We start from the raw sequence: 53299 nt of genomic DNA on the forward strand, positions 1-53299 counted from the left end.
ATCGTTTCCCGCCCCGCCCAGCAGCAGCGCACCCGCCACCAGCGCGGATGCCTCGATCAGATCGACGCTGACGGTTGTGGCATAGACGATCACCACCGGCAGCGTCGCGATCAGCAGCGCCGCGATCCACCCCGCACGCGCGCCGCCCACCGTGCGCCCGTACAGCGCGGTAACCGTGACCAGCACGATATGGAACAGCACCGCGGTGACGCCGAACGCGGCATATCCGCGCCCGATCACGCTTATCACGCCCGCGAAGGCGAGGATCAGCGGAAAGCGCGTCGACCAGTGATCCGTCCCCGCCGCCGGGGGATGGGTCAGCCACGCCTGCGCGCCCGCGTAATAGAGCGAATCGTCCGACGCGATGAAGCCGACCCAGCCGACCCACAATGCCAGCGCGCCGGTCAGCAAGAGCAGCGCGCACCAGCGCCACGAAGCGGATGGGTTCATCACCGTCATGGGCAGCGCCTAGCGCGCGAGCGGTGGAGATTCGGTTTAAGCGCATCGCGCACCGCCCTTGCCTTTCCGGCGCTTTCCGCTAAGGGACGCCGCTTCCCCGGGCCATGCGGCCTGTGGAACGAGACGACAGCCGGAGGGGCATGGCACGGGGCCATGTCAGCGATCGGCCAACGAAGGAAAGCATATGGCTCTTTACGAGCACGTGTTCCTTGCGCGCCAGGATTTGGCACAGGCGCAGGTGGACGCGCTGGCGGAAGCCGCCACGAAGATCGTCGAGGATCACAACGGCAAGGTCGTGAAGACCGAGACCTGGGGTCTTCGCAGCATCGCCTATCGCATCGCGAAGAATCGCAAGGCGCATTACGTGATGCTCGAAATCGATGCCCCCGGCGATACCGTCGCCGAGCTGGAGCGTCAGAGCCAGATCAACGAAGACATCATCCGCTACATGACCGTCAAGGTCGATGAGCATGAGAACGGCCCGTCCGTGATGATGCGCAAGCAGGAGCGCGATCGTGAGCGTCGCGCAGAGCGTGGTGATCGCGGCGACCGTGGCGATCGGCCGCGTCGCGATCGTGAGGAGGAGCTCGCATAATGGCCCGTCCGTTTTTCCGCCGCCGCAAGAGCTGCCCCTTCTCCGCGAAGGACGCGCCCCGGATCGATTACAAGGATATCCGGCTGCTTCAGGGCTTCGTCTCTGAGCGTGGCAAGATCGTGCCGTCGCGCATCACCAGCGTATCGGCGAAGAAGCAGCGCGAACTCGCTCAGGCGATCAAGCGCGCCCGTCATCTGGGCCTGCTGCCCTACGTCGTTAAGTAAGGAACGCTCACATGGACGTTATTCTGCTTGAGCGCGTCGAGAAGCTCGGCTCGATCGGCGATGTAGTGAAGGTGAAGGACGGCTTCGCCCGTAACTTCCTGCTGCCGAACAAGAAGGCGATGCGCGCCAACGAGGCCAACCGCAAGGTGTTCGAGGCCAACCGCGCCCGCATCGAGGCGGACAACGCGACCCGTCGCACCGACGCCGAGAAGGAAGCCAAGGGCTTCAACGACGTGAAGGTGACGATCATCCGTCAGGCATCGAACACCGGCCAGCTCTACGGCTCGGTCGCGGTGCGTGACATCATCGAGGCGCTGCAGGCCGATGGCCACAAGGTCGCCAAGAGCCAGATCGTGCTCGATCGCCCGATCAAGGCGATCGGCATCTACGAGGTGAAGGTCGCCCTTCATCCGGAAGTGTCGGTGACGGTGAAGGTCAACGTCGCACGCTCGCCCGAAGAGGCCGAGCTGCAGGCGTCGGGCGTCGACGTCGCGGCGCAGATGTTCGAGGAAGGTCGCGACACCGGCGGCTTCACCGAGGACTATGATCCGAATGCCGAGCCGGGCGCCAGCGCCGAGGTTCAGCCGGAGGCGGAGCAGGCGTAACGCCGCTCCCCATCCGCGATACGAAAAGGCCCGCCGGAGCGATCCTCCGGCGGGCCTTTTTCTTTGACAGCGGGCCGCTGTGATCCGGGCGTCGCGGCCTAGTTGGCGCAGGCGTCGTAATATCCCGCGCGGCACGCGGCGACGGCCCTGCGCCAGTCAGCCATCTGCCGTTCATATTGCGCGCGATCGCGGGCGTAGCGATCCATGTCGCGGTCATGATCGCGCGAGGCAGCGTCATATTGCGCCTGATCCGCCGCATAGCCGGCGTCAGCGGTCATGACGCGCTGCCGCACCTCATACCGCAACCCGCGACTCTGGACCTCGGAGCCGGCCTGCACGTTGAGCTGCCGGGTCTGCTCGCTGTCGCGCGCTCTGGCGTCGGCGTTGCGCATCGTCGGATCGCGGGGATCGTCGGCATGTGCCGCCGCGGACAACAACATCATCGCCGTTCCCAGACAGAACAGAACCGTACCCCGCATCGCATCCCCCTCGCGCCGCCGCGACCCAGATCTACCAGCCCAGGCCGGCCGGCCACAAAGCCAATCCGGTGAACTTCCGTCGCCTCATCGCACGCGCAAGGCGGATCATGGCCGGCAAGGCTGGCGATAGTGTCAAGCGTTGTCGTTAATGGTCACTCCACCGTAACGGACTTCGCCAGGTTGCGCGGCTGATCCACGTCCGTCCCCTTCGCTACCGCTACGTGATAGGCGAGCAGCTGCACCGGCACGGCATAGACCAGCGGCGCGATCAGCGGGTGGACCTTGGGCATGGTGATCGTCGCAAGGCATCCCTCGCCCGCCGCCTCGACCCCGTCGTAATCGCTGATCAGCACCACCTTGCCGCCGCGCGCCTGCACCTCCTGCATGTTGCTGACCGTCTTGTCGAACAGCGGGCCACTCGGCGCGATCACGATCACCGGCACATTCTCGTCGATCAGCGCGATCGGGCCGTGCTTCATCTCGCCCGCCGCGTAACCTTCGGCGTGTATGTAGCTGATTTCCTTCAGTTTCAGCGCGCCCTCCAGCGCCAGCGGATAATCCGTTCCGCGCCCCAGATAAAGCACGTCGCGCGCGCCCGCGACCGTCCCCGCCATCGCCTCGATCGCCTCGTCATAGGCGAGCGCGGCGTTCAGCGCGGCGGGCGCTTCGGAGAGGTGCTTGACGATCGCTTTCTCCTCCGCCGGGCTGAGCCGCCCCTTCGCCCGCGCTAGATTGGCGGCAAGCGCGGCCAGCACCGCGAGCTGGCAGGTGAAGGCCTTGGTGGAAGCCACGCCGATCTCCGGCCCGGCGTGGGTCGGCAGCACCAGGTCGGCCTCGCGCGCCATCGAACTGGTCGGCACGTTGACCACTGCCGCGATCGTCTGCCCCTCCGCGCGCGCATGGCGCAGCGCGGCGAGCGTGTCTGCCGTCTCGCCCGACTGGCTGATGACGATCATCAGCCCGCCCTGCTCCATCACCGGCGTGCGGTAACGGAACTCGGATGCCACATCGAGATCCACCGGCACGCGCGCATATTGCTCGAACCAGTATTTCGCGACCATCCCGGCGTAGAAGCTGGTGCCGCAGGCGACGATAGTGACGCGCTTGATCGTGGACAGATCATAATCCGGGATCGGCAGCGTGACGCGATCCTCCATCCGCTGGAGATAGGAGCGCAGCGTCTGGGCGACGACGATCGGCTGCTCGTAAATCTCCTTCTGCATGAAATGGCGATGGTTGCCCTTGTCGATCAGCGCGCCGGTGACGCCGGAGATGGTGATCGCACGCTCGACAGGATTGTTGTCCCGATCGAACACCTGCGCGCCATCGCGGGTGCACACCACCCAGTCGCCCTCGTCGAGATACGCGATGCGCTGGGTGAGCGGGGCAAGCGCCAGTGCGTCCGAGCCGAGATAGGTCTCGCCTTCGCCATAGCCGACCACCAGCGGCGAGCCCAGCCGCGCGCCGATCAGCAGCTCCGGGTGATCGCGGAACAGGATCGCCAGCGCGAAGGCGCCGTGAAGCCGCGGGAGCACCTCGCGCACCGCGTCGGCCGGTGCCATCCCGGCCTCGACCTTCTCGCTGACGAGATGCGCGACCACCTCCGTATCGGTCTCGCTGGTGAAAACCCTGCCGCGCGCGATAAGTTCTTCGCGCAAGGGCTTGAAATTCTCGATAATTCCGTTGTGGACCACGGCGACATGATCGGTTGCGTGCGGATGCGCGTTATTGGTCGTCGGCCCGCCATGCGTCGCCCAGCGCGTATGCGCGATGCCGACATCGCCGGGTAGCGGATGGGCCGCCAGTTCCCGCGCCAGATTGACGAGCTTGCCCGACGCGCGCCGCCGATCGATCGCGCCATCGTGCACCGTCGCGATGCCGGCGGAGTCGTAGCCGCGATATTCCAGCCGCTTCAGCCCGTCGAGAAGCCGGTCGGCAACGTCCTCGGTGCCCAGAATGCCTACGATGCCGCACATGACTGCCTCGATCCGTTAGAGTGTTCGGTATTGGTAGAAGATTGGCGCCTACTTAGTCGTTTTCTTGCGCGCCGCCATCTGTTCCCGGAAGCGCGCGGCCCAGCCCGTCTTCTCCTCCTGCGGCGGGCGGACGAGCGCCAGCGCGTCGGCGCTCACATCGCGTGTCACCACCGCGCCCGCGCCGACGATCGCGCCCGCACCGATCGTCACCGGCGCGACCAGCGCGGAATTGGAGCCGATGAACGCCCCCGCCCCGATGTTCGTGCGATATTTGAAGAAGCCGTCGTAATTGCATGTAATCGTGCCCGCCCCGATATTCGCGCCCGCCCCCACGTCGGCGTCGCCGAGATAGGTCAGATGATTGGCTTTCGCGCCTTCGCCGAGCACCGCCTTCTTCATCTCCACGAAATTGCCGACGCGCGACTTCGCCTCCATCACCGCGCCCGGGCGCAGCCGGGCGTAGGGGCCGACCGAGCAGCCGGCGCCCACCGTCGCGCCCTCCAGATGGCTGAAGGCGTGGATCGTCGCACCCTGCGCGATGCTCACGCCCGGGCCGAACACCACATTCGGCTCGATCGTCACATCGCGCGCGAGCGCCGTGTCATAAGCGAACCAGACGGTTTCGGGCGCGATCAGCGTCACGCCGTCCGCCATCGCCTGTGCCCGCCGCCGTTCCTGCCAGGCGCGCTCCACCGTGGCCAGTTCGGCGCGGCTGTTCACCCCGGCGACTTCGCCCTCGCCGGTTTCGATCACGGCCGACGCACGGCCATCCGTCGCCGCCAGCATCACGATATCCGGCAGATAGAATTCGCCCGCGGCATTGTTGTTATCCACCCGCGCGAGCAACGCGAACAGGTCTTCTCCGCGAACAGCCATCAGGCCCGAATTGCAGAGGGTTACGGTGCGTTCCTCAGCAGACGCATCCTTGAATTCGACCATCTTCGCGATCCGCCCGTCGCCGTCCGCGATGATCCGGCCATAGGCGCCCGCATCGGCCGGGCGGAACCCCAGCACCACCGTGGCGGGCGCATCGTCGGCGTGGAGCCGTTCGAGCATCCGCCGCATCGTATCGGTCGTGACCAGCGGCACGTCGCCATAGAGGATCAGCACGTCGCCCATGAAGTCGCGCAAAGCGGCTTCCGCCTGATGCACGGCATGGCCGGTGCCGAGTTGCTCCGCCTGATGGACCACCTCCGCGCCGAGCGGCACCACCGCCGCCTCCACCTGCTCGCGCCGCGCCCCGACAACGACGGCGGTGCGCGCCGGCTCCAGCGCCGCGACGCTTGCGAGCAGGTGGAGCAGCATCGGCCGCCCGGCAAGCGGATGCAGCACCTTGTGGAGATCGGATTTCATCCGGGTGCCGTTGCCGGCGGCGAGAATGATGGCAGCGATCGGTCTGTCGTTCATGAAGGGCGCTTTCGCATTGGATGCTTGCCATTTCCAGAGTAGTGCTGTCTGGCGCGTGGCTGATGGATGTTTTTCCGTTCACGATTGTCGGTTTCGATCTCGACGGCACGTTGCTTGATACGAGCGCCGATCTTGCCGCCGGGGTCAATCACGCGCTTGGCTCGGTCGGGCGCGCGCCGCTCACGGTGGAGCAGGTGCGCGCGATGATCGGCGGCGGCGGTCGGCATATGCTGTCGCTGGCGCTTGACGCTAGCGGCGGCGGGGACGCGGCGCTGCTCGACCGGCTCTATCCCGCGATGATCGAATTCTATGCCGCGCATATCGCGGTGCATACCACGCCCTTCCCCGGCGCGCTGACGATGCTGGACGGGCTGGCCGCGCGCGGGGTGGCGATCGGGCTGGCCACGAACAAGGCGGAGCCGCTGGCGCGCGCGCTTCTGGATGCGCTCGGCCTCACATGGCGCTTCGCGGCGATCGTCGGCGACGCGGGGAAGCCTTCGCCCGATGGGATCGAGGCGATGATCGCGCGCTGCGGCGGCGGTCGCGCGGCGTTCGTCGGCGATTCGATCTATGATGTCGGCGCGGCGAAGGCGGCGGGGATACCCGCCGTGGCCTGTGCGTTCGGCTTTCTCGACCAGGTCGAAACGCTCGGCGCAAACGCGGTGATCGGGCATTTCGACCAACTGATCCCGGCACTCGAGACGTTATGACCCATCAGGAACGGCTGACTTTCTGGCGGCTGCTGCTCGCATCCGCAACAGCTTTCGCGATCACGATGGCGCTGCTGCCGCACCCGCCGCAACTCGTCAATGTCAACGACAAATGGCAGCATATGGCGGCGTTCGGCACGCTGACGGTGCTGGCGATCCTCGCTTATCCGAAGGCGCCGTTGTGGCGGGTCGGCGAGCGGCTGTCCTTCCTCGGCGCGCTGATCGAGGTGGCGCAGTCGCTGCCGGTGTTGCACCGCGATTGCGACATCATGGATTGGCTGGCGGATACCACGATCATCGTCGGCGTGATCCTCGTGGTCTATCTGTTCAGGCACCTGCGCGGCGATTATTCCTCCTGGCCTTGACCCACAAATGCCGCGCCAGCAGCGCGGGCGGCATCCGCAGCCAGTGCGAACGGACGTAGAAGGCGGCGCGCGTCGCGGGCCGCGTGCCCCTGCCCCACCCGTCACGCGCGAGCAGGCGGCGGCGGGCGGCGGCGTCGAAGATGCCCTCGGCGCGCCGGTCGGAAACCGGCGTGTCGAACAATCGCCGCGCGAGCCGCAACGATCGCGCCACGGCGCGCCCCGCCTGATGCAGCGCCGCGCGGTCGGCGAGCCTGGCCTCGTACCCGGCATCGCGCGCGCAGAATTCACGCACCAGCCGATCGATATCCCACAGATTGCGCAGCCCGCCGGAAAGGTCGCCATCCGCAAACAGATGGAGCGCGGCGTGGACGACGAGATCCTCCGGCGACGGGATCGACAGGCCGTTGCCGAGCGGCTCCGCCGCCGCGACGAGCGCGCCCGCATCCGGGGTGATGCGCGCAGTCGGCGGCAGAATCGTGTGATGCACGTCGATCATCCGATCGCGCTCGCGGTGGATCAGCGGCGGCAGTTCGTGCATCCAGCGGCGATAGTAATTATCGTCATAGGGATCGGGCTTCACCCATTCCCAGCCGGCGTCGAGCAGCGCCGCCTCCGCATCATCCAGCCTTGCACGCGGCACGAGGATATCGAGGTCGCCGATATGCCGGCCTTGCCCCGCATCCAGCCCCGCCGCGACGAAGGCGGTGCCCTTCAGCAAGATGATCGGGAAGCCGGCCGGGGCGAGCGCGCGCCGCGCCATCTCCGCTTCCCACAAGGCCTGCCGCCGCCCCTCCTCGGCGGACTGAATCGCTGCCGCCAGGATCGCGCCCACCTGCTCCGGCACGGGCAGCCCGCGCAGGCGACAGGCGAGCGAGCCGATCAGCAATTCCGCACGCGCGACCGCGATCACCGCGATCCATTGCGGCGGGTCGAGCGCCAGCGCGGTGTCCGGCGCCGCCAGCAAACGGCAGAGCAGCCGTGCCGCCGCGCTCACGCCCAGGCCTCGATCGCGGCGATCGCACTGTCCGCATCGGGATAATCGAGCGCGACCGCCGGCACGCTGCGCACGAAGCGTGTCAGCGCGTCGAAACCGGATTCGCCAAGCGCCACGTAATTGGTCGAAGCCTGCGTAAGCCGCACGAACGCCTCGCCCGCGCCCACCGGCCGCGTGTCCGCCGCGAAGCCGAAGCGGGGAAACACCAGCCGCGCCGGCCGTGCCGGCCGGTCCATCGCCGCGAGCGCCGCCGGATCGGGCACCAGATGCCGGATATCGCCCTTCGGCGTACCCGCGAGCAATGGCCCGAACCGCGCGGCCGGGATCGCCGCCCGCACCACCGCGATAGCCTCATTCTTCAGGCTGACGAGGCGGGGAAAGGCGTGGATCAGCCCGCTATCCGGGTTCACCAGCGCGAATTCATCGCCCATCAGCCGCCAGCCGCGCCCCGAAAGCAGCGCCGCCAGCGTCGATTTCCCCGCGCCCGATTCGCCCGTCAGCACGATGGCGCGCCCGTCGCGCTCCACCGTCGCGGCATGGAGCAGCAGGAAGCGCCGCTCGCCCAGCGCGAGTTGCAGGTTCATCGCCATTTCGGCGGCGAGCAGCCCGTGCGCCAGCGGCAGAGGCGCGGCGTCCGGCAGCATGTAATCCCCCGCGATCGTGACTGACGGCCGCACGAAGCGCCGCCACGGCCGCGCCGCGGAAAGCCGCACGGTGTAATCGGCAATGCCGTCCTCAGGCTGGGGATAATCGGCATAGAGCGCGCGTAACTGAGCGATCGGCGCGCGCCAGTCCGCGCCGACCCGGAACGAGGCCGGGCCGATCCTGACCGGAAAGACGTGCCTCATGCCGCCTCGACCAGCCCGATGCCGACCAGCTCGTCGAGCCGCTCGATCAGCGCGCCGCGCTCGTCGGCGGCGAGACCGAACGCGTCGGCCAATGCGTCGAGCGTCCGCCACTCGCCCGCCATCGCGTCCAGCAGCTCGGGTACGGGCGCGACGACGATGTGCGTGATGCCGGAAGCGCGGTGATAGATCGCGTTCAGATCGTCCAGCGGCGCGATGCGCAGGCCATCCGCAGCCGGCGCGCGATAGCGCGTCGCGGCCATCCTGTTGCTATTTCCGCAGCATCTGAAGCGAGGCGAAGCAGGTGAACCCGGCCGTCCCGCGCTGCAACCGGCCGACATATTTCAGATAGGCGCGGCTGCGCTCGTAATCGACGCCGGGCAGGTTACCGCCCGTCGCCATCGCCCGGCGCACATCCTCGCCATTCAGCGGGCGCACCGGCGGGGCGAAGGCGTTCTTCGTGCCGGCCGCGACGACATTGCCGTTCGCATCGATGAAGCCGCCCGCGCGCGACGGATCCGGCACGGGTATCTCGCAGTTGAGCACCGATCCCGCCGTCTGCGCCAGTGCGGGGCGGATCGACACCACCGCCGCCGCGCCGGCCGCACCGAGCATCAGCGCGCGGCGGCGCGTGGCGCCCTCGATGCGCTTTTCCCCGCCGATCTCGTTTTCGTCGCTCATTGCGCTCCTGTCGCTCTTCGCACTTCCACAATCGGGCCGTCGAGACAAGCCGGCGCGACGAAGCGTATCGCACCGGGACGTTTCGATCCCCTTTATGCCGCGCCGTTTTGGGTGGGTGCGTGCATCCCGGCGATCGGCTAAAGCCGCGCCCGTGCTGGAAGGAATCACGCCTCGCGGCTGGCTGGCGGCCGTCATCGTCGCGGTGACGGCGGTCGTCACCTGGTCGCTGTCGGGAGACTGGCAGGTCGGCATGGTCACGCTCGCCGGGGGGCTGGTGGCGTTGCTCGCCTCGTCGCAGATGCGGGAGGAGCGGCAGGCCGAGGCTGCCGCGCTGGCGCGCGACACCGCCGTCCCCGGCCCCGCGATCGAGGTGGCGATCGATGCGATCCTCGAGCCGGTACTGCTGGTGGAAGGCACGCGGGTGATGCTCGCCAATCGCGCCGCGCGCACGCTGCTGGGCGAGCATGTCGCGGGGGAGGACGTGCGCACCGCGATCCGGCATCCCGCCGCCGCCGCGCATCTGGCCCAGTCGCGCGATGACGAGGCGCTCCCGCCGATCGATCTTGTCGGGCTTGGCGCGCTCAACCAGCGCTGGGAATTGCGCGCCAATGCGATCGGGGGCAACCGCCGCCTCGTCCATCTGCTCGATCGCACCGATGCCCATGCCGCCGAGAAGATGCGCGTCGATTTCGTCGCCAATGCCAGCCACGAGCTGCGCACGCCGCTCGCCTCGATCCTCGGCTATGTCGAAACGCTGGCGGACGAGGCGGGCGAGGATCCCGAGATCCGCGCGCGATTCCTGCGCATCGTGCTGGATGAGGCGCGGCGGATGGACCGGCTGGTCGGCGATCTGATGAGCCTGTCGCGGATCGAGGCGGACAAATTCCGCCAGCCTTCGGATTCGATCGAGTTCGGCCAGCTGATCCGCGATGTCGCCGATACGCTGGCGGCGGCGCACGACGGGCGCGGGCGCGATATCTCGCTTCACGTAACGCCAGGGTTGCCGATGGTGACGGGGGATGCGGTCCAGCTTTCGCAGCTTCTCCACAATCTGATCGGCAACGCGATGAAATACGGCCGGGCCGGAACGCCGATCCGCGTGGAAGCGGCGCCGGCCGGGCGCGGAATGATCCGCCTGGTGGTGGCGGACCGCGGCGAGGGCATCCCGCCGGAGCATCTGCCGCGCCTCACCGAACGCTTCTATCGGGTCGATGCGGGGCGCAGCCGCTCGCTCGGCGGCACCGGGCTGGGGCTCGCCATCGTCAAGCATATCGTGGAGCGGCATCGCGGCCGCTTCGACATCGCCAGCACCGTCGGCGAAGGTACGCGCGTCACGGTGATGCTGCGCGCCGCCGACGCCGCTGTCATATTGGCGTAAACTTAATGTCACACGGCGGCGACGGGAAAGAACGCCGCCGTCCGGGGCGGTTGGGGTTTTGATGATTCGGCGCGTCGCACTGCTTGCCGCACTGTCGCTGTCGCTTGCCGCCTGTCACGATCAGGCGGCGGGCGGCGGGGCCGGCGCGCGCGCGCAGATCAAGGCGGTGGGATCATCGACCGTCTATCCCTTCACCACGATCGTCGCGGAACAGTTCCTCGCGAATACGCCTGACGCCAAGCCGCCGGTGATCGAATCCACCGGCACCGGCGCGGGGATGAAGCTGTTCTGCGCCGGGATCGGCGCGGCCCATCCCGATATCGAGGATGCCTCGCGCCGGATGAAGCGCGCGGAATATCAGGGCTGCGCCCGCAACGGCGCCGGCGAACTGATCGAGATACAGATCGGCATCGACGGCATCGCCTTCGCCGAATCGCGGCGCGGCGCGAAAATGGCGCTCACGCCCGCCGATCTGTATCGCGCGATCGCCGCGACACCGGGCGGGCGGCCCAACAGCGCGCGCACCTGGCGCGATGTGAACCCGGCGCTGCCCGACACGCCGATACGGGTTTACGGGCCGCCATCGACCAGCGGCACCCGCGACGCGCTGGCGGAGCTTATCCTGGCGCGCGGCTGCGAGGCGGTCGATCCGCGCGCTGCGTCGCTGCGGGAGAACGACCCCGCCGCGTTCGCCGTCCTGTGCCAGCGAATCCGCGAGGACGGCGCCTATATCGACGCGGGCGAGAACGACAATCTCATCGTCCAGAAGCTGTCCGCAAACCCCGATGCGATCGGCGTTTTCGGCTACAGCTATCTGGAGGAAAACGCCGGCACGGTGGTCGGCGTGCCGATCGCGGGGGTCGCGCCAAGCTACGCCACGATCGCCGACGGCAGTTATCCCGGTGCGCGACCGCTCTACATCTATGTGAAGAAGGCGCATCTCTCCGCGGTGCCGGGGCTCCGGTCGTTTCTGGCGCAATATGCCAGGCTGTGGGGCGCCGGTGGCCCGCTCGTCCGGCGCGGGCTTATCGCATCGCCGGCAGCGGTGCAGGCGCGATCGGCCGCGATCATTCGCACGTTGACACCGCTTGATCCGCGAGAGCTGAAATGATGCGGGGCGCTGCCTTGTGTCGCCGCTAGCGCTGCTGTTCCTGATCGCCGCGCTCGGCGCGGTCGGCTGGTTCACGTCGCGCGCCCGCGCCGTGCGGTTCCGGCTGGCTACGCCCGGGCGGTTCAGTTCGCTGCCGGGCCATCATGCGGCATATGTCGCGCTGTGGACGATCGGGCCGCCGCTGCTGTTCCTGCTCGTCTGGCGCTTCGTGTCGCCCGCCCTGGTGACGGATGCGGTGCTCGCGACCCCGGCGGCAGGCGCGCTACCGCCGCACGGCTTCGAGCGCGCGTCGATCCTGTCCGAAGCACGCGATCTGGCCCGCGGCCAGGCATATGGCGCGTTTCACACCCTCTCCACGACGCTCGCTCCCGCCTATGCCGCCGCCCAGAAACGCTATGATCTGATCGCGGCGGCGGTCGCGCTGCTGCTGGCCATCGGCACCGGCGTTGTCGCCTTCCTGCGCGTCGCGCCGCGCTTTTCGGCGCGGACGCAGCTGGAGCGGCTGGTGATGGGGTTGCTGCTCGCCGCCTCGCTGATCGCGATCCTGACGACGACGGGGATCGTGGCGAGCCTCCTGATCGAGAGCGCGCGCTTCTTCTCGATCGTGCCCCTCACCGATTTCCTGTTCGGCACGCACTGGTCGCCGCAGGTGATCGATCCGCGCGATCCGGGCGCGTCGCTGGGCGCGGTGCCGCTGTTCTGGGGCACGTTCTTCATCGGCGCGGTGATCGCGATGATCGTCGCGATCCCGTTCGGGCTGATGAGCGCGATCTATCTCACGCAATATGCGCGCCCCGGCACGCGGCGCTGGGTGAAGCCGATGCTGGAGATTCTCGCCGGCGTTCCCACGATCGTCTACGGTTATTTCGCCGCGCTCACCGTCGCGCCGGCCGTGCGCAACCTTGGCGTATCGCTGGGGATCGCCTCGGCCTCATCCGAAAGCGCGCTCGCCGCGGGGCTGGTGATGGGCGTGATGATCATCCCGTTCGTATCCTCGCTCGCCGATGATTCGCTGGCCGCCGTCCCCTCGTCGATGCGCGACGCGAGCCTGGCGCTCGGCGCCACGCCATCCGAAACGATCCGCCAGGTGCTGCTGCCTGCCGCGCTTCCGGGTGTCGTCGGCGGCGTGCTGCTCGCGATCAGCCGCGCGATCGGGGAGACGATGATCGTGGTGATGGCCGCGTCCGGCGTCGCCAGCCTCACGCTCGATCCGTTCGCCAGCACCACCACCGTGACCAAGCAGATCGTCGACCTGCTGACCGGGGAGGCCGAATTCGACAGCGCCAAGACGCTGGCCGCCTTCGCGCTCGGGCTGACGTTGTTCATCGTCACACTGCTGTTCAACATCGTCGCGCTGGTGATCGTGAAGCGCTATCGGGAGGCGTATGAGTAAGGCGCCGCCCGCCGCGCCGACCGACTGGTCGGGCGCCCCGATGCAGCGCCGCATCGCCCGCCGCTATCGCGCGGAGCGCCGTTTCCGGCTGCTGGGGCTTGCGGCGATCGGGGTGTCGGCGGCGTTCCTGGTCTTTCTGCTCGGATCGATGCTGACGCGTGGCATCGGCGGGTTCACCGAAACGCGGATCGCCCTGCCGCTCGATCTGCGCTCCGCCAACCTGGCGATCGATCCCGCGCGCCTGCGCGGGCGCGGCGCGGATCTCGCGCTCACCGGCGCGGGCCTCGAAAGCGCGGTGGATGCCGCCGCCAATGCCGCCTGGCCGAAGCTTGGCGGTGCCGAATTGCTCTCGGACGGCGCGTGGCTTCGCGTGCGCGATGCGGTGAAGGCCGATCCGTCGCTGCTCTCGCGCCGGGCGACGCTGGAGGTGCCGGTCGCCAGCGCGATCGACATCGCCTCCAAGGGCAGCGGCACCGCCGCCGCGGAAGCGACCGTCGCCGCGCTGGGCGATCAGCTGTCGCGCGGATTCAACCGCGATTTCCTCACCGCATCCGATTCCACCGATCCCACCCGCGTCGGCATCTGGGGGGCGCTCAAGGGATCGCTGATGACGATGTTCGTCACCATCGTCCTCTCCTTCCCGGTCGGCGTGCTGGCGGCGCTCTATCTGGAGGAATATGCGCCGCGTAACCGCTGGACCGACCTGATCGAGGTTTCGATCAACAATCTCGCGGCGGTTCCCTCGATCATCTTCGGTCTGCTCGGGCTCGCGGTGTTCCTCGGCACGTTCGGGCTGCCCCGTTCCGCCGCGATCGTCGGCGGCCTGACGCTCGCGCTGATGACCATGCCGGTGATCGTCATCGCCGGGCGCAACGCGATCAAGGCGGTGCCGCCGTCGATCCGCGATGCGGCGCTCGGCGTGGGGGCGTCGCCGGTGCAGGTGGTGTTCCACCATGTGCTCCCGCTCGCGCTGCCCGGCATCCTGACCGGCACGATCATCGGCACCGCGCGTGCCTTGGGGGAAACGGCGCCGCTGCTGATGATCGGGATGCGCGCCTTCATCGCCGCACCGCCGGACAAGCTCACCGATCCGGCCACAGTGCTGCCCGTCCAGGTGTTCCTGTGGTCTGACGAGGTGAACCGCGGCTTCGTGGAGAAAACCTCCGCCGCGATCGTCGTCCTGCTCGTGCTGCTGCTCGCCATGAACAGCCTCGCCATCTACCTCCGCAACAGATTCGAGACCCGCTGGTGATGCGCGACGATAAGCCGCCGAAGATGACCGCCCGTCACGTCAACGTGTCCTATGGCGACAATAACGCGATCGACGATGTTTCGATCGACGTGCCGCAGGATGACGTGACAGCGTTCATCGGCCCGTCCGGCTGCGGCAAATCGACCTTTCTGCGCACGCTGAACCGGATGAACGACACGGTCGCGTCCGCGCGCATCACTGGCGAGATCCGGCTGGACGGCGAGGATATCTACGCCCGCGAGATGGACGTGGTGCAGCTTCGTGCGCGCGTCGGCATGGTGTTCCAGAAGCCGAACCCGTTTCCGAAATCGATCTACGAGAACGTCGCTTACGGCCCGCGCATTCACGGATTGAGCAAGGGCCGATCCGATCTGGACCGGATCGTGGAGGAGTCGCTCGTCCGCGCCGGCCTGTGGCATGAGGTCAAGGACCGGCTGGGCGATTCGGGCACGGTGCTCTCCGGCGGCCAGCAGCAGCGCCTGTGCATCGCGCGCGCGATCGCCGTCGAGCCGGAGGTGATCCTGATGGACGAGCCGTGCAGCGCGCTCGATCCGATCGCCACCGCGCGTATCGAGGAACTGATCCACGAGCTGCGCGGGCGCTACGCGATCGTGATCGTCACGCACAACATGCAGCAGGCCGCGCGCGTCAGTCAGAAGACCGCGTTCTTCCACCTCGGCCAGCTTGTCGAATATGGCGACACGTCGGACATCTTCACCAATCCGCGTGAAGAGCGCACCAAAGACTATATCACCGGCCGGTACGGCTGAGGGAAACCGCGATGGCAACCGGACAAGAACATACCGTCAAGGCCTTCGATCAGGATATCGGCCAGCTTCGCGGGCTGATCGGGGAGATGGGCGGCCTGGCGGAACATGCCATCGCGGATGCGATCGCGGCGCTGCAACGCGGCGATCTTGCACTGGCGGGTCAGGTGCGTGAGCGCGACAAGGCGCTGGATGCGCTGGAGGTCGAGGTGGAGCGCACCGCGGTGCGGATCATCGCGCTGCGCGCCCCGATGGCGAACGATCTGCGCGAGGTGGTCGCCGCGCTCAAGATCGCCGGTGTGGTCGAGCGGATCGGCGATTATGCCAAGAACATCGCCAAGCGCATCCCGATGATCGAAAGCGGGAGCCGGATCGAGCCGATCTCCACCCTGCCCGCGATGGCGAAGATGGCCTCCGGCATGGTGCACGACGTGCTCGACGCCTTCGCCGCGCGCGATGCGGAGGCGGCGCTGGAGATCTGCGCGCGCGACGATGCGCTCGACGATTTCTACGACAGCATCTTCCGCACGCTCGTCACCTACATGGTCGAAAATCCCAAGACGATCAGCCAGGTCGCGCATCTGCTGTTCGTCGCCAAGAACCTGGAACGGATCGGCGATCACGCGACCAACGTCGCCGAGATGGTTTATTTTGCCGCCACCGGCACCCGGCTTGCCGATCGAGAGAAGGTGAACAACTGATGGCCCGCGCCCGTATGCTCCTGGTCGAGGATGATGCCAGCCTCGCGGAATTGTTGATCTGGCATTTCAAGCGCGAGGATTTCGACGTCGCGCATACGATCGACGGCGAAGAAGCGCTGTTGATGGCGAAGGAGCAGGTCCCGGATATCGTGCTGCTCGACTGGATGGTCGAGGGCATTTCCGGGATCGAGGTTTGCCGTCGTCTGCGCCGCGCCGCCGAAACCCAGAACGTGCCGATCATCATGCTCACCGCGCGCGGCGAGGAGGAGGATCGCGTCCGCGGGCTGGAAACGGGCGCGGACGATTATGTCACCAAGCCCTTCTCGCCGCGCGAGCTGGTGGCGCGCGTCGGTGCGGTGCTGCGGCGCGTGCGGCCGGGCCTGGCGGGGGAGGCGTTGAGCTATGCCGATCTCGAAATGGATACGGTCGGCCACAAGGTGCGGCGCGGCGGCGAGGTGATCCCGCTCGGGCCGACGGAATTCCGCCTGCTCAAGCATTTCCTCGAGCATCCCGGCCATGTCTTCTCGCGCGAACGGCTGCTCGACAGCGTGTGGGGGCATGACAGCGATATCGAGAGCCGCACGGTCGACGTGCACATCCGCCGGCTGCGCAAGGCGATCAACGAAGGCGGGCGGCAGGATATCATCCGCACGGTGCGGTCGGCGGGCTATGCGCTGGACTCCGGCGGATAAATTTTCCATCCGCTGTCGAACCGCTAGCGAAACGACGGAGCCAAGTTCGCACTCGCGCGTTGGGCGGGTGCGTATCTAAGACGCGAAGTGCGTTTCCTGACAGGAGAATCCCGCATGAAATCAATCCTTCTGGCAGCCGCAGCGCTGCTCGCCACCCCCGCCATCGCGCAGGATCAGTCCACGATGGCGCCGGCCCCCGCCGATTCCACCGCCACCGCACCGGCTCAGACCGACGCCAACGCCCCGGCCCAGACCGGCACGACCGCGCCGGCCCCGATGGGCGGCATGCAGCCCGCCACGCCGGCGATGCAGGGCACGCCCGCACCCGGCTCTAACGTCGTGTTCAAGCCCGCGCCCGATCCCGCGACGGCATTCCCCCCGCCCGCCCCGCAGGAGAGCTACCCGATCTGCAAGAAGGGCCAGTTCGACAAGTGCCAGCAGGCCGGCTCGGGTGACGGCCACGTGAACAAGGGCGGCGCGGCGCACCATGCGAAGAAGAAGCATGCGCGCAAGGCGGCCGCGGTGAAGAAGACGACCACCACGACCACGACCACGACCACAAAGTAAGCGGTCGTCGCGCGCGGGCGGTTGCGCCCGTTTGAATGATGAGTATGGGAAGGCGCTTCATTCGTTTCGAAGGAGCGCCTTTTCCATGACCATCCGTTTCGAAGACAAGGTAGCGATCGTCACCGGCGCCGGCGGCGGCCTCGGCCGCGAATACGCGCTGGAGCTTGCGCGTCGCGGCGCGAAGGTCGTCGTGAACGATCTCGGCGGCGATCGCACCGGAACGGGCGCTTCCGACGCGGCGCAGAAGGTGGTGGAGGAGATCGAGGCGGCCGGCGGCGCCGCGATCGCCAACGGCGCCAGCGTCACCGAATATGAACAGATGACCGAGATGGTGGCCCGCGCGAAGGAAAAGTGGGGCGGCGTCCATATCCTCATCAACAATGCCGGCGTGCTGCGCGACAAGACCTTCACCAAGATGGAGCCGGCGGATTTCGAATTCGTCGTCAAGGTCCACCTGATCGGATCGGCGATGGCCACGAAGGCGTGCTGGGAAACGTTTCGCGAGCAGAATTACGGCCGTGTGCTGATGACCGCCTCCTCGACGGGCCTGTTCGGCAATTTCGGCCAGGCGAATTACGGCGCGGCCAAGCTGGGCCTCGCCGGGCTGACCAAGACGCTCTATCTCGAAGGCGCGAAGAACAACATCAAGGTCAACACGATCGCGCCGGTGGCCGGCACGCGGATGACCGAGGATCTGTTCCCGGAGGAGGCGTTCAAGGCTTTCTCCCCCGACAAGGTGGTGCCGGCGGCGCTGTTCCTCGTCAGCGAGGATGCGCCGACCAACCAGATCGTCGGCGCGGGCGCGGGCGTGTTCCAGGCGAGCTACGTCACGCTGACGCAGGGCAAGTTGCTGACGGGCGACGACCTGTCCGTCGAAGGCGTGCAGAAATACTGGTCCGAGATCACCGACCGCACCGACGAAATCGTGCCGGATTCCGGCGCGGCGCAATCGATGCTGATCGGCAAGAAACTTGCCGGCGGCTGACATCTGACGCCACCCGCCGCGTCGGCTGTGTGCCGGCGCGGCGGGTGCGTTCTCATCCCTCGACCAGTTTCAGCAGGCGCCGCTCGATCGGCGCGAGCACGGGGCCAAGCTCATGCCCGCGCTTCAGCACGGCGCCGGCTTCGTTCACCAATGCCCACATTCCTTGCCGGTTGCGGAGCGCGGGGCGCTTCTCGATGCGATATTCCGGCCGCTCCGCCGCGCGACGGAACGCCGCGAACACCGCCGCATCGCGCCCCAGATCGATGGCATAATCGCGCCAGTGCCCGGCCGCGACCATCCGCCCGTAAAGATCGAGGATGCGGGTCAATTCCTGCCGCTCGAAGCCCACCTGGCTTGGGCGCCCCTGCCCCGGCGCGATCGGAAACGGGGTGACGATCCCCATCAGGCGCGGGTCGCCGCGCGATCGGTGCCGGCCTGCTCGTCCATCAGCGCATCGAGGCGGCGACGCATCGCCTCCAGCTCACAGCGCAGCGATTCGACCTTCTGGGTCGCCGGATCGAACAATTCGCTGCACGGCGTGCCATAGGGCACGAACTTGGGCGCTTCCGCCTGGCCGCCTTCCACCATCGTGGGGCGGGCGGGGATGCCGACCATCACCGCGCCTTCCGACACATCCTTGGTCACCACGGCGTTCGCGCCGACGCGCGCCCGTCGGCCGACGGTGATCGGGCCGAGCACCTGCGCACCCGATCCGATGATCGCCCCGTCGAGGATCGTGGGATGGCGCTTGCCGGCGATGCCGTTGTCCGGGCTGGTGCCGCCCAGCGTGACGCATTGGTAGATCGTCACATCGTCGCCGATCTCCGCCGTTTCGCCGATCACGACGAAGCCGTGATCGATGAAGAAATTGCGCCCGATCTTCGCGCCGGGATGAATGTCGATCGCGGTCATGAAGCGTGACAGGTGATTGACCACGCGCGCGAGGAAGAAAAACCGCGCCTTGTAGAGCCGGTGCGCGATGCGATGCCATGCCAGCGCCCAGACGCCGGGATAGAGCAATATCTCGAACCGCGAATGTGGCGCCGGATCGCGCGCCCGGATCGAATCGAGATATGCCGCCAGTCGGGCCATGCCGTGTCTTCCCCTAGATGGCGGGAATTTAGGCGCTTGTGCGCATGATTTCCAGCGCTGCGCCGCAACCAGGCGTAATCCGCCGGGTTTGCCTTTTACGGGCCAGGCGTTCAGGGTCGCCGTCTCGCGGGAGAAATGGTTTTGGATCTGACACTTGCCGGCGCCGATATGCTGCTGCCGTTCATTCTCGTCGGCTTTGCGGCGCAACTCGTCGATGGCGCGCTCGGCATGGCGTTTGGCATTATCTGCAACACCCTGCTCGTGGCCGTGATCGGCATGCCGCCGGCGCGGGCATCGGCCAATATCCACATCGTCGAGGTGTTCACCACCGCTGTTTCCGGAATCAGCCATTTCCTGCACGGCAATATCGATCGGCGGCTTTTCCTGCGCCTGCTCATCCCCGGGCTGATCGGCGGGGTGAGCGGCGCCTATCTGCTCAGCAATATCGATGCCGGCGTGGTGAAGCCTTTCGTGCTGGGCTATCTCGTGCTTGTCGGGCTGTATCTGCTGTTTCGCGCGGCGAAACTGCGCGAAATCTCGGCCCGGCCGAAGCTGGTGGAGCCGCTCGGGCTGGTCGGCGGCTTTCTGGATGCGGCCGGCGGCGGTGGATGGGGGCCGGTGGTCACGTCGAACCTGCTGGTCCAGGGGATGCAGCCGCGCCGCGTGGTCGGCACGGTGAACGCGGTCGAGTTCTTCCTCACGGCGGCCGTGTCGGCGACGTTCATCTATCACCTCGGCCTGCGCGATTTCGCTGCCGCCACGCTCGGTTTGCTGATTGGCGGGATCGCCGCCGCGCCGCTTGGCGCGGTGATGGCAAAGCGCATCCCCACGCGGGTGATGCTGGTGCTGGTCGGCGTCGTGCTGACCCTGACGAGCAGCTACGGCGTGTGGCACGCGCTGCGCGGCTGACCGGGCGAGAACCGCCTCGCCCGGCCCGCGCCGATCAGGCGGTGACCGCGTGGACGGTCGCCACGGCCTTCATCACGCTCGCGATCCGCGCGGCGGTCTGGATCGCCTCGGCGGTGACGCCCGCCTTCTTCAACACCTGCTCGTGCGCGTCGATGCACATCCCGCAGCCGTTCATCGCGCTGACCGCCAGGCTGAACAGCTCGAAATCGACCTTGTCGATCCCCGGCGCACCGATCACGTTCATGCGGAGCTTGGCGGGCATCCGCGCATATTCGTCGTTACCGGCAAGGTGGGTGAAGCGATAATAGACGTTGTTCATCGCCATCACCGCCGCCGCCGCGCGCGCCGCGTTCGCCGCTTCGGGCGAGAGCTTGTCGGCGACTTCCGCCTCGGTCGCCTCGACCAGCGGCTTGTGGCCCGAGCCGTGCGCGCAGGCGAGCAGCGTGCCGTATTTGCGCTGATCGTTCAGCACCGTCTCATTGAGCAGCGAGCCGACGTTCAGCCGGATGTCCTTGGCGAAATCGGGCAAGCTGCCCGCGAATTCCTTGAGCGCCATGCTCTGTCTCCTGAAGGCATGAGAAAGGGCGCGAAACCGCGACTGGTCCCGCGCCCCTTCGACAGTCCGGCGGTTACGCCGCGATCTTGAGGACGTCGTCGCCCTTGTTCCAGTTGCACGGGCACAGCTCGTCGGTCTGCAGCGCATCGAGGACGCGCAGCGTTTCCGCCGGGTTGCGGCCGACGTTCAGCCCGTTGACCTGCACCGCCTGGATCACATTGTCCGGATCGACGATGAAGGTGGCGCGGAACGCAACATGCTCGTTCCTGTCGAGGATGCCCAGCGCCTCGGCCAGCTTCGCGCCGTTATCCGCCAGCCACGGAAAGTCGGCCGCGGCGAGATCGGCGTCGGACTTGCGCCATGCCAGGTGCACGTGCGCGGTATCGGTGGAGGCGCCGATCAGCACCGCGTCACGATCCGCGAAATCTTCCTTGAGCTGGGCGTAGCCGACGATCTCCGTCGGGCAGACGAAGGTGAAATCCTTCGGCCAGTAGAACAGCACCTTCCACTTGCCCGGATAGGCGGTGGTGAGATCCAGCGTCTCGCCGGCGGGGAGCGCGTCGGTGCCCTGCTGGACGGGAACGGTAAGGGCGGGGAACTTGTCGCCGATGGTCAGCATGTGGTGTTGGCCTCTCTGGTTGGAATCCGGGCCTTCCGCACATCCTCATCCTGATTGTTACGCGGGCGATCCGATCGCCTCTCTCGCAGACACCGATATAGGCCTTCGCCTGATCGATCCAATAGGCTATTCCGCACGCCTCAATCGATAGAGGCGATCAGTGGCCCAGACCTACCTTCCCACGCTGAAGCAGCTTCAGTATCTGATCGCGCTCAAGGATCATGGCCATTTCGGCCGGGCGGCGGAGAGTTGCTTCGTCACGCAATCGACGCTCTCGGCGGGCCTTCGCGAGCTTGAGGCGCTGATCGGGGTGACGCTGGTGGAGCGTACGCGCCGCGTGGTGCGCTTCACGCCGCTTGGCGAGCGGATCGCCACCAAGGCGCGCACGGTGCTGCGCGAGGCGGAGGAACTGGGCGACATGGCGCGCGCTGCTGGACGGCCGCTATCGGGCGAGATGCGGATGAGCGTGATCCCCACGATCGCCCCGTTCCTTTTGCCCCATATCCTGCCCCGGCTGCGCGCGGACTATCCCGATCTCAAGCTGTTCCTGCGGGAGGAGCCGAGCGCCGCCGCGTGCGAATCGCTGCACAACGGGCGGGCGGATTGCGTGCTGCTCGCGCTGCCCTATGCCTGCGGCGACGTGGCGACGCAGGCGCTGTTCGACGATCGGCTGTTCCTCGCCTTCCCCGATGGCGAGTTGCCCGGCCTCGCCACGCCGATCGCCGCCCGCGATATCGACGAGACGCGGCTGCTGCTGCTCGAAGACGGCCACTGCCTGAAGGAACACGCCCTTGCCGCATGCAATCGCCCGGAATTGCGCGCGGAGGCGCAGATGCTGGGCACCTCGCTGCACACGATCGTGCAGATGGTGGACAATAATCTCGGCGTGACGATGCTGCCGGAGATGGCGCTGAAAGCCGGTATCCTCGATCATACCAGCATTCGCGCCCGGCCGCTGGCCGGCGATCATCCGGTGCGGACGATTGCGCTCGCCTGGCGCCGCGCCTCGCCGCGCGAACGCGATTTCCTGCTGCTGGCCGAGGTGCTGGCGGAGCATCGCTGACCGGCGCTGTCAGCCGATCAGGGGCGGCGCCATCTGTCCGCCGCGTTCGTGTCGCCCTCGCGCTGCTCCACCCAGCGGGCGCTTTCCCCGCGCCGCTCGCGCTTCCAGAACGGCGCATCGGTTTTCAGCCGATCGATCAGGAAGGCGCATGCCTCCAGCGCGGCGCCGCGATGCGGCGCGCAGGTGCCGACGAACACGATCCGCTCCCCGGGCCGCATCGGGCCGACGCGGTGGACGATCGACGCCGCGGCGAGGCTCCAGCGCGCGACCGCTTCCTCCGCGAGCCGCGTCAGCGCCGCCTCGGTGGCGCCGGGATAATGTTCGAGCATCAGTTCCTCGACGCCATCATCCGCGCGGACCACCCCGGTGAAGGTCGCGACCGCCCCGCCCTGCTCGACGCGCTCGTGCTCGGCGGCAAGATCGATCGGCACGGGCGAAACGCGGACGTGGATCATCCGCCCGTCACCGGGGGAAACAGCGCGATCTCGCGCGCGCCCGCGATGCCCGCCTCGAACGGCACGAATGCCTGATCGACCGCCGCCCGCAGCTTGCCGCGATCGGAAAAGGCGGCGGCATGCCCGGGGCTGCGATGCGCCAGCCACTCGACCAGCGCGGCAACCGTCTCCACGCCGGCGGGCGGATCGATCAGCTCTTCGCCCACGCCGATCTGCTCGCGGATCCAGGCGAAATACAGGACGCGCATCAATCCATGTGCTTCAGGCCGACGCGCAGGTAATCCCAGCCCGTCACGATCGTCAGCGCCGCCGCGCCCCACAATGCGATGAGGCCGACCAGTTTCACCCATGCTTCGCCGGGAAGCGCCCCGGCAAGGATCAGCGCGCCCAGCGCCACCAGTTGCAGCGCCGTCTTCCATTTCGCCAGCCGCGAGACGGGCACGGAAACCTGAAGCTGCGCCAGAAATTCGCGCAGGCCCGATACGGCGATCTCGCGCAGCAGGATGATGCTGGCGGCGATCACGTGAATGCCGAAGATATCGCGCGTCGCGACCAGCATCACGATCACCGCGGCCACCATGATCTTGTCCGCGATCGGATCGAGGAAGATGCCCAGCCGCGAAACCGCGCCCTGCGCGCGCGCGAGATAGCCGTCGAAATAATCGGTGATGCCCATCAGGCAATAAAGCCCGAAGGCCAGCCAGTAGCCCGCCGTCCACGCCGGCCACCACAGGCACGCGACGAGCAATGGCACCGCGACGATCCGCGAAAGGGTGAGCAGATTCGGCACGGTCAGCATCGCGACGGGATTTAGGCCCGGCGGCGCGGCATCGCAACGGCCAGCGGCGTCACGCGCGCGTCATATCAATCCCACAGGCATGTTTAGCGGTTGGCGTCGGTCCCCACGCTGGGCTATGCCCCGCTCGTAATCCAGCCACAGCGGGGCTTATCAAGCGTTATGATCAATGCCCTCGGGCTTCTGAAGCGTCGACGTTTCCTGCCGCTTTTCTCCACGCAGTTCCTGGGGGCGTTCAACGACAACCTGTTCAAAACGGCGATGGTGTTGTTCGCCACCTATGAGATTTTCGCCGATCCGCGCCAGGAAAGCTTCTTCAATGCGCTCGCCGCCGCGCTGTTCATCATCCCGTTCTTCCTGCTGTCCGCGCTCGCGGGGCAGATCGCCGACACGACGGACAAGGCGCGGATCATCCGTTATGTGAAGGTCGCGGAATTCGGCATCATGGCGGTGGGCAGCGCGGGGCTGCTGCTCGCGCGTGCGGGCATCCCCACGCTGCCGGTGATATTGATGCTCACGGCGGTGACGGGGCTTGGCGTCCATTCCACCTTCTTCGGCCCGATCAAATACGCGATCCTGCCGCAGCATCTTTCGGAGGATGACGTGCTCGGCGGCACCGGCCTTGTCGAGGCGGGCACCTATCTCTCGATCCTGATGGGCACCGTGCTCGCCGGGTTCATCTATCATTCGGTGGTGCTGGTGGCAGTGTTGACCTTCGCGGTCGCGCTGGCTGGGTATCTCACCGCGCGGCAGGTGCCGCCCGCGCCCCGGCTCGGGCCGCCGCTGACGATCGATTACAATCCGTTCCGCGCCTCGTGGCGGCTGATCGGCGGGACAATGCATATCCCGCGCCTGTTCCTGGCGATCTGCGCGATCAGCTTCTTCTGGACGATCGGGTCGGTGCTGGTGGTGATCTTCCCGCCGCTGGTGAAGAACCTGCTGACGTCGAATGCCAGCGTCGCCAGCCTGGTGCTGGGGATCTTCTCGATCGGCGTCGCGATCGGATCGGTCGTCATCAATCTGATGCTGCGCGGCCATATCTCCGCGAAATACTCTCCCGCTTCGGTGATCGCGATGGCGGGCGCGGTGCTCGCTTTCTGGTTCTCGCTGCGCGGCTGGCAGCCGGCGCCCGCGGGCACGCTCTATGGCGTCGCGGATTTCATCCATCATCCGGGCGCGGCGTTCGTGCTATTATCTCTCGTAGGCGTAGCCGTCTTCGGCGGCATGTTCGTCGTGCCGCTATACGCTTTCCTTACCACCACAGTGCCCAAGGATCAGACCGCTCGCACCGTGGCTGCAAATAACGTCGTCAACGCAGGAGCGATGACGATTGGCTCTGTATTAGTCGCGATGCTGACTGCGCTGGGCGTGACCGCGAACGATCTTCTGCTGGCGATCGTGGTTATGTGTTTCATATCGGCATGGCTTGCACAAAAGCTGCACCTAGCCTGTGACTAACGGGCGCTAACTGATCTGCACCCAGGTCGGCGCGTGATCGCTGGCTTTTTCGTAGCCGCGGTAATAGCGGTCGACGCCCGCATCGACCAGCCGATCGGCGACTGCAGGGCTGAGCAGCAGGTGATCGATGCGGAAGCCATGATCCTGCCGCCACGCGCCGGCCTGATAATCCCAGAACGTCCAGATGCCGCCCCTCGGATGACGCGTGCGAACCGCATCCGTCCACCCCTGCGCGAGGAGCGCGCGATAGGCCGAGCGGCTTTCCGGCTGCATCAGCGCATCGCTGGCCATGGCACGCACCGAGAACACGTCGTCGTCATTGGGGATCACGTTGTAATCGCCCGCCAGCACCGCCGGCATCTCCTCCGCCAGCAGCGCCCGCGCGCGCGTCGCCAGCCGCTCCATCCACCGCAGCTTGTAATCGAATTTCGGCCCCGGCCGCGGATTGCCATTGGGGAGATAGATCGACGCGACGACCAGCCCGCCAACCTCACATTCCAGATAGCGGCTGTGCTCGTCCTCCGGCTCACCCGCCAGCCCGCGCTGGCGCTCGACCGGATCGGCGCCGCGCGCAAGCACCGCAACGCCATTGAACCCCTTCTGCCCATGCCAAAGCGCGCCATAGCCGGCCGCGCGGATATCGGCCTCGGGAAAGGTTTCGTCGCTCGATTTCAGTTCCTGAAGGCAGACGACATCGGGCTTCTGCTCGCTGAGATATTCGATCAGGCGCGGCAGGCGCGCCTTGATGCCGTTCACATTATAGGTGACGATCTTCACGCGCGATCAGACCGAGAAGCTGGTGCCGCAACCGCAACCGGAGGCGGCGTTCGGGTTCTCGACCTTGAACGCCGCGCCGCCCAGCGACTCGACATAATCGACCGACGCGCCGCGCACGAGATCGAGGCTGACGTCATCCACCACCAGCCTTACGCCATCGGTTTCCGCGATCGCATCACCATCTTCCGGCGCGTCGGCAAACCCGAAGCGATACTGGAAACCGGAACACCCGCCCCCCTCCACCGAAAGCCGCAGGATCGCAGGCTTTCCCTGTTTAGCCGCGATAGCCGCGACGCGCGCGGCCGCAGACGGAGTGAGCGCGATATCGGATGCGATGCTTGCCATAGCAGCGAGATAGGCCGTGCCGCCCCGCTCGGCAACCGGCGGCAGGCGCGTGAAGCACCTGCCGCCCGGCCGCTCAGGCGATATCGAACCGGTCGAGGTTCATCACCTTCGCCCACGCCTTCACGAACGCATCGACGAACTTCTTGCCCGCATCGTCGGTGGCATAGGCCTCCGCGAGCGCGCGAAGCTGCGCGTTCGAGCCGAAGATCAGATCGACCCGCGTGCCCGCCGCCTTCTTTTCGCCCGACACACGATCACGCCCGACGAACGTGCCATCGCCGGCGGCCTCCCATTTCAAGGTAGTCGCGCCTTTCAGCAGGTTGACGAAGAAATCGTTGGTGAGCGTTTCACGGCGATCGGTGAACACGCCGAGATCGGAATCGCCATGGTTCGCGCCCAGCACGCGCAGGCCGCCGACAAGCACCGTCATTTCGGGCGCGGAAAGCGTGAGCAGATGCGCGCGATCGACCAGCAACTCCTCCGCCGACATGGAGCTTTCCCCGCCCACATAATTACGGAAACCGTCGATCGTCGGCTCCAGTGGCTCGAAGGAATGAGCATCGGTCTGCTCGGCGGTGGCATCGGTGCGGCCCGGGGTGAACGGCACGGTCACGTCATGCCCCGCCTTCTTCGCCGCCGCCTCGACTGCCGCATTGCCGCCCAGCACGATCAGATCGGCAAGCGAAACCTTCTTGCCGCCGGCGTTGAAATCGCGCTGGATCGCCTCAAGCTTCGTAAGCGCGCCGGCAAGTTCGGCCGGCTCGTTGACCGGCCAGTCCTTCTGCGGCGCAAGCCGGATACGCGCGCCATTCGCGCCGCCGCGCTTGTCCGAACCGCGGAACGTGGATGCGGACGCCCATGCCGTCTTGACCAGTCGGGAGATCGACAGCCCGGACGCCAGGATTTTCTCCTTGAGCGCCGCCGCGTCGGCCGCATCGATCAGCGGATGATCGGCCGCCGGCACGGGATCCTGCCAGATGCGCGGCTCCGCCGGAACTTCGGCCCCGAGCAGCAGATTGTGCGGCCCCATGTCGCGATGGGTCAGCTTGTACCAGGCTTCGGCGAACGCTTTCGCGAAGGCATCGGGATTCTCATGAAAATGGCGAGAAATCCGGCCGTATTCGGGATCGAAGCGCAGCGAGAGATCGGTCGTCAACATCGTCGGGCGATGCTTCTTCGATGGATCGTGCGCATCCGGCACGGTTTCGGTCGAATCCTTCGCTACCCATTGGTGCGCGCCGGCGGGGCTTTTCGTCAGCTCCCATTCGTGCTCGAACAGGTTCCTGAAAAAGCCATTGCCCCATTGGGTGGGCGTGTCCGTCCAGGTGACCTCGAGCCCGCTGGTGATCGTATCGCCGGCGTTGCCGGAACCATAGCTGTTGGCCCAGCCCAGCCCCTGCAACTCGATTCCCGCGCCCGCCGGCTCCGGCCCGACATATTGATCGGGCACCGCCGCGCCATGCGTCTTGCCGAAGGTATGGCCGCCCGCGATCAGCGCCACCGTCTCCTCATCGTTCATCGCCATCCGGGCGAAGGTTTCGCGGATGTCGTGCGCCGCCGCGACCGGATCGGGATTGCCGTCCGGGCCTTCCGGATTCACGTAGATCAGGCCCATCTGCACCGCCGCAAGCGGATTGGCGAGGTTGCGTTCGCCCGAATAGCGGCCGTTCGATTTGTCGCTGGTGGCGAGCCATTCGCGCTCCGGGCCCCAGCGTACATCGGCTTCCGGCTCCCAGATATCGACCCGGCCACCGCCGAAGCCGGCAGTCTCGAAACCCATTGATTCGAGCGCGCAATTTCCGGCGAGAATCAGCAGATCGCCCCACGACAGCTTGCGACCGTATTTCTGCTTCACCGGCCACAGCAGCAGCCGCGCCTTATCCAGATTGGCGTTATCCGGCCAGCTGTTGAGCGGGGCGAAGCGCTGCGTGCCATGCCCGCCGCCGCCACGCCCGTCACCGATCCGGTAAGTGCCGGCACTGTGCCAGGCCATGCGAATGAACAGCGGGCCGTAATGACCGAAATCCGCCGGCCACCAATCCTGCGATTCGGTCATCAGCGCAAAGATATCGCGCTTCACCGCCGCCAGATCGAGCGACCTGAACTCCGCAGCATAGTCGAAATCCTCGCCCATCGGATCGCCCGCTGGCGGGTTCTGATGGAGAACGGAAAGATCGAGCATGTTCGGCCACCACAGCCGGTTGGTCATCTCGAACAGGACGGCTTCGCCCTCAAGCTTTCCGCCGTTCATCGGACATTGTGCTTCTGCGTTCATGGCTTTTCCGCTCCTGCGTTTTGATTTCTCAATCTGGCAGCGGATGATTGCGCGCGTCTGACAGACTGTCCAATCGCTAAATTCCCTCATAGTGATCGACTGACGGCCTCATCGGGCGACGCGCGGGAAATTCTCGGCCCGCTATCGACGGCGGACGCTAGTTGCGGCAGGTTCGGCCCCGCATGCATGTTCGTATCGATCGGCGCCTTCCGCTATTGCCGGCCTTGCTGGCCGCAGTCTCGCTTGCCGGCTGTCACCGCAAGGCGCCGGTGCCGCCTCCCCCCCGCCTCGAAACCCCCGTGCAGTTGCCGGAGGCGCCATCCAGCATCGTCGTGCCGATCAGCGCGCAGCTGAGCGATCTCGAGCGTTCGCTGAACCGCGAGGTGCCGCAAACCCTGTGGTCGATCGACCGCGTCGAGGAGCGTTGCGTGCCGGCGCAGCGGCTGAAGGTGCTCGGCAAACGCGTGAAGGTCACGCCCGATCTTGGCTGCCGGATCGTCGGCACGGTGCGGCGCGGGCGCATCACGCTGGGCGGCAGCGGCCAGAACCTGCGGCTGACCCTCCCCGTATCGGCGACGATCAGCGCGGAAAATGTCGGCGGGATCATCCGCCGCGAAACCGCGACCGGCGCCGCCACCGTGCGCGGCAATGTCCGCCTCGACATCCGGCCCGACTGGACGCCGACCGCGAAGGTCTCGATCAATTATGACTGGACGACGCCGCCGGGCGTGAACCTGCTCGGCAAACGCATCACGTTCGTCGACAAGGCCGACGCCAAACTCGCCGAGGTCGTCGCCAAGCTGGAGCGCGATCTGCCAAAGCAGCTCCGCACGCTGAACCTGCGCGACGACGCGGCGCAGGCGTGGCGAAACTCCTTCACGTCGCTGCAGCTGAACCGGGAAAACCCGCCGGTATGGCTGCGCATCGTGCCGACGCGGATCGGCTACAGCGGCTATCAGGTACGCGGGCGGGTATTGGAACTGACCGTCGCCGCGCAGGCGCTGACGCAGACCTTCGTGGGCAATCGCCCGAAGGATCCGACGCCCACGCCGCTCCCCAATCTCGTCCGCCAGGCGAATCCGCCTCACCTGGCGTTCCAGGTGCCGGTGCTTGCGGATTACGCGCAGCTTGAGCCCGTGCTGGCGCGGGCGCTGGCAAAGCTCGCCGCGCGCGGGATCGTCATCCCGAAAGCCGGGCCGGTCGACGCCAAATTCAGCGATATCACGATCTACGCGACCGAGGGAAACCGGCTCGCGGTGGGGATAACGGTGAAGGCGAAGCTGAAAAGCGGCTTCATCGACGCGACGCACGGCCGCGTGTGGCTGACCGGGATGCCCTATAACGCCGCCAACTCCGAAGAAGTCGAAATCCGTGACCTGCGCTTTGCCGCAAATACCGACCGCGATACCGTCAACCTGCTCATACAGCTTTTCGAGACGCCGGCTGTGACGGAGGTGATCCGACAGTCGCTGACACAGAATTTCGCGAAGGATTACGCCAAGGTGCTGCGCTCCGCCCGCACTGCGATCGCCGAGCGCCGGCAGGGCGATTTCATCCTGCGGGCCGACATCGGCGACGTGACGCATGGGCGGGTCTTGCCCACCGGCCCGGGGCTGTTCATGCCGGTGCAGGCCTTTGGCAAGGCGACGATCACCTATCGCCCGCGCGTCAGCGCCATACCCTAGCGGCCGCGCGCGCGAGACATCGCGTCCAGGCTCCAGCTACCCGGACCTGCAAAGACCAGATAGAGGAAAACGAAGCAGAACAGGATCGCCGCTTCTCCGCCATTGCCGCCGGGCCAGAACCCCTTCGGCGCATGCGCACCGAAATAGGCGAACGCCATCTGACCGGCGCAGATAAAGGCGGCGAGCCGGGTGAAGAACCCCACAGCGATAAGCACGCCGCCGATGATCTCGATCACGGCGGCGACGATCAGGATCGTGGGCAGCGGGCTCGGCGCACCGGGCTGTGCCAGCGGGAAGGCAAAAAGCTTCATCAACCCGTGTTCCATGAACAGCAGCGCCGCCATGATCCTCAGGATGCTCAACATATATGGTCGCCATGCGGCGAGCGTCTGTTCCATCGCCCCCTCCTGTATCGTCACGCCGGCCTTTCCGGCGCGACGAACCTATAGCAGGAAAGTCCAGAAGCAGATGAAGAAAGCCGTGAAGCTCAGTACGAACAGCTTCAGATCCTGATCGTCGTCGCGCCGCGCGGGCAGCGCGGGCACGGGCGGCAGCGAGCGACGAAATGGGTGTCGCGCGGCTTCGTTGGTGAGGACGAGTTGTCGTTTCATAGCGTGGGGTTAACGCGTCGTTTACGATTTCGGCCATGCGCAAAAAGCGTTAACGCGGCACTGTCCCGGCGTGACACAGGAGGAACGACGATGCCGCTATACGAATTTCGCGGAAAACGGCCCGATTGCCACGCATCAGCCTGGATAGCGCCAAGCGCCGACCTGATCGGGGACGTCACGCTGGGTGAGGAAACGAACGTCTGGTTCGGCGCGGTGATTCGCGCGGACAACACCACGATCGCGGTAGGCGCGCGCAGCAATATCCAGGATGGTGCGATGCTCCATTCCGATCCCGGCGCGCCGTGCACGGTGGGCGAGGATTGCACCGTCGGCCATCACGCGATTCTGCACGGCTGCACCGTTGGGGACCGGGCGCTGATCGGAATGGGCGCGATCGTGCTCAATCATGCCGTGATCCCGGAGGATTGCGTTGTCGGCGCGGGTGCGCTCGTAACCGAGGGCAAGACTTTCGAGCCCGGCAGCCTGATCGTCGGATCACCCGCGAGAGCCGTGCGGGCACTGGATGATAACGCGATCGCCTTCCTCAAGGTGTCCGCGCAAAGCTATGTCGGCAAGGCGCGCGAAGCAGCGAGCGATCTCAAGCGGATCGATGCCGAATAAGTCGCCGCGAGCCAGTAGACAGATGGTAACGGCGTTGACATAACGCAGGTTATGTCAACGCCAGCCATCCTTTCCCGCTTGCGGCTTCCGATCATCGGCTCCCCGCTGTTTATCATTTCCGGCCCCGATCTGGTGATCGCGCAATGCAAGGCGGGAATAGTCGGGTCCTTTCCGGCGCTGAATGCGCGACCGCAGGGATTGCTCGACGAATGGCTGCACCGGATCACCGAGGAACTGGCTGCGCATAACCGCGCTCATCCGGATCGCCCCGCCGCGCCGTTCGCTGTCAATCAGATCGTCCATAAATCGAACGACCGGCTCGAGGCGGATCTGGCTACCTGCGAAAAGTGGCAGGTGCCGATCACGATTACGTCGCTCGGCGCGCGAGAGGAACTCAACCAGGCCGTCCACAACTGGGGCGGCATCGTCTTTCACGACGTGATCGACGATCGTTTCGCCCACAAGGCGATCGAGAAAGGCGCAGACGGGCTGATCCCGGTCGCAGCCGGTGCCGGGGGCCATGCGGGGCGCCTCTCCCCGTTCGCGATCGTCAGCGAGATCCGCCAGTGGTTCGACGGGCCTGTCGCCTTGTCCGGATCGATCGGCACCGGCGACGCGGTGCTCGCGGCACAGGCGATGGGCGCGGACTTCGCCTATATCGGCTCGCCCTTCATCGCGACGGTCGAGGCCAACGCCGATGAGCGATACAAGCATGGCATCGTCGAGGGGCGCGCCAGCGACATCGTTTATTCAAACCTCTTCACCGGCGTGCACGGAAACTACCTGCGTGGCTCGATCGTCGCGGCGGGGCTCGATCCGGACAATCTGCCCGAGGGCGATTATTCAACCATGAACTTCGGGCAGGATAACCAGCCCAAGGCGAAGGCGTGGCGCGACATCTGGGGCTCGGGCCAGGGCATCGGCGCGGTGAGCGAGATCGAGCCAGTCGCCGATCGGATCGACCGGCTGGAACGGGAATATCGCGCCGCCCGCCAACGGCTGGCGCTGTCGCCAGCCTGAGCACCGGCCAAGGGGCGCGCCCGATTCCAGCCGCCCCTTCTTTTTATATTCAGCGTTCGGCTCTGGCTGTCGTCGCCCGGTGCTTCCACGTTCAGGCTGGCGGCGGCGTTTATTATCATCGCCGCTTGCATATTCGCTGTCCGCTCGCGCTAATTTCGCACGCGATAGCACCGGCACCTGGATAGACAGCCCAGCGCGCACGCCCGCCCGCGAACGGACGTGCGCAAATGAAAGCGCGTCAGAACGCCAGGGACAAGCGATCGAGCATGCGGCGGGCGGGGCTTTCGTCCGGCAGGCCAACAAGCTGCGCGGCATCGAGGCGTGAAACGCGGCGATGCAATTCGATGCTCGACGCGATCATCTGCCGCGCCTGTTCCGGCAGGTCGCGCAGCAACCCGGCATCGGTTTCCGGCGCCTGGCCAAGACGCCGCGACGGATCGAGCGCATCGCGCGGCGCAAGCTCGCCCTGCTGCACGGCGCGCTGCGTCAACAGCCAGGCGATGACATGCATCAGCCGCGTCGTAACCTTCAGCGATTCGCAGGAGAAACTGACGCGCATCATCGGCGGCAGGGTCTCGCGCTCGACGCGGCCGCCCTCGTCGAAATAGCTGCGTGCCTCGTCGGCAAGCAGCATCGCTTCGGTGTAAAGACCATCGATCAGCCGGCGGTGAACCGCCGAATCATATTGCCCCGCGAACATAAGAAACCGTGGCAGATTTCGCAGCGCTCCGCCATGTGGCAACGCGTACACCCCTAGCGATCACGTCCCAAAAAAAGACCCCGCCGTTTCAGGCGATGATGTCCGGGATCAATTGATCCTCGAGCGAGGCGATTTCATCGCGCAGCCGCAATTTCCGCTTCTTGAGCCGCGCCATCTGCAACTGATCCACCGTACCGGAACTGCCCAGCGCGACGATCGCAGCGTCGAGATCGCGGTGCTCCATTCGCAACGTGTTCAACCGTGTCGCTATTTCGCTGTCGTCCACCCGAGCGCCCTCCGCAAAGGACCGTAGCAGAACCGGCGCGGCCATGGATGACAATTTATCGTATCGCCCGCGTAATATCCCGGCCTCGCAGTCGTCGGTCGAAACCAGCGATTTCGATGGCGACTTTTCATCGATTCGATGATTTACTTCCAAGTCCCGTTAACCTGACCAAGGAGGTTCCTGTCATGCAGACCGCGCATCTTTCGGCTCTTGAGGCCAAACATGCGGTGCTGGACCGGCGCATTGCCGAGGAAGAGCATCGTCCGATGCCCGACACATTTCTGGTTGCGGATCTCAAGAAACAGAAATTGCGCGTGAAAGAGGAGATATCCCTGGCGCACTGAAGCCCAAGATCGGGCGCCCCCTGCGGGCGCCCTTTTCATGTCAGCCTATCTGCCGCGCCACCGTCTTTCGCGTCGTGGCGCCATATGGGGGTTTAAGCCCCGCGAGCTTCGCCACATCGAGTCGCGCCTGTTTGAACACGCTCTTGCCGTGGCTGAACGTGATGAAGCCATCGCGCCCGTGATAGGCGCCCATCCCTGACGGGCCCACACCGCCGAACGGCAGATCCTCCATCGACACGTGAAACACCACATCATCCAGAGTTACGCCGCCTGAAATCGTGCGATCGAGCACGCGGCGGCGCTCGTCCGCGTTCGGACCGAAATAGTAGAGGCCGAGCGGCCGATCGCGACGGTTCACTTCGCCGATTGCGCTTTCAATCCCGTCATAACGGCGCACCGGCAGGATCGGGCCGAAAATCTCTTCCTGCATGAGCGTCATGTCATCGGTCACGTCGCGGACGATATGCAACGGCATCTTACGCGAATTGGTGCTGGAGAAATCCTCGCCCGCCGGATTTACGACGTCCACGGTCGCGCCCTTCGCCCGTGCGTCGTCGATCCAGGCGTTGAGCCGCTGATAATGCCGGTCGTTGACGATGCTGGTGTAATCCGGGTTGCTCAGCAGCGTTGGATACATCGCACTCGCGGCGCTTTTCAGGCTGTCGACCAGGTCGGCTTCACGTTCTGACGGAACCAGCACGTAATCGGGCGCCAGGCAGATCTGCCCGGCGTTGAGCATCTTGCCCAGCGCCACGCGCTGCCCGACCTGTGCCAGATCGGCGCCCTTTCCCACGATCACAGGCGATTTTCCGCCCAGTTCGAGCGTCACCGGCGTCAGATTGTCTGCTGCCGCATGAAGGATATGCTTTCCGATCCCGGTAGCCCCCGTGAACAGCAGATGATCGAACGGCAGCTCGGCGAACGCCTTTCCCACATCCGGCCCGCCCGAGATGAACGCGAGTTCGGTACGATCAAAATATTCGCCGACGATCTCCTCGAACAGCGCGGCGGTGGCTGGCGTATATTCGCTCGTCTTCACCATCGCGCGATTGCCCGCCGCGAACACGCCCGCGAGCGGCGCCATCACCAGGTTCACCGGGAAATTCCAGGGCGCGATAACGCCGATCACCCCTTTAGGCTGATATTCCACCCAAGCGCGCGCGCCGAGCAGCCCGAGCGGAAATTGCAAAGGGCGGCGATCGCGACGCGCCCAGCGATCGAGATGCTTGATCGCGTGCCTGAGCGGCCCGATCGATCCGGCGATGTCCGTCACCATCGTCTGGTCGGGGCTGCGGTGCCCGAAGTCCTCGGAAAGCGCGTCGCAGAAACGCGCGGCATGATCCCGGATCATGGCGATCGCGCGCTTCAGCCGATCCTTGCGCAACGACAGCGGCTCGGGCAGCGCCGCCATGAAGCTCGCACGTTGCGTCGCAAGTATGTCCTGCATCCTTACCCCTCCTGCTATTTTTTAGCGCAGCCGATCAGGCCGCCCAGCGGCACCACGATACCATCCTTCTCGCTACGGTCGATCCTTAACGTCGCGCCGGTGACGAGCGCGCCATCGGTGAGGTCCGCGCGCTGCGCGATGGTCATCTCGAGTGTCACGCTGACATCGCCCAGCCGATATTCGCTGACCGGCGCGAAGCCGAGCACACTGCCCTCGCCGTGCTGCGCGACCCTCGGATAGTCCATGACCGCGCCGTCAAGCGAGAGCCGGATGCGGCCCGGCTCCGCCGCAGCCATCGCGGCAAGCGCACGCGTCGACCCGCCGGTGAAAAGATAGGCAGCGCATCCCTGCGCCGGCAACGACTGTGGTGGGAGAGCGCCAAGCGGCAGACCGTCGATCGGCGCAGGCGGCGCGGCGAGAAGCGCGAGAGAGAGCGCGATCATGCGCCCAAGCTTATCATCATCAACCACGCTGGATAAGCCGCGATTGCGAGAAACGCGCCGAACGGCACTTTCGTATCGGCGGCGATGACGTGCCCACGCGCGTAATCGAACAGCGCCAGCCCCAGCCCGATCATCGCGGCGAACAGCAAGATCGCGGGCAGAAGCCTCCAGCCGAGCCACAACCCGATCGCGCCGAAAAGCTTGGCATCGCCGCCGCCCAGCCCTTCCCGCTTGCGGATGAGTCGATACGCCCTCGCGATCACCCAGAGGCTGCCGAACCCGACGATCCCGCCGATCACCCGATCCTCCAGCCCGGGCGCGACGCCTGACGCGCCGGCGCAAAGCCCCACTGCCGCCAGCGGGAGCGTCAACGCGTCGGGGAGCCAAAGATTGGCCGCATCCAGTGCGGCAAGCGTCAGCAGCAGCCACCCGAACATCGCGCCCGCGGCCCCGGCCATGCCGGGCGCGACATAGCCGGAAAGCGCACCGATCGCCGCGCAGCCAAGCTCGATCTGCCAATGCCGCGCGTCGATCCTGGCCCCGCAATCATGGCATCTGCCGCCCAGCGCCAACGCGCTTATGAGCGGAACAAGCGCACCTGCTCGAAGCGTTTTCCCGCAGCAATCGCACGCCGACCGCCCCGAAGTGACACGACGCCCCTGCGGCCACCGGATCACGATCGTCGCGAGAAAACTGCCGGCAATCGCGCCAGCCATTCCGAGCCAGATCGGAAACGCCCAGTCAGGCAGCGGGATAAGGGACGACATCGCTACACCCTATAGTTTGAAAAGTGCGCCGTCGCGGCCTAGATCGCGCTCAACTCAACGGAGCACTGCAAAGATGGCCACCGATCCCGTCGTAATCCTTTCCTATGCCCGCACTCCGATGGGCTCGTTCCAGGGCAGTCTTGCCGGCGCGTCCGCGACCGAACTGGGCGCTACCGCGGTGAAGGCAGCGGTCGAGCGCGCTGGCGTATCCGGCGGCGATATAGAACGCATCTACATGGGCTGTGTGCTTCCCGCAGGCCTTGGCCAGGCGCCGGCACGTCAGGCAGCGCTCAAGGCCGGCCTGCCGCAATCGGTGGAGGCCACTACCGTCAACAAGATGTGTGGGTCCGGTATGCAGGCCACGATCATGGGCGCGGAGGCGCTCGCGGCCGGCACTGTCGATATGATCGTGACGGGCGGCATGGAGAGCATGACCAATGCGCCGTATCTGCTCCAGAAGCACCGCTCCGGCGCGCGCTTGGGCCACGATCGCGTGATGGATCACATGTTCCTCGACGGTCTCGAAGACGCCTATGAGCCGGGCAAGGCAATGGGCGTATTTGCGGAGGCCACGGCCGGCGAATATCAGTTCACCCGCGCCGCGCAGGACGATTATGCCGTCGCCTCGCTCACCCGGGCGCAGTCGGCGCAGACGTCGGGCGCGTTCGATCGCGAGATCGTCGCGGTCGAGGTGAAAGGGCGCAAGGGCGTAGAGACGGTCGACAAGGACGAGCAGCCGCTGAAGGGCGATGCCTCGAAGATTCCGAACCTGAAGCCAGCGTTCGCCAAGGACGGCACCATAACCGCGGCCAACGCGTCATCGATCTCGGACGGCGCGGCCGCGCTGGTGCTGACGCGCGAGAGCGTGGCAGCGGACAAGGGACTGAAGCCGGTCGCGCGAATCGTCGCCACCGCCGCGCATGCCCATGAGCCGGCGAAGTTCACCACCGCACCGGTAAACGCGATCAGGAAGGCGCTGAACAAGGCGGGCTGGAACGCCGCCGATGTTGATCTGTTCGAGGTCAACGAAGCGTTCGCCTGCGTCTCGATGATCGCGATGCGGGATTTGGGGCTGGATCATGCCAAGGTGAACGTGAACGGCGGTGCCACGGCGCTGGGCCATCCGATCGGCGCATCCGGCGCGCGCATCATCGCCACGCTGGTCGCCGCGCTTCAGAATCGCGGCGGGACAAAGGGCGTTGCGGCGCTCTGCATTGGTGGCGGAGAAGCAACGGCCGTGGCGCTCGAACTGATCGCCTGAACTGAGCCCGCCTCCGCCATCCACCCGGGGCGGCGGCGGCGGGATCAGACCTTGGCCCGGAACGGCGTGAAATTGGTGTGACGGTCATAGACGTCCACGCCCTCGCGCCGTTTCAGGAAACCGACCACGGCATAGGTGAACGGGGTCAGCAGCACCTCCCATGACACCTTGAGCACGAACTGGCTCAGCATCACCAGCAACATGGCATGTACCGGCCAGTCCGGCGCGCCGAAAAAGGCCAGCGGGTAGAAGATCAGGCTGTCCACCCCCTGCCCCACCACCGTGCTGCCGATAGTGCGCGTCCACAGGTGCCTGCCCTCCGTCCAGATCTTCATCTTGGCGAGAACGAAGCTGTTGGCGAATTCACCCGCCCAGAAGGCGCAGATCGATGCGGCAACGATCCGCGGCACCTGCCCGAAAACGCTTTCGTAGGCGGCCTGGCCGGTCCATCCCGCATCGGGCGGCAGCTTCACCACCACCCACGACATGAACACCATGAACAGCATCGCGCCGAAACCGGCCCAGATGCAACGCCGCGCGCGGGCATAGCCGTAAACCTCGGTCAGCACATCGCCCAGCACATAGCTCACGGGGAAGAACAGGATGCCCGCCCCGAAGGGCCACGGCCCGATCCATGGCAGATCGATCACTGCGCGCTTGCCCGCACCGATCACGTTCGACAGCAACAGGATGGTGACGAACGCCGCCATTACGAAATCGAAATAACGGAAATGGCCGCCAGCCACCGCCTGCGCATCCACCGCTTGCAGCGGTTCGCTCTCGTCCCCATTCATGCTGGCGATGATGCAGCCTGTTTCGCGGATCCGCAATCCGCGCTAGGCGATCGCGGTGCGCGCCCGTAGCTCAGTTGGATAGAGCACGAGCCTTCTAAGCTTGGGGCCGCAGGTTCGAATCCTGCCGGGCGCGCCATTTCTGTATCCTTTGCACGCTAGGTTGCGCCTACTTTGCAGAAGGTGTGTCGATCCGTTCCTGCTGGAATCGGGAATTATCCTGCGTATATCATGACTTGAGACCGGTCGGTCACGCATCGGTTGAATCTCCACTCGTTCGCCACACGCCGTCGCTGCGCGGCCAACCGTCACGAACCTCTGGGGCCGGTGGCAACGCCAATCGGCTGACCAGCCTCCATCCCCTTTATGCTCCGCACATAACACCAACCCCCGCCGAGCCAGGCCGACGGGGGTTCGTCATCGCGCGCTATGGCGCAATTCAGAGCACGCGCGTCGGGCGGCACGCCTCGTAGAGGAACCAGCTGCGGCGCTCGGTCTCGTCGATGTAGTTCTCGAGCAGGCTCGCGGTCGCGACATCGGAATATTCGTCGCACAGCTCATGGACGCGGCGCATCTCGGCAACCAGCTGCCTGTTGTCACCCTGCAGTTCCGCAAGCATGTCCTGCGGATCAACATACTCGGCGTTGTTGTCGAGGATGCGCTGACGGCCGGCGATGTCCGAGATCGAGCGGATCGTGTTGCCGCCGATCTTGCGGGCCCGCTCGGCAAGCACGTCGGTCATCGCGAAGATCTGGTCGCCCTGGTCGTCGAGCATCAGATGGTAGTCGCGAAAGTTCGGACCACTCATGTGCCAGTGGAAGTTCTTGGTCTTGAGATAGAGCGCGAACACGTCGGCCAGCAGGCCGGCGAGCCCCGCCGAGATGTCGCGGGTGGCGTCGCTTCCAAGGTCGGTCGGGGTCGCGAGGAAATGCTCGCCGATCTTCGCCGTCTTCTCCAGGACAGTCATGGTCCGTCTCCATTCTCGAATCCGCGGATCAGCCCGCCAGGTCGAGATAGACGGGCGGACCGTAGCCAAGGATCATACGGAGGTTTGGGGCATACTTGGGTTCAGGTCCGCCGCGCATCGGCGAACTCGGCCTGCGCACGTTCCTCCGAGGCCGCCGGCCACACACCCGTCGTCAGCTCCGACAAGGATGGGTCTGACTCCGCGCTCGATCGCGCGCTTGTGGATGCCGACGTCGAAGCGGGCCGAAAGCGAGCAGACGAAACAACCGCGCTTTCCGTTCCTGATGCCTCGGATGGTCGCCGGTGCGGCCTCGCTCGTCTCTCGGCTCTTAGTGTACGAACCACCTCATCGGATGAGCGCCTGCCGGTCAGCGCACCCTAGCGCACCGGATTCGATCATGCCGAGGACACGATCCAGCTACCCCAGCGACCTAAACTTGGCCGCTTCGATTCTACCCACCCAGCTTCCTGCGTAGTCGCGGGATCACGAAGTCCAGAAACGCCGAGACCCGGCGCGGCGGCCGGGCGCCGCCCGTGTGCAGCACACCGATCTCCTCCTCGTCATGCGGGACGGCATCCGAAAGCACCTCGACCAAGCGCCCCGCTCCCACGTCATCGCGGACATGGAAATCGGCGAGACGGGCGAGCCCCACGCCGGCGAGGCACATGGATCGGACGATCTCCCCCTCGTTCGCCAGCAGCGATCCGGCAACCTTGCGATCGACGATCCGCGATCCTTCGCGCATCGGCCAGACCGGCGCCGCGCGTCGGAAGTTGAAACCCAGGCAATTGTGCCGAAGCAGGTCGTTGGCCGACATGGGCTCGCCGTGACGGGCGATGTAGTCCGGGCTGGCGACGATCAGCCGGCGGGCCGCACCGAGACGCTGGCCGACCAGACTGGAATCGACGAGGCCCCCGACGCGGAACGCGACGTCGGTGCGGTCGAGATAGAGATCGACCACCTCGTCTGTGAACGACAGGTCGAGCGTGATCTCTGGATGCGCGTCCCAGAAGACCGGCAGGATCGGCAGCAGGACCAGACGACCAAAGGCGACCGAGGCGTTCACCCGGACCGTGCCGCGCGCGGTGCTTCCGCCTGCACCGATGTCCCGCTCGACCGCGTCGAGCTCTGCCAGCAGGTTCCGCCCGCGCTCGTGCAGCTCGGTCCCCTCCAGCGTGAGCGCAAGCCTGCGGGTGGAACGCTCGAACAGGCGGACGCCGAGGCGCGTCTCCATTCGGGAAACCAGCTTGCTGATCGTGGACGGCGTCTTTCTCAGCACGCGCGCCGCCTCGGAGAAGCTCCCGCTCTCCGCAACCCGCACGAACACCTGCAGCTCGGTCGTCCTCTGATCCATGCTATCTGTGAAAACACATCACAGATGATGTGGCAATCATGTGGATTATCATTGTCCGGCCGATGGGCCATCTTCTCGTGCCTGTAACCGGGGAACGGACGTGTATCTGCAGCTGAACGGGAAGAGTGCGCTCGTCACCGGCGCCACCGCAGGCATCGGGCTCGAGATCGCGCGGAAATTGTCCGTCGAGGGTGCGGCCGTCACGATCTGTGGCCGCAACCGCGAGAAGCTCGATGCGGCCGCGGCCGATATCGGAGCAAGCGCCGTGCTCGCCGATCCCGCGACGGCCAAGGGTGCGGCCGCACTCGTCGAAACGCTCCCCGAGGTCGACATCCTCGTCAACAACCTCGGCATCTACGAGTCCAAGCAGTTCGCCGACATCACCGACGACGACTGGATGCGCTTCTACGAGGTCAACGTGCTGTCCGGCGTTCGCCTCGCCCGAGCATATTTCCCCGGCATGATCGCGCGGAACTGGGGACGCATTATCTTCATCGCCAGCGATTCCGCCCTCGTCGTGCCGCCGGACATGATCCACTACGGCATGACCAAGACGGCGCAGCTCGCGATCGCCCGCGGCCTCGCCGCCGCGACCAAGGGCACGCGCGTGACGGTCAACTCGGTCCTGCCCGGCACGACGCGTTCTGAAGGCATCACCGACTTCCTCAAGAGCGTGTCGGAGGATCCCGACGCCCCGGCCGAGGCGATCGAGCGGGAGTTCTTCGCCAAGGAGCGCCCGACGTCGCTGCTGCAGCGGATGATCGAGCCCGAGGAAATCGCATCGCTCGTCACCTACGTTGCGAGCCCGCTGTCGTCCGCCACCAACGGGGCGTCGCTGCGCGTCGATGGCGGGGTCGTGCCGACCATCGGGTGACGCGCGGACCCCTTCAGTGCTGATGGCGCAGGCACAGGCCTTGCCACCAACCTCTGTATGATCCCAATTCTCTCCGGGAAGCGCCAGATGGCTTCACGGCGACAGCATCCTTCCGGGTCTGAGCGCTGCTCGACCAGGAGGGACGACATGACGACAGCAGCGAACGGAGCCGACGCCGCGCCGCGACCGTGGCGACGCTCCGCGCTCAACTTCTCGATGGCGGCCGCTGCCGGCGTCGCCGTCGCGAACATCTACTACAACCAGCCGATGCTGGGCGTCATGGAGCGCGACCTGCCCGGTTCCGTCACCAGCCTCGTGCCAACCGCGACGCAGCTTGGTTACGCGGCCGGTCTGTTCCTGCTCGTGCCGCTGGGCGATCTTATCGAACGCAAGAAGCTCATCCTGCTACAGTTCGCAGGCCTCGCAGTGGCGCTGGCGCTCGCCGCCATCGCGCCCGGCGCGATGCTGGTGATGCTCGCCTCCCTGCTCGTCGGCGTGCTCTCAACCGTCGCGCAGCAGATAGTGCCGTTCGCGGCGCACCTGTCCACGCCGGAGCGGCGCGGCGCCACCGTCGGCACCGTCATGGCCGGCCTGCTATGCGGCATCCTGCTCAGCCGGACGCTCGCGGGCTTCGTCGCCACCCACGCCGGATGGCGCGAGATGTTCTGGCTGGGCGTTCCCCTGGCGATCGGCGCGGGTGCACTGATGGCGGCCATGCTGCCGAAGAGCGTCCCCGACTCCGACCTGCACTACGGCCAGCTGCTCCACTCGCTGGGCGGGCTCTGGTCGGAATTCGGCGCGCTTCGCAAGGCGGCGGTGACCCAGGCCCTCCTGTTCGGCGGTTTCAGCGTCTTCTGGACGATCCTGGCCCTGCGCCTGCAGGAACCGCGCTTCGGCCTGGGCGCAGACGTTGCCGGCCTGTTCGGCATCGTCGGTGCGGTCGGCGTGCTCGCCGCCCCGGTGGCCGGTCGCATCGCCGACCGACGCGGACCCCATCTCGTCATCCTGCTCGGCGCGGTCCTGACACTTGCGTCATGGGCGATCTTCGGCGCCTTCGGCTCGATCGCCGGGCTCATCGTCGGGGTCATCCTCCTCGACTTCGGCGTCCAGAGCGCGCTCGTGTCCAACCAGCACCTCGTCTACGCGCTCCGGCCCGAGGCTCGCGCCCGTCTGAACACCATCTTCATGGGCGCGATGTTCCTTGGCGGCGCCGGAGGTTCGGCCGCAGCGACCCTCGCCTGGTCCAACGGCGGATGGACCTTGGTCTCGATCCTCGGGCTGGTCCTCTCCCTCGCCGCGGTGCTCATCCAGCTCGCCGGCTTCCAGCGGAAGGCCTGAATCATGCGCATCGCGATCGCCGGCGGCTCCATGGCCGGCCTCTTCACCGCCGTCCTGCTCCGCCAGTCAGGACACGAGGTCCGCATCTTCGAACGCTCCCGAGCCGGTCTTCAGGGTCGCGGCGCCGGTCTCGTGCCCCAGCAGGAGGTGTTCGATCTGCTCGATCTGCTCGGTCGCGACGAGGTCGCCCGCCTCGGCGTGGTCGCCCGGCAGCGGATCGTGCTCGACCTGGAGGGCGACGTCATTTCCCGCGAAGACCGGCCGCAGATGCAGGTCTCGTGGGATCACCTCTTTGTGGCGGTGCGCATGCAGATCTCCGACGACGCCTACCGACTCGGGAACGGCGCGGTAGCCGTCGGTCAGGACGAAGATGCCGCATGGCTCGATCTGGAGGATGGCTCACGCGCCAACGCCGACCTCGTCATCGGCGCCGACGGCATCGGCTCGGCCGTCCGCCGCTCGCTGATGCCGGACCATCCGGGCGCCAGCTACGCGGGATATGTCGCGTGGCGCGCACTGGTGCCCGAGCGGCTTCTTCCCGCATCGGCCGCGCGCGTTCTCTCCGACCGCTTCGCCTTCTACGACACGCCGGACGCCCATGTCCTCGGCTACACCGTCGCGGGTGAAGACGGTTCGCTTGTGAAAGGCGGCCGCCGATACAACGCCGTCTGGTATCGGACGATCGACTACCTCGAGGACGTGCTGCGCGACAGGACCGGTCAGGTCCACCCCTACTCGCTCGCACCGGGCTCGCTGTCGCCCGAGGCGATCCGGGGCATTCATGCCGACGCGCGCGCGCTGCTGCCCGCGCCCTTCGCCAGCGCGTTCCTCGCCGAGCCGCAACCGTTCGTGCAGGCGATCTTCGACATGACGGTTCCGCGGATGGCGGTGGGACGCGTGGCGATCATCGGCGACGCAGCGTTCGTGGCGCGGCCGCACACCGCCATGGGTGTGGCCAAGGCTGCCGGAGACGCAATGTCGCTCGTGAGAGCGATCGACGCCGGCTGGACGCAGGACGCCCGCGCCACCTTCGAACGTGAGCGCATCGCGGCTGGCGAGGCGATCGTCGCCTATGGGCGCAGGCTGGGGGCGGAAATAGCAGCGCGCCAGCGGCGGCGCGCAAATGCGTAACGCGACGGCGGCGCAGGCCGCCGGCCGCGATCGCCTTCCCACCGCTTCTTCGGGATAAGCGCGACCCAGCTCGACGATGACGAGCGTGTCATGCTGAGTGATCGCCTAGTGCCAGCCCATCCCGCAGGACGCGAACGATCGGGACCGGGACACCGCGTCCTTCGCCGATTTTCTGGCCGGCCGGGGCGCCGCCATCCCCGGTTCGTGGGGCTTTATCATCGCCTTCTCCACCATCCTGTTCGTCTGGATGCTGCTCAACAGCGACGTGCTGGCAGGAAGCGAGTGGCAGCGCGAGCCTGGACCGACGTTCGGGTTCAAGGACGCACCTACGTCACCTGCCAGTCCAAGCGTGACCGCAAGCCGTCGCTCTCCGGCATCAACCGGCGCGGAAGCAAGGACAGCCGGCTGCGCTAGCGTAAAGAGCCGCTCAGGCCACCGCCGCCTCGACCAGATCGAGGAAGCCGTCCGGGTCGATCGGCTTTGACACGAAGGCATGAGCGCCCTTCGACATCATCTGCTCGCGTTCCGAATCGTTCGGGAAAGCGGTGATTACAATGAACGGCCCGGACCATCCCAGCCGTATCAGCTCGAGCTGAAGCGCCTTGCCGTCCATACCCTCCATGTGGAGGTCGGATATGATGCAGCAGAACTCGTCGAGCACCCCGCGGTCGATCAGGTCGCCACCGTAGGAGAACCTCTCGCTCTCGAGCCCCGCCGATCGGAGCAGGCTCGCTATGCTGCCGCTCACGCCGGGATCGTCGTCGACGATCGCTACCAGTTGGGAATCAGACAAGACGGAACTCCAAACCCGGGCCGGATGGGCCCTCTGTCCACTGTAGATGAACCCTGATGGCCAGCGTAACCATCATACGGAAATATGGGGTCTTACCCGTAACGATGTATCGACTCGTCTCGGACGCCGAGGATCTCGGCCATCCGGACCAGATCGGCCAGCGACTGCGCCTCCATCTTCCTCATCACGTTGCCGCGGTGGATCTTCACCGTGATCTCGCTGAGTTCCAGCCGGGCAGCGACCTGCTTGTTCATGAGGCCGGTGACGACGAGGCCGAAGACGTCCTTCTCACGCGGCGTGAGGCGGTCGAAGGTCGCCTTCAGCGTGAGGGCGCCCACAGCCTCGGCGCGCTGCGCCCGGTCGACCTCAAGCGCGCGACCGACCGCCTCCAGCAGCTGGTCCTCGTGGAACGGCTTCGGCAGGAAATCGATCGCGCCGGCACGCATGCCGCGCACGGTCATGGGGATGTCGCCGTGCCCGGTGATCAGGATCACCGGCGTCGAGATGCCATGCGACGCGAGCCGCTCCTGGAAATCGAGACCGCTCTCGCCGGAGAGGCGGATGTCGAGGACAAGGCAGGAGGGCACTTGGGGTGCGCCCACCACCAGGAACTCGGCAGGCGCCTCGTAGAGCCGCACATCGTAGCCCTCCGCGCGAAGGAGGCTGCCGACGGAGCCACGCACCTCCTCGTCGTCGTCGATCACGCACACGCAGTCCGCCGCACCCAAACCCGTCACGCCGCGATCCTCTCTTCGCCCCCGGCGATCGGCAGCCGGAAGGTGAAGGACGCCCCACCCCGCTCGTTACCGCTCGCGGTCAGCCTGCCGCCGTGCGTCTCGATGATCGAGCGGCATATCGACAGGCCCATTCCCATGCCCTCCTGCTTGGTCGTGAAGAACGGCCGGAACAGGCTCTCAGGCTCGGCATCTCCGAAGCCGTTCCCGCAGTCGCTGACCTCGACGACCACTTGATCGTCCCGCACACTGCCATCGATGCAGAGCTCGCGGTCGGCCGACGGCGTTCCCGCCATCGCCTGCTGCGCGTTCATCATGAGGTTGAGCAGGACCTGCTGTAGCTGCACGCGATCGCCGAGAACGGCGGGCAGGTCTGCATCCAGGCTGACGTTCATCCGCACGCCGCTGGCGATCATGTCGCGCTGAACCAGTTCGGTCGTCTCCTGAACGAGCGGCGATATCCTCACGGCTTCTCGACGCGGATCTCCCTTGCGTGCCAGATCGCGAATCCGAGCGATAACATCCGCAGCGCGCTTTCCGTTGATCGAGATGTGGTCAAGACAGTCCGCGGTCTCCGGGGCCTCCTGCGCCTCGCGCCTCAGCCACCGCTGCCCGGACTTCGCATAGGTGATGATGGCCGACAGCGGCTGGTTGACCTCGTGCGCGATGGAGGCGGCAAGCTGGCCGAGCGTCGTCACGCGGGACATGTGCGTCAGCTCCGCCTGCGCCTCGGCGAGACGCTCCAGATCGCGGTTGCGTTGGGTCATGTCGAGCGCGGTGACCAGCACACGGCTCCAGCCGGCGTGGTCGGGGGGCAGCGTCACGCGCAGCACCACGTCGATCAGGTCGCCCGAGGTGGTGCGGAACTGCATCTCCTCCTCGATCGGGGCCTCGCCGCGCAGGAGCCGCTCGAAGATCCGGGCCTGCGCGGCCTGCGCGCTTATGGTGTAGTGTTCGATGATGTTCGCGCCGACCAGTTCGGACCGGTCGACGTAGCCGAATAGACGCGCCACCTCCTGGTTGGCACTCCTGATGATCGCGGCACCGCCCGCACGCCTGACCAGGTCGAGGCTCGGGGCTTCGCCTGACTTGAGGAGCCGGTAGGCGGGCGACCAGTCGCTCTCCCAGATCGGAAAGCCGGAGGCATCGAAGATCATTCGATAGCGCTCGTCCGAATTACGGCGCTCTTCCGCCGCGGTGATCTGCCGTGCGCTGAGGGCCGCCGTCGTCGCGATCGCGACGAGGCTGACGGCGAGGCGCATCGTCGGCGAACCGATCTCGTCCATCCCGTGGCTGATGACGTAGCCGATGACGGCCATCGTGCCGCAGAGCGCGCCAACCGCGAAGACGAGCGTCCGGCGATTCTGGCGCGCCGCGACCATCACGACCACGACGTAGAGGACCGCGACCGCCCCCTGCAGCGGGCTGAGGACATCGAGCGCGAAGATGCCGAGCGCGAGCAGCAGCGCCATGGCGAGCCTCGTCATCTCCGCCCAGCCACCGGATATCGCAGCCCTTCCCATACCAGCCTCCCGCGACCGCACCATCGGGCCGCTCGGAAACAAGCTGGCTCAGGTGCGAGCCGCTCGCAACCGCTATCGGATACGGAAATCTTCGTCACGGGCGGAACGTCATCCGGAAACGCGTGCCGGGCCGGGCATCCTCGATCGTCGCCGATCCCCGGAGCTTCGTGACCGTCGCATCGATCAGGCGGCTGCCAAGGCCTGGTATGGCTTTTCCGGCAAGGCGTCCCCGTCCGCGGTCTTCGACGATGAAGAGCAGCGACCCGTCCTGTTCCTGTGAAAGCGAGACGAAGATGCCACCCCGCTCATCCGCCGAATAGGCGTGCTCGCAGGCGTTCGTGACCAGCTCGGTGGCGAGAATACCGATCGAGGTAGCTACGCCGCTCGCCACCAGTACCGGATCGGCATTGACGAGCAACGTGCGGTGTTCGGGGCAGCTGTCGGCGAGCTGCTCCCCGAGATCGTCGAGATAGGCGCCGAGATCCACCTCTCCGCACCCACCCTTGTAGAGCTGCCGGTGGACACCGCCGACCGCCGCGATGCGCTGCTGGGTGCGCTGGAGGACGGCGAGCCCTTCGGGATCCGTGACGTTCCGCGCCTCGACCGAGATAAGGGCCGCGAGCAGCTGCAGGTGGTTGGCCACCCGGTGGTTCGCCTCGTCGGCGGCGCTTGGCGCCGCGAGCGGCGGAAGGACCGCGAACGGCGGCAGCATCTCTTGAGCCATCATCATGTCTTTCTCGCCCCATCCTGAATTCGATGAAACCATTTGCGGGAAGAGGTAGGGTGCGATCCATCATACGGAGGTTTGGGGCGCCGGGCCGCCCGCACCCGAAACCTCCGTATGGGTGGTCGCGGGCGGGGCGCGCTGGGATAAGCGCACCAGGACAAGTGCTCGCCGACGCTTCTGCGGCCCGCACGAGAGGAGGACGGCGTGAGCACGATCGAGACGCGCGAGAGCCAGATGTTTCCCGTGTTGACCCAGCCGCAGATCGACAGCGCGCGCCGGTTCGCCAGCGGGCCGGAACGCCGCTTCGCGCCGGGCGAGACGCTATACGACATCGGAAGCAGCGGCGCGCCCGCGTGGCTCGTGCTCGAAGGCGCGGTCGACGTCTCCCGACGCGACGGCCTCAGCCGCGACGCGAGGATCACAACGCACGGCCGCGGCCAGTTCTCCGGCGAGGTCAACCAGCTCGCCGGACGGCCATCGATCGCGGCCGGCCGAGCGGGGCCCGACGGCTGCACCGCTCTGCCCTTCGATGCCGCGCACCTGCGCGCGCTGATGATCGGGTCCGCCGATCTGGGCGAGATCGTCATGCGCGCGCTCATCCTTCGCCGCGTCAGCCTGATCGAGGAGGGTGGCGCCGGCACGATCATCATCGGCGTTCCGAACAGCCCCGACGTCCTGCGCCTGCAGAACTTCCTCAGCCGCAGCGGCCTGCCAAACCTCGTGCTAGACGTGCGCTCCAACGAGGATGGCCGTGATCTCGTCGAGCGCACCGGCGTGCTGCCCGAGGATCTGCCCCTCGTCGTCTGCCCGAGCGGGCCGCTGCTGCGCCGGCCGAGCGACGAGGATCTGGCCGCATGCCTCGGCATCGTGCCCGACATCGATCCCGACAAGGTGTTCGACGTAGCGGTCGTCGGCGCCGGCCCTGCCGGCCTCGCCACCGCGGTCTATGCGGCATCGGAGGGTCTCTCGGTTATCGTCGTCGACGCGCGGGCGATGGGTGGCCAGGCCGGCGCCTCCGCCCGCATCGAGAACTATCTCGGCTTCCCGACCGGCATCTCCGGGCAGGCGCTCGCCGGCCGCGCGTTCAACCAGGCGCTCAAGTTCGGCGCCGAGATCGCTATCCCCGTCGCGGTCGACCGGATGGAATGCGAGGGGCCGCATCCAGTGCTGTTCTGCGCCGGCAACCGGCGCATCCAATCGCGTTCCGTGGTGATCGCCTCCGGCGCCCGTTACCGCAGGCCCGACGTGCCTCATCTGAAGGATCTTGAGGGGGCGGGCATCTCGTACTGGGTCTCCGCGATCGAGGCGAAGCTGTGTGCCGGCGAGGAGGTGGTGCTGATCGGTGGCGGCAACTCGGCCGGCCAGGCCATCGTCTTCCTCGCCCCGCAGGTGAAGCGGCTGCACCTGATGGTCCGCCGGGACCTCAGGGAGACGATGTCGCAGTATCTGATAGACCGCATCGCATCGCTGCCGAACGTCGAGATCCATGTCGGCACGGAGATCGTCGGCGTCGAGGGTGACAGGAAAGATGGCCTGTCCGCCGCGACATTCGCGGACAGCGCGACCGGCGAGCGCCGACGCTACGCGATCCGGCACCTGTTCCTGTTCATCGGCGCAGACCCCAATGCCGACTGGGCGCGCGACTGCGTCGAGACCGACAGCCGGGGCTTCGTCGTGACGGGCGGCGGCGCACTCTCACTGGAAACCAGCCTCCCCGGGGTTTTCGCCATCGGCGACGTGCGGGCGGGATCGACCAAGCGCGTCGCAGCCGCCGTCGGCGAGGGAGCGGCGGCCGTCGCGCAGATCCACGCCAAGCTGGCCGAAAGCGCGACCTCGCCGACCGCCATCATCCCCACGCCGACGAAGGAGAATGCATGATGCCATGCTCGCACATGAGGACGATCCACGAGGTGACACCGAGCGCCCGCGGTTGCGAGGAATGTCTGAAGATCGGCAGCGAGTGGCTGCATCTGCGCCTGTGTCGCGAGTGCGGTCACGTCGGCTGCTGCGACCAGTCGCCGCACCGCCACGCACGTGCCCACTTCCACGAGACGGGGCATCCGATCATCGAGGGCTACGACCCGCCGGAAGGCTGGGGCTGGTGCTACGTGGACGACATCGAGGTCGATCTGCCCGACCAGACCGAGCAGATCGGACCGATCCCGCGCTACTATTGAGCGAGCCGCCCTTCAAAGTTCGCGTCCAGCGCCGGCCATATCCTGATGGCAAGCGTCGCGAGATGCTCCCCACGCTCCTGGATGTCAGCCTCCGCCCACTGGGTACGGCGGACGAACCACTTGTTGAGTAAAAGGCCGGTGTGCTCGGCGAACTTCGACGAGCGCCGCTCCAGAGGGAGCCCGTGATTGAAGCTGACGGCGCTCGTCCTTGATGGTCGCGCCACGCGCGGGATAGGTCTTGGCGGCGGACGCCGGGTAGCCCTCGCCAGGGTCACGGTCTGTGGCACGTAGACAACTTTGTTGCCCAGACTGCAAAGATGAAATCGAAGAGAAGCATGAAGCTGGTCGATCATGCGAAGGTTTGCGCCAAACCTTGGTGGCAGCGTCCGTGCCCTCATCCAGATCTCACACGAAAAGGAGGAGGCCACAGGCCCCCTCCCCGATCAGCGATGATCCTGGATCAGCTGCGCACGAACGCGAGCAAGTCCGGGTTGATCACATCGGCGTGCGTGGTCAGCATGCCGTGCGGATAGCCTTCGTAGATCTTGAGCGTGCTGTTTTTCAGCAGCTTGGCCTGAAGGACCGAGGCGTCCTTATAAGGGACGATCTGATCGTCATCGCCCTGCAGGACGAGCGTGGGCACGCTGATCGCCTTCAGATCCTCGGTCTGGTCGGTCTCGGAGAAGGCCTTGATCCCTTCGAGATGCGCCAGCGCGCTGCCGACCATACCCTGGCGCCACCAGTTGCGTATCACGCCCTCGGACACCTTTGCGCCGTCGCGGTTGAAACCGTAGAAGGGCCCGGAGGCGACATCGAGAAAGAACTGGGCGCGGTTCGCGGCGAGTGCCGCCCGGAAACCGTCGAACACCTCGATGGGCGTGCCGTTCGGGTTGCCTTCGGTCTTGACCATCAGCGGCGGGACGGCGCTGACCAGGACGGCCTTGGCGACACGACCCTGCGGCTCGCCATACTTGGCGACGTAGCGGGCCACCTCGCCGCCACCGGTAGAATGGCCGATGTGGACCGCGTTCTTCAGGTCCAGCGCCTCGGCGACCGCGTTGGCGTCGGAGGCGTAGTGATCCATGTCGTGGCCGGTCGAGATCTGCGAGGAGCGGCCATGGCCGCGGCGGTCACTGGCGACGACGCGGTAGCCGTTGGCCACGAAGAAGATCATCTGCGCGTCCCAGTCGTCCGAAGACAGCGGCCAGCCGTGGTGGAAGACGATCGGCTGGGCGTCCTTGGGGCCCCAGTCCTTGTAGAAGATCTCCGCACCGTCCGTTGTCGTGATGTAGCCCATGTCTTCCTCCATCCATGCCGGCGGCCTGGGATGGCCCGTCGAACGAGGATGGATATCGGCGCTTCGGGATGGATTCGGTATTATACGGAGGTTGGGGGCTTACTGACCCCCGCCGCGAGGTCGGTTCGGCACCTTGTTATGGTTTCGGCAAACCTGTGGCTGGGTGCCCCTATCCTCCGCATCAGCCCCGATCCAGATCCCGACTTCCCTTTCCAGCGCGCGATCGACCGCGCGATCGGCGAGGCGCGGTCAGGATTCCCTCACCGGATCGACGTCGTTCACCCGCTCCAAGATGAGCGGATCGAGCGGCGTCACCGGCAGCGGCGGCACGCTCTCCGGCGCGATGCCGAACACTGCCGCCAGCACGTCGGTGGAGACCGACGTCGTCGACGCCCGGTAGCCGATGTCTGCGGGCATCGCCTGGTCGAAGAACACCAGGAAATGGATGTCCTCGTCCGCGATCACCTCGATATGGTGTGGATACGACTTGGGGATGAAGTAGGTGTCGCCCGGCTCCAGCTGGTAGGTGTCGACGCTGCCGTCGGGGTCGAGGATCGACATGCGCGCCCGCCCCTTGTGCACATATCCCATCTCCGCTGTCCCCGGGTGCCAGTGCGGCTCGCGCATCCCGTTCTCGGGGATGTCGATGGCATACATCGCCAGGCTGCGCAGCGCCGGCCAGAACTGCGACCGGGCAACCCGCGCCGTCCCATAGGGATGGTCGATCAGCGGCGTCGCCGCCTCGACGCCGAACTTGTGCGGATCGGGCAGCGCCGCCGAGGGCGGCACGACCGCCGGCGCCACGCGCCGCACCAGCATGGGCGAGCCCGTCTCGCGGCGCAGCACGGAAAAGTCGCTCGCGGGCAGCGTGAAGGTGTTGCCGAGCACCGCGTCGGTCATCGCGCCGAACGCGCCGTGCAGGGAGAACTCCTCCGGCTTCTCGTGGCTGAAGACGATGATCAGCTCGGCCTCGCCGTCGCCGACGTTCTCGATCGTATGGAGCGATCCAGTGGTGACGTGGAACATCTCCCCCGCCCCGATGGTGAACGAGCCGAACACGTCGCCGGTGTCGAGCAGCGACACCAGCACCTCACCCGACACACAATAGGCCAGCTCGTCGGCGTTGGCGTGCCAGTGCGGTTCGCGGACGACACCCGGCGCAAGCACCAGCCGGCGCATCGACATCCCGCGCAGCAGCGGGAAGTTTCCGGCGTCGACGCCGCGCACGGAGCCGAGATCGCCTTCGTAGCTGATGTCGGAGCGGATCAGCGAGCGGACGTGGCGTGACGTGGACATCGGACATTCCCTTCCAATCGGACGGCGCGCCGGGTCGGCCCACCTGACTGGCCCTGAAGCTGACGCGACCGATCAAAGCGCGCCATTCACACGAAGATATGCCCAACCTTCGTTTGGGTTGGCCCGCCCGCCTTCGATCCATAGCTGTTGGTTCAGCCGACGAGGCGACCGGTGCGCGGTCGCGGATCGCCGGCATGGGGATGCCGGGAGACACGCAATGCGGACCATTACGATCATGATGGTGACGGCCACGGCCGCCGCGTCGCTACTGACCGGCTGCGCTGCCTCCGCGCCGCAGGCCCGGAACGAGTGCCCGGATCCGTGGGCAGTCGCGCCGCCCTCGGTCGCGGACGCCGCCTACATGGAGGGCCTGACCGACCGCCTGGCAGGCCCCGACCGCGAGAACACGATTGTGCAGGCCATCGGCGAGGTCCACCGCCGCGCGCCGCAGGCCGGCAACGACACGATCACCAACATCCTGATCGCCGCCGACTGCCCCAACGTCGCGCGCAAGCCCGACCACAGCGAGGCGGCGGAACGCGACAGGATCGCGGGCTTCCGCGCGCAGGTTGACCAGATAC

The 53299-nt window shown here is 66.4% G+C and carries 63 protein-coding genes and 1 tRNA gene (1 of these 64 cut by a window edge); 29 read left to right on the top strand and 35 right to left on the bottom strand.

Features of this window, described 5'->3' with window-relative positions; translation table 11 throughout:
• On the bottom strand, positions 1-459 hold a 459-nt coding region (locus FFS35_RS17035), incomplete at its 3' end, for a hypothetical protein (protein ID WP_137788091.1).
• A 184-nt stretch (positions 460-643) separates the two neighbouring features.
• Between FFS35_RS17035 and rpsF the strand changes: the two genes are divergently transcribed.
• The 3 genes from rpsF to rplI are packed head-to-tail and all read left to right on the top strand — an operon-like array spanning position 644 to position 1883.
• On the top strand, positions 644-1054 hold the full coding sequence (gene rpsF / locus FFS35_RS17040) for a 30S ribosomal protein S6 (protein WP_137788092.1): 411 nt from the start codon (positions 644-646) through the stop codon (positions 1052-1054).
• The gene (gene rpsR / locus FFS35_RS17045) at positions 1054-1278 is read left to right on the top strand and encodes a 30S ribosomal protein S18 (RefSeq protein WP_137788093.1); all 225 of its coding nucleotides are present in this window, start codon (positions 1054-1056) and stop codon (positions 1276-1278) included. The genes rpsF and rpsR overlap by 1 nt, the downstream gene beginning before the upstream one ends.
• A gap of 11 nt (positions 1279-1289) precedes the next feature.
• The gene (gene rplI / locus FFS35_RS17050) at positions 1290-1883 is read left to right on the top strand and encodes a 50S ribosomal protein L9 (RefSeq protein ID WP_137788094.1); all 594 of its coding nucleotides are present in this window, start codon (positions 1290-1292) and stop codon (positions 1881-1883) included.
• A 98-nt stretch (positions 1884-1981) separates the two neighbouring features.
• Here rplI and FFS35_RS17055 read toward each other — a convergent pair whose 3' ends face one another.
• The 3 genes from FFS35_RS17055 to glmU form a co-directional block, all read right to left on the bottom strand.
• Complete coding sequence (locus FFS35_RS17055; RefSeq protein ID WP_137788095.1) at positions 1982-2362, bottom strand: hypothetical protein; 381 nt, start codon at positions 2360-2362, stop codon at positions 1982-1984.
• Between the two features lie 152 nt (positions 2363-2514).
• Complete coding sequence (glmS, locus tag FFS35_RS17060) at positions 2515-4338, bottom strand: glutamine--fructose-6-phosphate transaminase (isomerizing) (protein ID WP_137788096.1); 1824 nt, start codon at positions 4336-4338, stop codon at positions 2515-2517.
• 48 nt (positions 4339-4386) lie between these two features.
• A complete protein-coding gene (gene glmU / locus FFS35_RS17065) occupies positions 4387-5745 on the bottom strand; it encodes a bifunctional UDP-N-acetylglucosamine diphosphorylase/glucosamine-1-phosphate N-acetyltransferase GlmU (protein WP_137788097.1) in 1359 nt (452 codons plus the stop codon).
• Positions 5746-5807: 62 nt separating this feature from the next.
• Between glmU and FFS35_RS17070 the strand changes: the two genes are divergently transcribed.
• Together FFS35_RS17070 and FFS35_RS17075 are read left to right on the top strand one after the other, a co-directional pair.
• Positions 5808-6455: an HAD-IA family hydrolase gene (locus FFS35_RS17070; RefSeq protein ID WP_137788158.1), complete on the top strand. Its 648-nt coding sequence runs from the start codon at positions 5808-5810 to the stop codon at positions 6453-6455.
• Entirely contained in the window at positions 6452-6820 is a 369-nt protein-coding gene (locus FFS35_RS17075) for a hypothetical protein (protein WP_137788098.1), read from the top strand. The genes FFS35_RS17070 and FFS35_RS17075 overlap by 4 nt, the downstream gene beginning before the upstream one ends.
• Here FFS35_RS17075 and FFS35_RS17080 read toward each other — a convergent pair.
• From FFS35_RS17080 to FFS35_RS17095, 4 genes are read right to left on the bottom strand one after another with little or no spacing between them, the layout of a single operon-like run.
• Positions 6783-7814 (bottom strand): nucleotidyltransferase family protein, encoded by a 1032-nt coding sequence (locus FFS35_RS17080; RefSeq protein ID WP_249341711.1) that lies wholly within the window; start codon positions 7812-7814, stop codon positions 6783-6785. The two genes, FFS35_RS17075 and FFS35_RS17080, sit on opposite strands and share 38 nt — an antisense overlap.
• Positions 7811-8662: an HprK-related kinase A gene (locus FFS35_RS17085; protein WP_137788099.1), complete on the bottom strand. Its 852-nt coding sequence runs from the start codon at positions 8660-8662 to the stop codon at positions 7811-7813. The genes FFS35_RS17080 and FFS35_RS17085 overlap by 4 nt, the downstream gene beginning before the upstream one ends.
• Positions 8659-8922 carry an HPr-rel-A system PqqD family peptide chaperone gene (locus FFS35_RS17090; protein ID WP_137788100.1) on the bottom strand — a complete coding sequence of 88 codons (264 nt, stop codon included), beginning with the start codon at positions 8920-8922 and terminating at the stop codon, positions 8659-8661. Before FFS35_RS17090 ends, FFS35_RS17085 begins: the two co-directional genes overlap by 4 nt.
• Positions 8923-8929: 7 nt before the next feature.
• Positions 8930-9340 (bottom strand): hypothetical protein, encoded by a 411-nt coding sequence (locus FFS35_RS17095; RefSeq protein ID WP_137788101.1) that lies wholly within the window; start codon positions 9338-9340, stop codon positions 8930-8932.
• A gap of 151 nt (positions 9341-9491) precedes the next feature.
• On the opposite strand from FFS35_RS17095, the gene FFS35_RS17100 reads away from it, so the two are divergent.
• The 9 genes from FFS35_RS17100 (at position 9492) to FFS35_RS17140 (ending at position 18186) form a co-directional block, all read left to right on the top strand.
• The gene (locus tag FFS35_RS17100) at positions 9492-10718 is read left to right on the top strand and encodes an ATP-binding protein (protein WP_249341712.1); all 1227 of its coding nucleotides are present in this window, start codon (positions 9492-9494) and stop codon (positions 10716-10718) included.
• A gap of 61 nt (positions 10719-10779) precedes the next feature.
• The gene (locus FFS35_RS17105; RefSeq protein ID WP_137788103.1) at positions 10780-11829 is read left to right on the top strand and encodes a substrate-binding domain-containing protein; all 1050 of its coding nucleotides are present in this window, start codon (positions 10780-10782) and stop codon (positions 11827-11829) included.
• Positions 11830-11845: 16 nt separating this feature from the next.
• Positions 11846-13222: a phosphate ABC transporter permease subunit PstC gene (gene pstC, locus FFS35_RS17110; protein ID WP_137788104.1), complete on the top strand. Its 1377-nt coding sequence runs from the start codon at positions 11846-11848 to the stop codon at positions 13220-13222.
• Positions 13215-14474, top strand: coding sequence for a phosphate ABC transporter permease PstA (pstA, locus tag FFS35_RS17115; protein ID WP_249341713.1), 1260 nt, complete (start codon positions 13215-13217; stop codon positions 14472-14474). Before pstC ends, pstA begins: the two co-directional genes overlap by 8 nt.
• On the top strand, positions 14474-15244 hold the full coding sequence (pstB, locus tag FFS35_RS17120; protein WP_137788161.1) for a phosphate ABC transporter ATP-binding protein PstB: 771 nt from the start codon (positions 14474-14476) through the stop codon (positions 15242-15244). Before pstA ends, pstB begins: the two co-directional genes overlap by 1 nt.
• Positions 15245-15255: 11 nt before the next feature.
• Positions 15256-15942 carry a phosphate signaling complex protein PhoU gene (phoU, locus tag FFS35_RS17125; RefSeq protein WP_137788105.1) on the top strand — a complete coding sequence of 229 codons (687 nt, stop codon included), beginning with the start codon at positions 15256-15258 and terminating at the stop codon, positions 15940-15942.
• Complete coding sequence (gene phoB, locus FFS35_RS17130; protein ID WP_137788106.1) at positions 15942-16634, top strand: phosphate regulon transcriptional regulator PhoB; 693 nt, start codon at positions 15942-15944, stop codon at positions 16632-16634. Before phoU ends, phoB begins: the two co-directional genes overlap by 1 nt.
• A 114-nt stretch (positions 16635-16748) precedes the next feature.
• Positions 16749-17201: a hypothetical protein gene (locus FFS35_RS17135; RefSeq protein WP_212742229.1), complete on the top strand. Its 453-nt coding sequence runs from the start codon at positions 16749-16751 to the stop codon at positions 17199-17201.
• A gap of 85 nt (positions 17202-17286) precedes the next feature.
• Complete coding sequence (locus FFS35_RS17140) at positions 17287-18186, top strand: SDR family NAD(P)-dependent oxidoreductase (RefSeq protein WP_137788107.1); 900 nt, start codon at positions 17287-17289, stop codon at positions 18184-18186.
• Between the two features lie 52 nt (positions 18187-18238).
• Here the strand turns inward: FFS35_RS17140 and FFS35_RS17145 are convergent, their stop codons facing one another.
• Together FFS35_RS17145 and epsC are read right to left on the bottom strand one after the other, a co-directional pair.
• Complete coding sequence (locus tag FFS35_RS17145) at positions 18239-18589, bottom strand: DUF2794 domain-containing protein (RefSeq protein WP_137788108.1); 351 nt, start codon at positions 18587-18589, stop codon at positions 18239-18241.
• Positions 18589-19278: a serine O-acetyltransferase EpsC gene (epsC, locus tag FFS35_RS17150; RefSeq protein WP_137788109.1), complete on the bottom strand. Its 690-nt coding sequence runs from the start codon at positions 19276-19278 to the stop codon at positions 18589-18591. Before epsC ends, FFS35_RS17145 begins: the two co-directional genes overlap by 1 nt.
• Before the next feature lie 135 nt (positions 19279-19413).
• Here epsC and FFS35_RS17155 point away from each other — a divergent pair, with 135 nt between their 5' ends.
• Positions 19414-20187, top strand: a complete 774-nt coding sequence (locus FFS35_RS17155; protein WP_137788110.1) for a sulfite exporter TauE/SafE family protein — start codon at positions 19414-19416, stop codon at positions 20185-20187.
• Between the two features lie 34 nt (positions 20188-20221).
• Here the strand turns inward: FFS35_RS17155 and FFS35_RS17160 are convergent, their stop codons facing one another.
• Together FFS35_RS17160 and FFS35_RS17165 are read right to left on the bottom strand one after the other, a co-directional pair.
• On the bottom strand, positions 20222-20743 hold the full coding sequence (locus FFS35_RS17160; protein WP_137788111.1) for a carboxymuconolactone decarboxylase family protein: 522 nt from the start codon (positions 20741-20743) through the stop codon (positions 20222-20224).
• Positions 20744-20816: 73 nt separating this feature from the next.
• The gene (locus FFS35_RS17165; RefSeq protein WP_137788112.1) at positions 20817-21362 is read right to left on the bottom strand and encodes a peroxiredoxin; all 546 of its coding nucleotides are present in this window, start codon (positions 21360-21362) and stop codon (positions 20817-20819) included.
• A 160-nt stretch (positions 21363-21522) separates the two neighbouring features.
• On the opposite strand from FFS35_RS17165, the gene FFS35_RS17170 reads away from it, so the two are divergent.
• Positions 21523-22425, top strand: a complete 903-nt coding sequence (locus FFS35_RS17170) for a hydrogen peroxide-inducible genes activator (RefSeq protein ID WP_137788113.1) — start codon at positions 21523-21525, stop codon at positions 22423-22425.
• Between the two features lie 17 nt (positions 22426-22442).
• Here FFS35_RS17170 and FFS35_RS17175 read toward each other — a convergent pair whose 3' ends face one another.
• The 3 genes from FFS35_RS17175 to pgsA are packed head-to-tail and all read right to left on the bottom strand — an operon-like array spanning position 22443 to position 23679.
• Positions 22443-22880: a molybdenum cofactor biosynthesis protein MoaE gene (locus FFS35_RS17175; RefSeq protein WP_137788114.1), complete on the bottom strand. Its 438-nt coding sequence runs from the start codon at positions 22878-22880 to the stop codon at positions 22443-22445.
• Positions 22877-23128 (bottom strand): molybdopterin converting factor subunit 1, encoded by a 252-nt coding sequence (gene moaD, locus FFS35_RS17180; protein WP_137788115.1) that lies wholly within the window; start codon positions 23126-23128, stop codon positions 22877-22879. Before moaD ends, FFS35_RS17175 begins: the two co-directional genes overlap by 4 nt.
• The gene (gene pgsA, locus FFS35_RS17185; RefSeq protein ID WP_137788116.1) at positions 23128-23679 is read right to left on the bottom strand and encodes a CDP-diacylglycerol--glycerol-3-phosphate 3-phosphatidyltransferase; all 552 of its coding nucleotides are present in this window, start codon (positions 23677-23679) and stop codon (positions 23128-23130) included. The genes moaD and pgsA overlap by 1 nt, the downstream gene beginning before the upstream one ends.
• A 159-nt stretch (positions 23680-23838) precedes the next feature.
• Between pgsA and FFS35_RS17190 the strand changes: the two genes are divergently transcribed.
• A complete protein-coding gene (locus FFS35_RS17190) occupies positions 23839-25134 on the top strand; it encodes an MFS transporter (RefSeq protein WP_137788117.1) in 1296 nt (431 codons plus the stop codon).
• A gap of 6 nt (positions 25135-25140) precedes the next feature.
• On the opposite strand, the gene xth is transcribed toward FFS35_RS17190, so the two are convergent.
• From xth to katG, 3 genes are all read right to left on the bottom strand, one after another.
• Positions 25141-25911, bottom strand: coding sequence for an exodeoxyribonuclease III (gene xth, locus FFS35_RS17195; protein WP_137788118.1), 771 nt, complete (start codon positions 25909-25911; stop codon positions 25141-25143).
• A gap of 6 nt (positions 25912-25917) precedes the next feature.
• On the bottom strand, positions 25918-26256 hold the full coding sequence (erpA, locus tag FFS35_RS17200; RefSeq protein WP_137788119.1) for an iron-sulfur cluster insertion protein ErpA: 339 nt from the start codon (positions 26254-26256) through the stop codon (positions 25918-25920).
• A gap of 73 nt (positions 26257-26329) precedes the next feature.
• A complete protein-coding gene (gene katG, locus FFS35_RS17205; protein ID WP_137788120.1) occupies positions 26330-28531 on the bottom strand; it encodes a catalase/peroxidase HPI in 2202 nt (733 codons plus the stop codon).
• A 182-nt stretch (positions 28532-28713) separates the two neighbouring features.
• Between katG and FFS35_RS17210 the strand changes: the two genes are divergently transcribed.
• The gene (locus FFS35_RS17210; RefSeq protein WP_137788121.1) at positions 28714-30216 is read left to right on the top strand and encodes a DUF4403 family protein; all 1503 of its coding nucleotides are present in this window, start codon (positions 28714-28716) and stop codon (positions 30214-30216) included.
• On the opposite strand, the gene FFS35_RS17215 is transcribed toward FFS35_RS17210, so the two are convergent.
• Together FFS35_RS17215 and FFS35_RS20105 are read right to left on the bottom strand one after the other, a co-directional pair.
• Positions 30213-30614, bottom strand: coding sequence for a DoxX family protein (locus FFS35_RS17215; RefSeq protein WP_137788122.1), 402 nt, complete (start codon positions 30612-30614; stop codon positions 30213-30215). The two genes, FFS35_RS17210 and FFS35_RS17215, sit on opposite strands and share 4 nt — an antisense overlap.
• 45 nt (positions 30615-30659) lie before the next feature.
• Complete coding sequence (locus tag FFS35_RS20105; RefSeq protein WP_171007668.1) at positions 30660-30827, bottom strand: hypothetical protein; 168 nt, start codon at positions 30825-30827, stop codon at positions 30660-30662.
• A 90-nt stretch (positions 30828-30917) separates the two neighbouring features.
• Between FFS35_RS20105 and FFS35_RS17220 the strand changes: the two genes are divergently transcribed.
• Both FFS35_RS17220 and FFS35_RS17225 read left to right on the top strand, forming a co-directional pair.
• Complete coding sequence (locus FFS35_RS17220; RefSeq protein WP_137788123.1) at positions 30918-31448, top strand: gamma carbonic anhydrase family protein; 531 nt, start codon at positions 30918-30920, stop codon at positions 31446-31448.
• A gap of 51 nt (positions 31449-31499) precedes the next feature.
• Complete coding sequence (locus FFS35_RS17225; protein ID WP_137788124.1) at positions 31500-32468, top strand: nitronate monooxygenase family protein; 969 nt, start codon at positions 31500-31502, stop codon at positions 32466-32468.
• 238 nt (positions 32469-32706) lie between these two features.
• On the opposite strand, the gene FFS35_RS17230 is transcribed toward FFS35_RS17225, so the two are convergent.
• On the bottom strand, positions 32707-33168 hold the full coding sequence (locus FFS35_RS17230) for a DUF1465 family protein (RefSeq protein ID WP_137788162.1): 462 nt from the start codon (positions 33166-33168) through the stop codon (positions 32707-32709).
• An 88-nt stretch (positions 33169-33256) separates the two neighbouring features.
• Positions 33257-33454, bottom strand: coding sequence for a DUF465 domain-containing protein (locus FFS35_RS17235; RefSeq protein WP_137788125.1), 198 nt, complete (start codon positions 33452-33454; stop codon positions 33257-33259).
• A 185-nt stretch (positions 33455-33639) separates the two neighbouring features.
• On the opposite strand from FFS35_RS17235, the gene FFS35_RS17240 reads away from it, so the two are divergent.
• The gene (locus FFS35_RS17240; RefSeq protein ID WP_137788126.1) at positions 33640-33798 is read left to right on the top strand and encodes a YdcH family protein; all 159 of its coding nucleotides are present in this window, start codon (positions 33640-33642) and stop codon (positions 33796-33798) included.
• Positions 33799-33838: 40 nt separating this feature from the next.
• Here FFS35_RS17240 and FFS35_RS17245 read toward each other — a convergent pair whose 3' ends face one another.
• Genes FFS35_RS17245 through FFS35_RS17255 form a run of 3 tightly spaced genes read right to left on the bottom strand, consistent with a single transcriptional unit; the run spans position 33839 to position 36455 of the window.
• On the bottom strand, positions 33839-35245 hold the full coding sequence (locus tag FFS35_RS17245) for a coniferyl aldehyde dehydrogenase (RefSeq protein WP_137788127.1): 1407 nt from the start codon (positions 35243-35245) through the stop codon (positions 33839-33841).
• 14 nt (positions 35246-35259) lie between these two features.
• Positions 35260-35688 carry a hypothetical protein gene (locus tag FFS35_RS17250; protein WP_137788128.1) on the bottom strand — a complete coding sequence of 143 codons (429 nt, stop codon included), beginning with the start codon at positions 35686-35688 and terminating at the stop codon, positions 35260-35262.
• Positions 35685-36455 (bottom strand): A24 family peptidase, encoded by a 771-nt coding sequence (locus FFS35_RS17255; protein WP_171007669.1) that lies wholly within the window; start codon positions 36453-36455, stop codon positions 35685-35687. The genes FFS35_RS17250 and FFS35_RS17255 overlap by 4 nt, the downstream gene beginning before the upstream one ends.
• A 73-nt stretch (positions 36456-36528) precedes the next feature.
• On the opposite strand from FFS35_RS17255, the gene FFS35_RS17260 reads away from it, so the two are divergent.
• The gene (locus tag FFS35_RS17260) at positions 36529-37716 is read left to right on the top strand and encodes an acetyl-CoA C-acyltransferase (protein WP_137788129.1); all 1188 of its coding nucleotides are present in this window, start codon (positions 36529-36531) and stop codon (positions 37714-37716) included.
• Positions 37717-37760: 44 nt separating this feature from the next.
• Here the strand turns inward: FFS35_RS17260 and FFS35_RS17265 are convergent, their stop codons facing one another.
• On the bottom strand, positions 37761-38510 hold the full coding sequence (locus FFS35_RS17265; protein ID WP_137788130.1) for a queuosine precursor transporter: 750 nt from the start codon (positions 38508-38510) through the stop codon (positions 37761-37763).
• A gap of 59 nt (positions 38511-38569) precedes the next feature.
• Here FFS35_RS17265 and FFS35_RS17270 point away from each other — a divergent pair.
• Positions 38570-38646: transfer RNA gene (locus tag FFS35_RS17270), tRNA-Arg, on the top strand.
• A gap of 300 nt (positions 38647-38946) precedes the next feature.
• On the opposite strand, the gene FFS35_RS17275 is transcribed toward FFS35_RS17270, so the two are convergent.
• Both FFS35_RS17275 and FFS35_RS17280 read right to left on the bottom strand, forming a co-directional pair.
• On the bottom strand, positions 38947-39474 hold the full coding sequence (locus FFS35_RS17275; RefSeq protein WP_137788131.1) for a DNA starvation/stationary phase protection protein: 528 nt from the start codon (positions 39472-39474) through the stop codon (positions 38947-38949).
• A 451-nt stretch (positions 39475-39925) separates the two neighbouring features.
• Positions 39926-40828, bottom strand: coding sequence for a LysR family transcriptional regulator (locus FFS35_RS17280; protein WP_137788132.1), 903 nt, complete (start codon positions 40826-40828; stop codon positions 39926-39928).
• 100 nt (positions 40829-40928) lie between these two features.
• Between FFS35_RS17280 and FFS35_RS17285 the strand changes: the two genes are divergently transcribed.
• The 3 genes from FFS35_RS17285 (at position 40929) to FFS35_RS17295 (ending at position 44171) form a co-directional block, all read left to right on the top strand.
• On the top strand, positions 40929-41702 hold the full coding sequence (locus tag FFS35_RS17285) for an SDR family oxidoreductase (RefSeq protein ID WP_137788133.1): 774 nt from the start codon (positions 40929-40931) through the stop codon (positions 41700-41702).
• Positions 41703-41918: 216 nt separating this feature from the next.
• A complete protein-coding gene (locus tag FFS35_RS17290; RefSeq protein ID WP_137788164.1) occupies positions 41919-43040 on the top strand; it encodes an MFS transporter in 1122 nt (373 codons plus the stop codon).
• A gap of 3 nt (positions 43041-43043) precedes the next feature.
• Positions 43044-44171, top strand: coding sequence for an FAD-dependent monooxygenase (locus FFS35_RS17295; protein ID WP_137788134.1), 1128 nt, complete (start codon positions 43044-43046; stop codon positions 44169-44171).
• 427 nt (positions 44172-44598) lie between these two features.
• Here the strand turns inward: FFS35_RS17295 and FFS35_RS17300 are convergent, their stop codons facing one another.
• The 4 genes from FFS35_RS17300 to FFS35_RS17315 form a co-directional block, all read right to left on the bottom strand.
• Positions 44599-44964: a response regulator gene (locus tag FFS35_RS17300; RefSeq protein ID WP_171007670.1), complete on the bottom strand. Its 366-nt coding sequence runs from the start codon at positions 44962-44964 to the stop codon at positions 44599-44601.
• Between the two features lie 92 nt (positions 44965-45056).
• A complete protein-coding gene (locus tag FFS35_RS17305) occupies positions 45057-45668 on the bottom strand; it encodes a response regulator (protein ID WP_349290334.1) in 612 nt (203 codons plus the stop codon).
• A gap of 29 nt (positions 45669-45697) precedes the next feature.
• Positions 45698-47185, bottom strand: coding sequence for an ATP-binding protein (locus tag FFS35_RS17310; protein WP_171007671.1), 1488 nt, complete (start codon positions 47183-47185; stop codon positions 45698-45700).
• A gap of 130 nt (positions 47186-47315) precedes the next feature.
• Positions 47316-47945 (bottom strand): sensor histidine kinase, encoded by a 630-nt coding sequence (locus FFS35_RS17315; protein ID WP_171007672.1) that lies wholly within the window; start codon positions 47943-47945, stop codon positions 47316-47318.
• A gap of 207 nt (positions 47946-48152) precedes the next feature.
• Here FFS35_RS17315 and FFS35_RS17320 point away from each other — a divergent pair, with 207 nt between their 5' ends.
• Together FFS35_RS17320 and FFS35_RS17325 are read left to right on the top strand one after the other, a co-directional pair.
• Positions 48153-49826, top strand: coding sequence for an FAD-dependent oxidoreductase (locus FFS35_RS17320; protein ID WP_137788139.1), 1674 nt, complete (start codon positions 48153-48155; stop codon positions 49824-49826).
• A 14-nt stretch (positions 49827-49840) separates the two neighbouring features.
• Complete coding sequence (locus tag FFS35_RS17325; RefSeq protein WP_249341714.1) at positions 49841-50125, top strand: UBP-type zinc finger domain-containing protein; 285 nt, start codon at positions 49841-49843, stop codon at positions 50123-50125.
• On the opposite strand, the gene FFS35_RS17330 is transcribed toward FFS35_RS17325, so the two are convergent.
• From FFS35_RS17330 to FFS35_RS17340, 3 genes are all read right to left on the bottom strand, one after another.
• Positions 50119-50478, bottom strand: a complete 360-nt coding sequence (locus tag FFS35_RS17330) for a hypothetical protein (RefSeq protein WP_137788141.1) — start codon at positions 50476-50478, stop codon at positions 50119-50121. The two genes, FFS35_RS17325 and FFS35_RS17330, sit on opposite strands and share 7 nt — an antisense overlap.
• 107 nt (positions 50479-50585) lie before the next feature.
• A complete protein-coding gene (locus FFS35_RS17335) occupies positions 50586-51422 on the bottom strand; it encodes an alpha/beta hydrolase (protein WP_137788142.1) in 837 nt (278 codons plus the stop codon).
• A 249-nt stretch (positions 51423-51671) separates the two neighbouring features.
• Positions 51672-52718 (bottom strand): cupin domain-containing protein, encoded by a 1047-nt coding sequence (locus tag FFS35_RS17340; protein WP_137788143.1) that lies wholly within the window; start codon positions 52716-52718, stop codon positions 51672-51674.
• A 217-nt stretch (positions 52719-52935) separates the two neighbouring features.
• Here FFS35_RS17340 and FFS35_RS17345 point away from each other — a divergent pair, with 217 nt between their 5' ends.
• Positions 52936-53299: the 5' portion of a hypothetical protein gene (locus tag FFS35_RS17345; RefSeq protein ID WP_137788144.1), read on the top strand. The gene runs 11 nt beyond the window's last position; only the first 364 of its 375 coding nucleotides appear in the window; its start codon is at positions 52936-52938; its stop codon lies beyond the right edge, outside the window.

Source organism: Sphingomonas sp. 3P27F8 (assembly GCF_005502745.1).
Classification (GTDB): Bacteria; Pseudomonadota; Alphaproteobacteria; order Sphingomonadales; family Sphingomonadaceae; genus Sphingomonas.

What these genes read in the sequence shown, in the direction of transcription:
- rpsR (WP_137788093.1), top strand. Translation starts at nt 1,054, where the DNA reads ATGGCCCGTCCGTTTTTCCGCCGCCGCAAGAGCTGCCCCTTCTCCGCG.
- FFS35_RS17160 (WP_137788111.1), bottom strand. Translation starts at nt 20,743, where the DNA reads ATGGCGCTCAAGGAATTCGCGGGCAGCTTGCCCGATTTCGCCAAGGAC.
- pstA (WP_249341713.1), top strand. Translation starts at nt 13,215, where the DNA reads ATGAGTAAGGCGCCGCCCGCCGCGCCGACCGACTGGTCGGGCGCCCCG.
- FFS35_RS17225 (WP_137788124.1), top strand. Translation starts at nt 31,500, where the DNA reads ATGTCAACGCCAGCCATCCTTTCCCGCTTGCGGCTTCCGATCATCGGC.
- FFS35_RS17210 (WP_137788121.1), top strand. Translation starts at nt 28,714, where the DNA reads ATGCATGTTCGTATCGATCGGCGCCTTCCGCTATTGCCGGCCTTGCTG.
- katG (WP_137788120.1), bottom strand. Translation starts at nt 28,531, where the DNA reads ATGAACGCAGAAGCACAATGTCCGATGAACGGCGGAAAGCTTGAGGGC.
- FFS35_RS17190 (WP_137788117.1), top strand. Translation starts at nt 23,839, where the DNA reads ATGATCAATGCCCTCGGGCTTCTGAAGCGTCGACGTTTCCTGCCGCTT.
- FFS35_RS20105 (WP_171007668.1), bottom strand. Translation starts at nt 30,827, where the DNA reads ATGAAACGACAACTCGTCCTCACCAACGAAGCCGCGCGACACCCATTT.
- FFS35_RS17335 (WP_137788142.1), bottom strand. Translation starts at nt 51,422, where the DNA reads ATGGGCTACATCACGACAACGGACGGTGCGGAGATCTTCTACAAGGAC.
- FFS35_RS17215 (WP_137788122.1), bottom strand. Translation starts at nt 30,614, where the DNA reads ATGGAACAGACGCTCGCCGCATGGCGACCATATATGTTGAGCATCCTG.
- FFS35_RS17325 (WP_249341714.1), top strand. Translation starts at nt 49,841, where the DNA reads ATGAGGACGATCCACGAGGTGACACCGAGCGCCCGCGGTTGCGAGGAA.
- FFS35_RS17105 (WP_137788103.1), top strand. Translation starts at nt 10,780, where the DNA reads ATGATTCGGCGCGTCGCACTGCTTGCCGCACTGTCGCTGTCGCTTGCC.
- FFS35_RS17095 (WP_137788101.1), bottom strand. Translation starts at nt 9,340, where the DNA reads ATGAGCGACGAAAACGAGATCGGCGGGGAAAAGCGCATCGAGGGCGCC.
- FFS35_RS17245 (WP_137788127.1), bottom strand. Translation starts at nt 35,245, where the DNA reads ATGCAGGACATACTTGCGACGCAACGTGCGAGCTTCATGGCGGCGCTG.
- FFS35_RS17220 (WP_137788123.1), top strand. Translation starts at nt 30,918, where the DNA reads ATGCCGCTATACGAATTTCGCGGAAAACGGCCCGATTGCCACGCATCA.
- pgsA (WP_137788116.1), bottom strand. Translation starts at nt 23,679, where the DNA reads ATGCTGACCGTGCCGAATCTGCTCACCCTTTCGCGGATCGTCGCGGTG.
- pstB (WP_137788161.1), top strand. Translation starts at nt 14,474, where the DNA reads ATGCGCGACGATAAGCCGCCGAAGATGACCGCCCGTCACGTCAACGTG.
- FFS35_RS17265 (WP_137788130.1), bottom strand. Translation starts at nt 38,510, where the DNA reads ATGAATGGGGACGAGAGCGAACCGCTGCAAGCGGTGGATGCGCAGGCG.
- FFS35_RS17135 (WP_212742229.1), top strand. Translation starts at nt 16,749, where the DNA reads ATGAAATCAATCCTTCTGGCAGCCGCAGCGCTGCTCGCCACCCCCGCC.
- phoU (WP_137788105.1), top strand. Translation starts at nt 15,256, where the DNA reads ATGGCAACCGGACAAGAACATACCGTCAAGGCCTTCGATCAGGATATC.
- FFS35_RS17330 (WP_137788141.1), bottom strand. Translation starts at nt 50,478, where the DNA reads ATGATCGACCAGCTTCATGCTTCTCTTCGATTTCATCTTTGCAGTCTG.
- FFS35_RS17290 (WP_137788164.1), top strand. Translation starts at nt 41,919, where the DNA reads ATGGCGGCCGCTGCCGGCGTCGCCGTCGCGAACATCTACTACAACCAG.
- FFS35_RS17230 (WP_137788162.1), bottom strand. Translation starts at nt 33,168, where the DNA reads ATGTTCGCGGGGCAATATGATTCGGCGGTTCACCGCCGGCTGATCGAT.
- epsC (WP_137788109.1), bottom strand. Translation starts at nt 19,278, where the DNA reads ATGGCCCGACTGGCGGCATATCTCGATTCGATCCGGGCGCGCGATCCG.
- FFS35_RS17070 (WP_137788158.1), top strand. Translation starts at nt 5,808, where the DNA reads ATGGATGTTTTTCCGTTCACGATTGTCGGTTTCGATCTCGACGGCACG.
- FFS35_RS17240 (WP_137788126.1), top strand. Translation starts at nt 33,640, where the DNA reads ATGCAGACCGCGCATCTTTCGGCTCTTGAGGCCAAACATGCGGTGCTG.
- FFS35_RS17315 (WP_171007672.1), bottom strand. Translation starts at nt 47,945, where the DNA reads ATGGCTCAAGAGATGCTGCCGCCGTTCGCGGTCCTTCCGCCGCTCGCG.
- FFS35_RS17275 (WP_137788131.1), bottom strand. Translation starts at nt 39,474, where the DNA reads ATGACTGTCCTGGAGAAGACGGCGAAGATCGGCGAGCATTTCCTCGCG.
- FFS35_RS17090 (WP_137788100.1), bottom strand. Translation starts at nt 8,922, where the DNA reads ATGGCCGCGACGCGCTATCGCGCGCCGGCTGCGGATGGCCTGCGCATC.
- FFS35_RS17075 (WP_137788098.1), top strand. Translation starts at nt 6,452, where the DNA reads ATGACCCATCAGGAACGGCTGACTTTCTGGCGGCTGCTGCTCGCATCC.
- FFS35_RS17280 (WP_137788132.1), bottom strand. Translation starts at nt 40,828, where the DNA reads ATGGATCAGAGGACGACCGAGCTGCAGGTGTTCGTGCGGGTTGCGGAG.
- rplI (WP_137788094.1), top strand. Translation starts at nt 1,290, where the DNA reads ATGGACGTTATTCTGCTTGAGCGCGTCGAGAAGCTCGGCTCGATCGGC.
- erpA (WP_137788119.1), bottom strand. Translation starts at nt 26,256, where the DNA reads ATGGCAAGCATCGCATCCGATATCGCGCTCACTCCGTCTGCGGCCGCG.
- FFS35_RS17145 (WP_137788108.1), bottom strand. Translation starts at nt 18,589, where the DNA reads ATGGGGATCGTCACCCCGTTTCCGATCGCGCCGGGGCAGGGGCGCCCA.
- FFS35_RS17175 (WP_137788114.1), bottom strand. Translation starts at nt 22,880, where the DNA reads ATGATCCACGTCCGCGTTTCGCCCGTGCCGATCGATCTTGCCGCCGAG.
- FFS35_RS17055 (WP_137788095.1), bottom strand. Translation starts at nt 2,362, where the DNA reads ATGCGGGGTACGGTTCTGTTCTGTCTGGGAACGGCGATGATGTTGTTG.
- FFS35_RS17295 (WP_137788134.1), top strand. Translation starts at nt 43,044, where the DNA reads ATGCGCATCGCGATCGCCGGCGGCTCCATGGCCGGCCTCTTCACCGCC.
- glmS (WP_137788096.1), bottom strand. Translation starts at nt 4,338, where the DNA reads ATGTGCGGCATCGTAGGCATTCTGGGCACCGAGGACGTTGCCGACCGG.
- FFS35_RS17140 (WP_137788107.1), top strand. Translation starts at nt 17,287, where the DNA reads ATGACCATCCGTTTCGAAGACAAGGTAGCGATCGTCACCGGCGCCGGC.
- FFS35_RS17340 (WP_137788143.1), bottom strand. Translation starts at nt 52,718, where the DNA reads ATGTCCACGTCACGCCACGTCCGCTCGCTGATCCGCTCCGACATCAGC.
- FFS35_RS17250 (WP_137788128.1), bottom strand. Translation starts at nt 35,688, where the DNA reads ATGATCGCGCTCTCTCTCGCGCTTCTCGCCGCGCCGCCTGCGCCGATC.
- phoB (WP_137788106.1), top strand. Translation starts at nt 15,942, where the DNA reads ATGGCCCGCGCCCGTATGCTCCTGGTCGAGGATGATGCCAGCCTCGCG.
- glmU (WP_137788097.1), bottom strand. Translation starts at nt 5,745, where the DNA reads ATGAACGACAGACCGATCGCTGCCATCATTCTCGCCGCCGGCAACGGC.
- FFS35_RS17310 (WP_171007671.1), bottom strand. Translation starts at nt 47,185, where the DNA reads ATGACGAGGCTCGCCATGGCGCTGCTGCTCGCGCTCGGCATCTTCGCG.
- FFS35_RS17255 (WP_171007669.1), bottom strand. Translation starts at nt 36,455, where the DNA reads ATGTCGTCCCTTATCCCGCTGCCTGACTGGGCGTTTCCGATCTGGCTC.
- FFS35_RS17085 (WP_137788099.1), bottom strand. Translation starts at nt 8,662, where the DNA reads ATGAGGCACGTCTTTCCGGTCAGGATCGGCCCGGCCTCGTTCCGGGTC.
- FFS35_RS17165 (WP_137788112.1), bottom strand. Translation starts at nt 21,362, where the DNA reads ATGCTGACCATCGGCGACAAGTTCCCCGCCCTTACCGTTCCCGTCCAG.
- FFS35_RS17155 (WP_137788110.1), top strand. Translation starts at nt 19,414, where the DNA reads ATGGTTTTGGATCTGACACTTGCCGGCGCCGATATGCTGCTGCCGTTC.
- moaD (WP_137788115.1), bottom strand. Translation starts at nt 23,128, where the DNA reads ATGCGCGTCCTGTATTTCGCCTGGATCCGCGAGCAGATCGGCGTGGGC.
- rpsF (WP_137788092.1), top strand. Translation starts at nt 644, where the DNA reads ATGGCTCTTTACGAGCACGTGTTCCTTGCGCGCCAGGATTTGGCACAG.
- FFS35_RS17260 (WP_137788129.1), top strand. Translation starts at nt 36,529, where the DNA reads ATGGCCACCGATCCCGTCGTAATCCTTTCCTATGCCCGCACTCCGATG.